Annotated in this window: 50 protein-coding genes and 1 pseudogene (2 of these 51 running past the window's edge); 35 read left to right on the top strand and 16 right to left on the bottom strand. The window is 63.5% G+C overall.

The window, feature by feature from the left end:
• A protein-coding gene (locus METLW3_RS0122545) for an IS3 family transposase (RefSeq protein ID WP_157516655.1) occupies positions 1–522 on the bottom strand; the annotation gives its coding sequence in 2 pieces (ribosomal slippage) (positions 1–270 and positions 270–522; 1,188 coding nt in all) (it extends 665 nt beyond the left edge of the window).
• 66 nt (positions 523–588) lie between these two features.
• On the opposite strand from METLW3_RS0122545, the gene METLW3_RS0122555 reads away from it, so the two are divergent.
• From METLW3_RS0122555 to METLW3_RS0122670, 22 genes are all read left to right on the top strand, one after another.
• Positions 589–1,230 carry a hypothetical protein gene (locus tag METLW3_RS0122555; RefSeq protein WP_024882009.1) on the top strand — a complete coding sequence of 214 codons (642 nt, stop codon included), beginning with the start codon at positions 589–591 and terminating at the stop codon, positions 1,228–1,230.
• A gap of 307 nt (positions 1,231–1,537) precedes the next feature.
• Positions 1,538–2,164 carry a DotI/IcmL/TraM family protein gene (locus METLW3_RS0122560; protein WP_024882010.1) on the top strand — a complete coding sequence of 209 codons (627 nt, stop codon included), beginning with the start codon at positions 1,538–1,540 and terminating at the stop codon, positions 2,162–2,164.
• Positions 2,165–2,180: 16 nt separating this feature from the next.
• Complete coding sequence (locus METLW3_RS0122565) at positions 2,181–3,137, top strand: DotH/IcmK family type IV secretion protein (RefSeq protein ID WP_024882011.1); 957 nt, start codon at positions 2,181–2,183, stop codon at positions 3,135–3,137.
• Entirely contained in the window at positions 3,138–4,463 is a 1,326-nt protein-coding gene (locus tag METLW3_RS27135; RefSeq protein WP_024882012.1) for a DotG/IcmE/VirB10 family protein, read from the top strand. It begins immediately after the preceding gene.
• Positions 4,464–4,473: 10 nt separating this feature from the next.
• On the top strand, positions 4,474–5,880 hold the full coding sequence (locus METLW3_RS0122575; protein ID WP_024882013.1) for a hypothetical protein: 1,407 nt from the start codon (positions 4,474–4,476) through the stop codon (positions 5,878–5,880).
• Positions 5,881–5,919: 39 nt separating this feature from the next.
• On the top strand, positions 5,920–6,456 hold the full coding sequence (locus tag METLW3_RS0122580; RefSeq protein ID WP_024882014.1) for a hypothetical protein: 537 nt from the start codon (positions 5,920–5,922) through the stop codon (positions 6,454–6,456).
• Positions 6,457–6,510: 54 nt separating this feature from the next.
• Positions 6,511–6,861 (top strand): hypothetical protein, encoded by a 351-nt coding sequence (locus METLW3_RS0122585; protein WP_024882015.1) that lies wholly within the window; start codon positions 6,511–6,513, stop codon positions 6,859–6,861.
• A 246-nt stretch (positions 6,862–7,107) separates the two neighbouring features.
• On the top strand, positions 7,108–7,512 hold the full coding sequence (locus METLW3_RS0122595) for a hypothetical protein (RefSeq protein ID WP_084484949.1): 405 nt from the start codon (positions 7,108–7,110) through the stop codon (positions 7,510–7,512).
• Between the two features lie 442 nt (positions 7,513–7,954).
• On the top strand, positions 7,955–8,251 hold the full coding sequence (locus METLW3_RS28540) for a hypothetical protein (protein ID WP_157516656.1): 297 nt from the start codon (positions 7,955–7,957) through the stop codon (positions 8,249–8,251).
• Between the two features lie 3 nt (positions 8,252–8,254).
• Positions 8,255–11,308, top strand: a complete 3,054-nt coding sequence (locus METLW3_RS0122605; RefSeq protein WP_024882018.1) for a secretion protein — start codon at positions 8,255–8,257, stop codon at positions 11,306–11,308.
• A gap of 336 nt (positions 11,309–11,644) precedes the next feature.
• On the top strand, positions 11,645–12,112 hold the full coding sequence (locus tag METLW3_RS0122615) for a DotD/TraH family lipoprotein (RefSeq protein WP_024882020.1): 468 nt from the start codon (positions 11,645–11,647) through the stop codon (positions 12,110–12,112).
• Positions 12,105–13,064 carry a type IV secretion system DotC family protein gene (locus METLW3_RS0122620; protein WP_036310139.1) on the top strand — a complete coding sequence of 320 codons (960 nt, stop codon included), beginning with the start codon at positions 12,105–12,107 and terminating at the stop codon, positions 13,062–13,064. Before METLW3_RS0122615 ends, METLW3_RS0122620 begins: the two co-directional genes overlap by 8 nt.
• A 151-nt stretch (positions 13,065–13,215) precedes the next feature.
• A complete protein-coding gene (locus METLW3_RS0122625) occupies positions 13,216–14,274 on the top strand; it encodes an ATPase, T2SS/T4P/T4SS family (RefSeq protein WP_024882022.1) in 1,059 nt (352 codons plus the stop codon).
• Positions 14,274–14,522 (top strand): IcmT/TraK family protein, encoded by a 249-nt coding sequence (gene icmT / locus METLW3_RS0122630; RefSeq protein ID WP_024882023.1) that lies wholly within the window; start codon positions 14,274–14,276, stop codon positions 14,520–14,522. Before METLW3_RS0122625 ends, icmT begins: the two co-directional genes overlap by 1 nt.
• Positions 14,519–14,917, top strand: coding sequence for a hypothetical protein (locus tag METLW3_RS0122635; protein ID WP_024882024.1), 399 nt, complete (start codon positions 14,519–14,521; stop codon positions 14,915–14,917). Before icmT ends, METLW3_RS0122635 begins: the two co-directional genes overlap by 4 nt.
• Positions 14,914–15,447 carry a lytic transglycosylase domain-containing protein gene (locus METLW3_RS26310; protein ID WP_024882025.1) on the top strand — a complete coding sequence of 178 codons (534 nt, stop codon included), beginning with the start codon at positions 14,914–14,916 and terminating at the stop codon, positions 15,445–15,447. Before METLW3_RS0122635 ends, METLW3_RS26310 begins: the two co-directional genes overlap by 4 nt.
• Positions 15,447–16,580, top strand: coding sequence for a hypothetical protein (locus tag METLW3_RS26315; protein ID WP_157516657.1), 1,134 nt, complete (start codon positions 15,447–15,449; stop codon positions 16,578–16,580). Before METLW3_RS26310 ends, METLW3_RS26315 begins: the two co-directional genes overlap by 1 nt.
• A gap of 77 nt (positions 16,581–16,657) precedes the next feature.
• Positions 16,658–17,098: a hypothetical protein gene (locus METLW3_RS0122650; RefSeq protein ID WP_198022865.1), complete on the top strand. Its 441-nt coding sequence runs from the start codon at positions 16,658–16,660 to the stop codon at positions 17,096–17,098.
• A 28-nt stretch (positions 17,099–17,126) separates the two neighbouring features.
• A complete protein-coding gene (locus METLW3_RS26320; protein ID WP_024882028.1) occupies positions 17,127–19,445 on the top strand; it encodes a TraM recognition domain-containing protein in 2,319 nt (772 codons plus the stop codon).
• Entirely contained in the window at positions 19,445–19,978 is a 534-nt protein-coding gene (locus tag METLW3_RS0122660) for a DUF2726 domain-containing protein (RefSeq protein ID WP_024882029.1), read from the top strand. Before METLW3_RS26320 ends, METLW3_RS0122660 begins: the two co-directional genes overlap by 1 nt.
• A 49-nt stretch (positions 19,979–20,027) precedes the next feature.
• Complete coding sequence (locus METLW3_RS0122665; protein ID WP_024882030.1) at positions 20,028–20,759, top strand: phospholipase D-like domain-containing protein; 732 nt, start codon at positions 20,028–20,030, stop codon at positions 20,757–20,759.
• Between the two features lie 75 nt (positions 20,760–20,834).
• Positions 20,835–21,527 carry a TIGR02117 family protein gene (locus METLW3_RS0122670; protein ID WP_198022867.1) on the top strand — a complete coding sequence of 231 codons (693 nt, stop codon included), beginning with the start codon at positions 20,835–20,837 and terminating at the stop codon, positions 21,525–21,527.
• On the opposite strand, the gene METLW3_RS29315 is transcribed toward METLW3_RS0122670, so the two are convergent.
• Positions 21,496–21,804 carry an HU family DNA-binding protein gene (locus METLW3_RS29315; protein ID WP_245291572.1) on the bottom strand — a complete coding sequence of 103 codons (309 nt, stop codon included), beginning with the start codon at positions 21,802–21,804 and terminating at the stop codon, positions 21,496–21,498. The two genes, METLW3_RS0122670 and METLW3_RS29315, sit on opposite strands and share 32 nt — an antisense overlap.
• 117 nt (positions 21,805–21,921) lie before the next feature.
• Here METLW3_RS29315 and METLW3_RS27140 point away from each other — a divergent pair, with 117 nt between their 5' ends.
• Positions 21,922–22,428, top strand: a complete 507-nt coding sequence (locus METLW3_RS27140) for a GNAT family N-acetyltransferase (protein WP_198022869.1) — start codon at positions 21,922–21,924, stop codon at positions 22,426–22,428.
• 167 nt (positions 22,429–22,595) lie between these two features.
• Here METLW3_RS27140 and mobF read toward each other — a convergent pair whose 3' ends face one another.
• From mobF to METLW3_RS0122690, 3 genes are all read right to left on the bottom strand, one after another.
• Positions 22,596–25,736, bottom strand: coding sequence for a MobF family relaxase (mobF, locus tag METLW3_RS0122680; protein ID WP_024882033.1), 3,141 nt, complete (start codon positions 25,734–25,736; stop codon positions 22,596–22,598).
• A 3-nt stretch (positions 25,737–25,739) separates the two neighbouring features.
• Positions 25,740–26,057, bottom strand: coding sequence for a hypothetical protein (locus tag METLW3_RS0122685; protein WP_024882034.1), 318 nt, complete (start codon positions 26,055–26,057; stop codon positions 25,740–25,742).
• Positions 26,058–26,211: 154 nt separating this feature from the next.
• A complete protein-coding gene (locus METLW3_RS0122690) occupies positions 26,212–26,523 on the bottom strand; it encodes an integration host factor subunit alpha (RefSeq protein WP_024882035.1) in 312 nt (103 codons plus the stop codon).
• 339 nt (positions 26,524–26,862) lie between these two features.
• Here METLW3_RS0122690 and METLW3_RS27855 point away from each other — a divergent pair.
• Together METLW3_RS27855 and METLW3_RS0122695 are read left to right on the top strand one after the other, a co-directional pair.
• Positions 26,863–27,015 (top strand): annotated as a pseudogene (locus METLW3_RS27855) (NADPH-dependent 7-cyano-7-deazaguanine reductase QueF); the annotation flags it as partial.
• A gap of 16 nt (positions 27,016–27,031) precedes the next feature.
• A complete protein-coding gene (locus tag METLW3_RS0122695; protein ID WP_024882036.1) occupies positions 27,032–27,754 on the top strand; it encodes a hypothetical protein in 723 nt (240 codons plus the stop codon).
• Between the two features lie 38 nt (positions 27,755–27,792).
• Here the strand turns inward: METLW3_RS0122695 and METLW3_RS0122700 are convergent, their stop codons facing one another.
• Both METLW3_RS0122700 and METLW3_RS0122705 read right to left on the bottom strand, forming a co-directional pair.
• Entirely contained in the window at positions 27,793–28,206 is a 414-nt protein-coding gene (locus tag METLW3_RS0122700) for a hypothetical protein (protein WP_024882037.1), read from the bottom strand.
• Between the two features lie 323 nt (positions 28,207–28,529).
• Positions 28,530–29,636 (bottom strand): hypothetical protein, encoded by a 1,107-nt coding sequence (locus tag METLW3_RS0122705; protein ID WP_157516660.1) that lies wholly within the window; start codon positions 29,634–29,636, stop codon positions 28,530–28,532.
• An 898-nt stretch (positions 29,637–30,534) separates the two neighbouring features.
• On the opposite strand from METLW3_RS0122705, the gene METLW3_RS0122710 reads away from it, so the two are divergent.
• Positions 30,535–30,816: a hypothetical protein gene (locus METLW3_RS0122710; protein WP_024882039.1), complete on the top strand. Its 282-nt coding sequence runs from the start codon at positions 30,535–30,537 to the stop codon at positions 30,814–30,816.
• 361 nt (positions 30,817–31,177) lie between these two features.
• Positions 31,178–32,089 carry a DUF4375 domain-containing protein gene (locus METLW3_RS0122715; protein ID WP_198022870.1) on the top strand — a complete coding sequence of 304 codons (912 nt, stop codon included), beginning with the start codon at positions 31,178–31,180 and terminating at the stop codon, positions 32,087–32,089.
• A 395-nt stretch (positions 32,090–32,484) separates the two neighbouring features.
• Here the strand turns inward: METLW3_RS0122715 and METLW3_RS0122720 are convergent, their stop codons facing one another.
• The 5 genes from METLW3_RS0122720 to METLW3_RS27145 all read right to left on the bottom strand — a co-directional run bounded on the left by METLW3_RS0122720 (position 32,485) and on the right by METLW3_RS27145 (position 42,813).
• A complete protein-coding gene (locus tag METLW3_RS0122720) occupies positions 32,485–33,060 on the bottom strand; it encodes a CDP-alcohol phosphatidyltransferase family protein (protein ID WP_024882041.1) in 576 nt (191 codons plus the stop codon).
• 39 nt (positions 33,061–33,099) lie between these two features.
• A complete protein-coding gene (locus METLW3_RS29365) occupies positions 33,100–33,966 on the bottom strand; it encodes a ShlB/FhaC/HecB family hemolysin secretion/activation protein (RefSeq protein ID WP_348625827.1) in 867 nt (288 codons plus the stop codon).
• A complete protein-coding gene (locus METLW3_RS29370) occupies positions 33,849–34,823 on the bottom strand; it encodes a POTRA domain-containing protein (RefSeq protein ID WP_348625826.1) in 975 nt (324 codons plus the stop codon). The genes METLW3_RS29365 and METLW3_RS29370 overlap by 118 nt, the downstream gene beginning before the upstream one ends.
• Before the next feature lie 32 nt (positions 34,824–34,855).
• Positions 34,856–41,560 carry a filamentous hemagglutinin N-terminal domain-containing protein gene (locus METLW3_RS0122730; RefSeq protein ID WP_024882042.1) on the bottom strand — a complete coding sequence of 2,235 codons (6,705 nt, stop codon included), beginning with the start codon at positions 41,558–41,560 and terminating at the stop codon, positions 34,856–34,858.
• Positions 41,561–42,432: 872 nt separating this feature from the next.
• Positions 42,433–42,813, bottom strand: coding sequence for a hypothetical protein (locus METLW3_RS27145; protein WP_024882043.1), 381 nt, complete (start codon positions 42,811–42,813; stop codon positions 42,433–42,435).
• 23 nt (positions 42,814–42,836) lie between these two features.
• Here METLW3_RS27145 and METLW3_RS27860 point away from each other — a divergent pair, with 23 nt between their 5' ends.
• Both METLW3_RS27860 and METLW3_RS0122750 read left to right on the top strand, forming a co-directional pair.
• Positions 42,837–43,394: a HAMP domain-containing sensor histidine kinase gene (locus METLW3_RS27860; RefSeq protein ID WP_245267480.1), complete on the top strand. Its 558-nt coding sequence runs from the start codon at positions 42,837–42,839 to the stop codon at positions 43,392–43,394.
• A 186-nt stretch (positions 43,395–43,580) separates the two neighbouring features.
• Positions 43,581–44,669, top strand: a complete 1,089-nt coding sequence (locus tag METLW3_RS0122750; RefSeq protein WP_024882046.1) for a serine hydrolase domain-containing protein — start codon at positions 43,581–43,583, stop codon at positions 44,667–44,669.
• 392 nt (positions 44,670–45,061) lie between these two features.
• On the opposite strand, the gene METLW3_RS0122755 is transcribed toward METLW3_RS0122750, so the two are convergent.
• From METLW3_RS0122755 to METLW3_RS0122765, 3 genes are all read right to left on the bottom strand, one after another.
• Entirely contained in the window at positions 45,062–45,451 is a 390-nt protein-coding gene (locus tag METLW3_RS0122755; protein WP_024882047.1) for a peptidoglycan-binding protein, read from the bottom strand.
• Between the two features lie 18 nt (positions 45,452–45,469).
• Positions 45,470–46,150 carry a hypothetical protein gene (locus METLW3_RS0122760; protein ID WP_024882048.1) on the bottom strand — a complete coding sequence of 227 codons (681 nt, stop codon included), beginning with the start codon at positions 46,148–46,150 and terminating at the stop codon, positions 45,470–45,472.
• A gap of 373 nt (positions 46,151–46,523) precedes the next feature.
• A complete protein-coding gene (locus METLW3_RS0122765; RefSeq protein ID WP_024882049.1) occupies positions 46,524–48,587 on the bottom strand; it encodes an ATP-dependent helicase in 2,064 nt (687 codons plus the stop codon).
• Positions 48,588–48,831: 244 nt separating this feature from the next.
• Between METLW3_RS0122765 and METLW3_RS0122770 the strand changes: the two genes are divergently transcribed.
• The 3 genes from METLW3_RS0122770 to METLW3_RS0122780 are packed head-to-tail and all read left to right on the top strand — an operon-like array spanning position 48,832 to position 54,225.
• On the top strand, positions 48,832–49,584 hold the full coding sequence (locus METLW3_RS0122770) for an ImuA family protein (RefSeq protein ID WP_024882050.1): 753 nt from the start codon (positions 48,832–48,834) through the stop codon (positions 49,582–49,584).
• Positions 49,499–51,022, top strand: coding sequence for a DNA polymerase Y family protein (locus tag METLW3_RS0122775; RefSeq protein WP_024882051.1), 1,524 nt, complete (start codon positions 49,499–49,501; stop codon positions 51,020–51,022). Before METLW3_RS0122770 ends, METLW3_RS0122775 begins: the two co-directional genes overlap by 86 nt.
• Complete coding sequence (locus tag METLW3_RS0122780) at positions 51,019–54,225, top strand: error-prone DNA polymerase (RefSeq protein ID WP_024882052.1); 3,207 nt, start codon at positions 51,019–51,021, stop codon at positions 54,223–54,225. Before METLW3_RS0122775 ends, METLW3_RS0122780 begins: the two co-directional genes overlap by 4 nt.
• A 160-nt stretch (positions 54,226–54,385) precedes the next feature.
• Here the strand turns inward: METLW3_RS0122780 and METLW3_RS27160 are convergent, their stop codons facing one another.
• The gene (locus METLW3_RS27160; protein WP_024882053.1) at positions 54,386–55,354 is read right to left on the bottom strand and encodes a Rha family transcriptional regulator; all 969 of its coding nucleotides are present in this window, start codon (positions 55,352–55,354) and stop codon (positions 54,386–54,388) included.
• 563 nt (positions 55,355–55,917) lie between these two features.
• Here METLW3_RS27160 and METLW3_RS28945 point away from each other — a divergent pair.
• From METLW3_RS28945 to METLW3_RS0122805, 3 genes are all read left to right on the top strand, one after another.
• A complete protein-coding gene (locus tag METLW3_RS28945) occupies positions 55,918–56,604 on the top strand; it encodes a hypothetical protein (protein WP_198022872.1) in 687 nt (228 codons plus the stop codon).
• A gap of 104 nt (positions 56,605–56,708) precedes the next feature.
• On the top strand, positions 56,709–57,542 hold the full coding sequence (locus METLW3_RS27165; RefSeq protein ID WP_157516666.1) for a hypothetical protein: 834 nt from the start codon (positions 56,709–56,711) through the stop codon (positions 57,540–57,542).
• Positions 57,543–57,544: 2 nt separating this feature from the next.
• Positions 57,545–57,671, top strand: the 5' end (the start) of a protein-coding gene (locus METLW3_RS0122805) for a hypothetical protein (protein WP_157516667.1). The gene runs 563 nt beyond the window's last position; the window shows 127 of its 690 coding nt (coding positions 1–127); it begins with the start codon at positions 57,545–57,547; the stop codon falls past the right edge of the window.

The raw sequence follows: 57,671 nt of genomic DNA on the forward strand, positions 1-57,671 counted from the left end.
GGTAGAGCCGATAGATGCGGTTCTTGCCCGAGCGCTCGCCCCGCTGACGAAGCAAGACGAACAGCCGCCGGTAGCCGAAACGCCGACGCGCATTGGCGAGATCGCGCAGCTCGGCTCGAAGCTCGGCGTCGGCCGGGCGCTTCGACGTGTAGCGCGCCGTCTTGCGATCGATCGCGACGATCCGGCAGGCCCGACGTTCCGACAGGCCCATGACGGCCTGAAGGTGCGCGACGGCGTCGCGCTTGACGGCGGGCCCTACCATTTTTTTGCCAGGAGCTCGCGAAGCGCCGCCGCATCGAGCATCTGATCGGCCAAGAGCTTCTTCAGACGCGCGTTTTCCTCCTCCAGCGCCTTCAGCCGCTTGGCCTCGGAAACGTCCATCCCGCCGAATTTGGCTTTCCAATTGTAGAGCGTCGTCTCCGAAACCGCGTATTTGCGCGCGAGGTCCGCCGCCTTCGCGCCGGCTTCCTGCTCCCGCAAAATCCCGATGATCTGCTCTTCTGTGAACCGTTTCTTCTTCATCGTGTCCGTCCTGCAATCGGCCGGACTCTAATCGATGCTGGTGGGATTTTTCAGGGGCAGGTCACCATGTCTCATTCCGATCGCCCTTCCGCGCCGCAGACCGAAGGGCGGCTCACCGACGCCAAAGGAAAAAAGCGACCCATTCCGGGACAAGCGAAGCCGTGGACATTGTCCGCCGAGATGCATCCCGAGTGGCATGCGGCGATCGAGGACTTCAAAAGGAATCGACTGCCGCGCGATGTGGATATCGTTCGCTGTCGCGGGATCGAGCAGAAGATTGGCGTGGCTGTCGCGCTGCTGGGCGGAATGAGCAAGGCCGCGATCAAAGCCGCGACGGGATTGAGCCTTTCGTGCATAGGCAGTCAGGTGTCTCGGATGCATCTCAGCTCAAAGGGCGCGACCAGCTCCACCTTCGATCGGCAGCGATACGAGGACACCTTGAAGGTGCGGCCCCCGAAAGCGGGGGGCGTGTCGCGTTGCTTGATATTCCGTGCGTCCGGAGACCATCGCTCCAACTCCGTGGACCAGAGCAACGAGAGAAGACGAAATGCAGCGCTAGGAGCGAAAGAAAAGAGCGCGAAGAACGCCGAAGTACCCGACTATCACAAATTGAAGCACGAGCCGTGGTGGACCGGGATCGAGGTTCGCAAAGGCGTGAGCGTGTCCGCCGTTCCTTGCCTTTCGACGCCGTTCGACTTCACGATATAGACTTCGTCTGCGACAGCCTCTCGATAGAGCTGACTACACTTGCACGCACTCTCCTGTGCGAACGGCAAGCGCTACGCGTGAGCCGTTGCGCGCAGGGGCGCGCGTCCCGCGATTCGCCGGGCGAACGTGTCGCTCGATCGCGACGATTGCGACGCAGCATTTCGTGACGCATTGTCGTAGCGCGCGCTTGGCGAGAGACGTCGACGTCGTTCGTCGAAATTTTGTGGTCACACAATTTGTCGATTCTCATTCGCGCACATCCTTTCGATGATCGACAACGTCGAATCTTTTCGAGAGGGACGGCTTCATGCAAAACGAACACGCCGCGATCAACCGCCGATTGTCCGATCCGGATTTTCAGGCGTCTCTTCTATCGAGGTCCATCGGACTCGCGCTCGGACTGTCGCTGCTGACGACGGCCTTTATCGCGCATGACGTGTATTTGTGGACGCATCCTCCGACCCCGAAATACTTCGTGATCGACGGACGGAAGACCCGAGAGTTGACGGCGCTCGACACGCCGATCGTCGATGACGCGCAGCTGCTCGATTGGTCGACGCGCGCCGCGCTCGCGCCCTACAACATCAATTACAATGATTATCCGCAGCAGCTCTCCGCTGCGAGTCGAAAATTCTCCAAGCGCGGCTGGAACGGTTTCGCCACCAGCGTGATGGACACCAAGAATTTCGACACGATGAAGCGGTCGATGCTGCTCTGCTATGCGCAAGCGCAGCGCGCCGCCGTCATCAGCGAAGTCGCCACGATCGCTGGAGCGCTCGCTTACCGCATCCAAGTTCCGATCGTGCAGACCTGCCAGAACAGCCAGCAGAACATCACGCAAAATCTCGTGATCAAAGCGCTCGTCGCGAGAACGAACGCCGAGGATCGCCCGGACGGCTTGGAAATCGACGAGCTCGTGGCGGTTCGCCAATAGCAATGAGGACAAAAAGATGCAGCACAGAAAAACATTATGCGGCGCGGCGGCCGTCCTGCTGTCGACTGCGTTCCCCACTCTGGCGCAACAATCGGCGGGCCTCCCTGGAACCGGGAACGGCGGCGGCGTCGAGGCGTCGGGATCGGCCGATCGAGCCGCGAACCTCATCCCGCTGACGCCCGGAATGATCCGGGAACTGGGCAAGCGGTTCGGCGACAACAAGCGCGCGCAGGAGCAGGCGACGACCGAGTTCGCGGCCCCGGCGAGCCGACGCGTGAATGTGTCTTTCGCGCCGGGGCAGGCGGTCAACATCATCCAGACGGTCAAGGGCTATCCGACGGCGATCTCCTTCTTCGACCGCACCGGCGAGCCATGGCCGATCCAATGGGACACGAACTCCAATCCCGCGGCCGTGACGGATGGCGGGAACTGCAACACGGGCCAGAACGCCAGCGGCCCCGCGGTCGCCGCCACCGGCTTTTATGTCTGCACGCCGGCGAAGGGATCGAATGTCCTGGAGATCACGCCGATGTCGCTGCAGCCGCGCGGCGGTCTGGTGGTGACGCTGCAGGGCGCTCCGAAGCCGATCAGCTTCCTGTTGATCGGCGGCGGCGGACGCTACGACGCCGATATTTCGATCCAGGTGGCGGAACGCGGCCCGAATGCGAAGGCGGGGACCGTGCGCGCGAGCGCGCCCGACACGGCCGCCCCTTTCCTCACCGCCATGCTCGACGGCGTTCCACCCGCCGAGGCGACGCCTCTGTCGGTTCGAGGCGTGTCTCCGGACGAGCTGCGCGCCTGGCGGCTCGGAGATCGCGTCTATCTGCGCACGCGTCTCACATTGATCTCCCCGGAATGGACGGCGTCCGAGGCCGCCGAAGGGGGCCTCACCGTCTACCAGCTGCCCGCGACGCCGGTCGTGCTGCTCTCCCATCAGGGACGCACCGTTTCGGCCTCTTTGACGGAGGATTGAATGTCCGACCTTTTTTCCAAGATCCCGCTGCTGTCGCAGCTACGAGAGTTCAATCGAGGCGGGAGGGGCGGCCCGGCTCGGGTCGTCACGATCGCCGTGGTCAGCGTGTCGATGACCGCGCTTCTCGTCGCCGTCTCGTCGATCTCGCATCCGACTCTCCCCGAGTCGTCGGTCGCCAAAATGCCGGAGGTCGATCCGCTGCCGGGCGGCATGCACAGCAATCCGGCGCAGGACGCGCTGCTGAAGCGTCATGCGCAGACGCAGGCGGACAGAGCGCTCGCGTCGGGGGCGTCCTATACGCCGCCCTTGCCTGCGGCCGCGCCGCTGCGGCTCGTCGATCGGCGCGATCCCGAGGAGATCGCCGCGGCGGAGCCGCCGCCGGCGCCCGCGGTGGTTCCGATCCCCGAACCGGCACCGCTCTACGTCCCTCCCGAAAGACCGCAAGAGGAAGCGCGCGTCGAACAGGTCGCCGCCAACGATCCTGCGAGCACGAACGCGGGCGCGGGAGCGAACGACGAGCAATTCAAGCAGGCGGTGGGCGATCTGTTCAAGCAGTGGGAAGGACGGCCGCCGCGCACGGATGTGGTGCTCGCGCCGGCGATCGATGTTCGGGACGATCTCGCGCCGGGACAGAGCGGGCGCACCGAACAGCGCGCCGCAAATCCTCGTCCGACGTCGCCTACACAACCACAGCAGCGTTCCCCCGCCGAGACGGTGTTGGTCCCGGCGGGGCGCGGCGTCTACGCCCATACGGTGCTCTCGGTCAATTCCGACACCGGAGGGCCGATCGTCCTGCAGGCGGACACGGGACCGCTGGCAGGGGATCGCATGATCGGAACCTTCTCCAAGAACCAGGCGGTCGGCGCGCTGTTCGGCGACACCGAGCGGCTCATCGTGCGGATCAATTCGGTCGAGCACCACGGTCAAACGATCAATGTGCAAGGTCTGGTGATCGCGCCGGACAGCATGGAGACCGCCGTCGCGACCAGCGTCGATCAGCATTACATCGAGCGCTTCGCGCTGCCGACGGCGGCGGCATTCGTCGCCGGACTCGGACAGGCGATCGCGCTTTCGAATTCGACGATCGGCTACACGCCGTACGGCGGCATGATCCAGAGCTACGGCAAGCTGGATTTCCGACAGCAGGCGGGCATCGCCGGCGGCGCGGCGGCCGCGCAGATCGGACAGACGCTGCAACAGCAAACGCCGAAGGGCGCAACCGTCTTCCTCGCCGCCAATGCGGGCGTCGGCGTCATCTTCCTGTCCAATGTCGCCGCGGCGCCGGAGACGGCGAGCGTCGATCCCGCGAGCCTCAACACGAAGTAGGAGAAGACCAATGAGCGATGTCGCCGCCAATCTCGATTTCGTCGACAGTGATGAATCCCAAGGGCTCGCGCTGGGCCTACCGGAGCCGGATGCCGAGATGGCGTCGAGCAAGCCCTCGTCCGAGGAGGAAAAGGGCTCTGACAAGAAAACGCTGGCCGCGTCGATCGCGACCAGCTTCGCGCGCATCCGCACGGAATTCCTCGGTCCCCGACGAAAGCCCGCTGAGACGGCGGAGAAGGAGGAGCCGCCATTTTCGGGCGCCGACATGGACGCCCCCCACCTCGCCGAGCCCGATCAGACGCTGCGCGTTGAAGCAATGAAGTCGCGGACAAAAGGTTGGGATGCGTTCGAACGCTACAAGCTCGTGACGTCGGTTTCCCTCGCGGCTGTCGCCGCCGCGACCATTGCCGCCGTCGCTCTTTGGCCGAATGGCGGAGGCGTCGAGGGCGGGGTGGCGGAGAAAGGCGCCGACGCCGGGCTGATAGCTCCGGCGTCGAAGCTCGCTTCCGTGCCGCCAAATGAGCGCGGCGAGCCCGTGTTGGAAATTCCGGCGGAGTCTCCTCCTCAGAAGATCAAAGAGGAGGTCAGGGCGTTCTGGACTCCCGAGGACGCTCGCAAGGCGTCTACGGGGCCGCTCGCGGTCGCCGCGCCCGCTTCCGCCTCGCCCTCCGTCGTCTCGGAAGTCGGCGTGCGGGCTTCGCCGGCGGCCCGCGAGGCGCCGAAAGCCGCGCCTGTCGTCGCCGTAAAGGCGACGGCTGCGCCGACGCTGCCCGTTTCAGTCGCCGCCCCGGTCGCTTTCGCGGCGCCCGACACCACGAGCGAGCCCGCCGCGAAGGCGAGAGAGGACGGAGCCCGGCGCGTCGCGTCATTGCCGCCGGACGCGCCTGTCAAGGCGGAAGAGAAGCAGCTGGAGATGGAAACGAGACTGTTCGGCATGATCACCGAGCTCTCGACATTGCTGCGCCGCACCAGGGAGGAAATCGCCACTCTGCAGGACAGCGACAAGAGAATGGCGCGCGCGATCGAGGCGAAGCTGAACGATTTCGAGCGCCGGCTGAACCTCGGCGAGGCCCAACGCTCGCTCGACGCGGCGAAAGCCACTCCGACATCGCCGCCGGAACAAGCGAGCCCGCCCGTCGCGCCCCCGCCCACGCGGCCGGCCGCGATGAAGGGCGTCGTCCCGGCGTCCTTGTCGACGAAGAACGAGCCCGACAGTCCCACTCCGCCCGCCCGATATCGTGTGCAGGCAGCGTCGCCGGGCCTCGCCATGCTGTCCGAGCTCGATCGCAGTGGTGACGAGATCGCCCCGCTGCAAATCGGGATCGGAGCGCATGTGCCGGGCTATGGCCGCGTCACCAAGATCAGCCAGCGCGGAACCGAATGGGTCGTGCAGACGGAGAAGGGGCCGATCCGCTGAGCGGGTCGGCTTCGAGGCATTCGATAGAGGGGGCTGAACGTGCAAGGATTGGTCAATTTCGCAGGAGAGATCGGCAACGCGATCGCTATTCTGTTGCCGACCTTTTGCTATCTGACGGCGCTCGCGCTGTTCATGTCGGCCGGATGGGGATTCTGGACACAATCACAGAGCCACAATCCCTATCGCGGCCGTCCCTGGGTTCCGTTCGTGGCGCTCGTCCTCTCTGGCGCCTTCGCGTCGTTTCCGTCGATCCTGACGATGGCGAACAATACGGCCGGAACCAATCTGCAAGTGTCGATCGGGGCGTTGACGAGCTACACGGCGCCGACGGTCAACGGGAATCTGTTGGGACAAACTCCTGGCGACTCCGTCGTTAATATCGTGACGCTGTTCCAGGGGTTCTTCCAGGCCGTCGGCGCGATGTCCTGCTTCTTTGCGATGCTGACCTGGAATGCGGTGATCGCGGGCCGCAGCAATCGTAGCCCCGGCGGTTGTGGCGTGCAGTTCATGTTCGGGATCATGCTCATCAATGTCGTGACCATCGCGACATGGCTGGTTTCCGTGTTTCGAACCTGATCCGTCGAGAACATCGGTCGATTCCAATCCGGCGCTCCATTGCGGAGAAAAAGCATGCAGACTGTCGAGAGGCTGAAGCAGCTTCCAATCGTTATCACCTTGGTCGGTTGGGCGTTGTTCTATTCGTGGTTGTTTTCGATGGCGGGTCTCGGATTGTCGGCATCGACTGTCTTCGACCTCGCCGAGAAGCAAGCGCTCGCGGAACAATTCGCCACAGCGATGGGGCTCTATTTCGGGCTGGCGGCGCTGGTGAGCTGCGCCGTTTATCTTTGGGCCATAGCCCGTTGGGCGCGGCTATTTCTCATCAACGCCGGACGATACGGGCTGGCCGACATCGCAATGGTTCCGGCGGTCGGCGTCGGCCTCGCCGGAATGAGCGTGCTTCTCCTCGCAGGCCCGCAATGAGGCGCTTCCTCCATCGCCTCGCGGCGCCCGGAACAACCATGTGCGAGAAGGTCGCGAAGGGTTTGTTTTGGGGGATCGCGATGAACCCCGGCGTGTGGCTGTTCGTGATCGCCCATCTCTGCGCTCGGCAGCGATAGGTGAAAAAAATATTTTCGGCGCGCAAACGCGACGCTCGATATTCGCGCATCTTCGCCCGAAACTTTTTTTCGAGGGCGTGAGGCGCTCTCTCAATCGAAGGAGATGAACTTGCACACCATCGCCAAAATCAAATCCCATGTGTCGTCGTTGCTCGCCGGCGCGGCGCTCTCCGTCTCTCTCGGAGCGACGAGCGCCTTTGCTCAGGCCGCCGGCCAGACGCTCGGCTCGCAGGTGCAGAGCATTTCGAAGGAGTTCTCGACCGCCGGTGGCTTCGCCGGCTCGACCGCTATGTATGTCGCCGCTCTGGTGACCTTCGTCGCCGGCGTCTGGTTCCTGTGGCAGTCGCGTCAACCGGAAAACCGCGAGAGCGGGAAAGTCGCGGCCGGTCTTACGGGTCTCGTGCTGACCGGCCTGTTCGTCGCTGGCGGCTCGTGGATTCAGAAGGCCTCCTACACGACCACTGGCGCGGGCGCGAAAGTGACCGACCAGGCCGGCGTCATCACCTTCCAGTGATGCTCAATGCTCTCCTGTTCCTCGCCGGCGTAACGCGGCGAGGCGCAGGGGACAATTGGTCCTCGCCGGTGGTTCGGTCGCAAAGCCGGAGACCGGCGAGGGTGCATCAGTTTTTGAAGATCGGCGCGGCGCGATGCTCCCACTTTCACTAGCGGCAATAAGCAATGGGTCGCGGCCTGCTTTCGCAATGGCGCAGCCGCGCGCACGAGGATTCGCCGATCGCTGCCCGCATTGTGGATGCGAGATCACGAACCGGAGCGAAGGGCGATCGGAAACTTCCGATGGGTCATGTGGCTGCGCGCTGTGCTGCCTCGCTCAAAATCTCGAACGCCCCGAAATCGATCGCGAGGCCATCCTGATCTGGATGCCGGAGTTCACGCAGGGCGCCGTCAATGCGCTCGTGCATCGCGTGCATTCGTCTTTCGCGAGACACGGGAAACCCGTGTCATGGCCTCTCGATCCCCTTCCACCGAACAGTCCTGGCGATCTGCTCGCCGCGAGCTCGGCCTATGCCGCCCTCGTCGAGCGCAGTGTGATCGCGAAGCAGCGCCTCGGCACGTCTTCACCGCGCGATCTCGCCGAAGCTCTGTCGTTCGTATCGCCGAATTCCTACGCCCGTCGCCACGAGCTGCTCGGCGGCGCGCGCTTGCTATCGCTCGGCCGCTTTTTTGTCGACGGCTACGACATTTATCCGCGCTTGCTCGTCAAGGAGAGGCTCGCTTCGATTTTGAGGAGATAGATAATGCTCCATTGGATATCTCGCGGGCTCGCCGCAATGTCGTTGATGGCGAAGCAGCCGCTCGCCAGCTTTTGCGATATCGAAGCCGCGCATGGCGACGCGCTCGTCACCAAGCAAGGCGACTATGTGAGCTTCCTTCGTCTCGGCGGGATGCGCCGCATGTCGACGCGGGCCGATATCGATCGCTTGGCCAACGCCATGCGCATCGACATCTCGGGAACGCTGGAGAACAGGGGACACGCCATCGTCGGATGGTACGCCTCCGATCCAGATCTCGCGGCCGTCGAGATCGACCGCGTGAACATGTCCGCCTGCCGGGAGATCGCCAAGGAAATCGGGCTGGACCTGGGCGATATTTTCGAGGAACGCAAAAAGCTCTGGACCGGCATGATGCGCTGGGAGGCGGCGTATTTCATCTTGTGGACGCGCGCCACGACGCTCACCAAGGAAGAGCGCAAGCAGATGAAGGAGGAGCAGGCGGCGCTGGCCAAGAAGTGCCCGAACATCGGCGACGCCCAGAAATACTATTTGCGTAGCGACGTCATGGCGGCGCGACACACCGGCTTCGTCTCGCGCGTCGTGTCGTCGTTGAAAGGGCTCGATGTCGCCGCGACGGAAATCTCGGCCCATGACGCTCTCATCGTCGCTCGCGAGGCTATGTATCGCGAGACGGTGGGCTCGGCCTGGAGGCCGACCCTGGTCGGCGACGCCTTTCGCCCGCGCTGGCCGGATGAGAAGGACGAGCGTCCGATCCTGGAGACGCTGATGTGGCCGGCGATCCGTGATCTCTTCTTCGACTCCGACGCCGTCGTCCATGACGGGCAACGCGTGGAGATCGGCCTCTATGATTATGGCTGCGTCGATATGACGATGGGACCGGAGGATCCCCGTCCATTCGTCGAGCTGTCGTCGCGGCTCGGGCAGGATCGCGTCCCTTGGCGCGTCTCCTTCGTGATCGAGGGCGGCGGCAATTCGGACATGCTCCTGAAAAGCGCTGGCGCGCAGTTTCTGTGGATGTTCCCCGGTAACCGGGACATCACCCGCGCCTTCGAGCTTTTGAAGCGCGAGCGCGAAAACAACAACCATATCGCCGTGCGCCTGCGCGCGTCCTTTGCGACCTGGGCTCCGTTCGGCGAAGTGGGCAAGCTGCGGCTACGACTGTCGACGCTGAAGCAGCGTCTCGAGGCTTGGGGAAATTGCCGCGGCACGACCGTCATCGGCGATCCGCTCGAAGGCGTCATGAGCAGCGTGCCGGGACTGGCGCTGGCGTCCACAGCGCCGCCGTCGGTGGCGCTGATCGGAGACGTGCTGGCAATGCTGCCTTGGGGACGAACGGCGTCACCCTGGGACCGAGGCAGCGTCCTGTTTCGCCAACCGAACGGCGCCATGTGGCCCTATGACCCCTCCGGCGGCTCGAAACGCCCGCAAGTGCTCGACACATTCGTCGCGCCGCCCCGTTCGGGAAAATCGGTGCTGGCCAATACGATCAACCTCGGCCTCTGTCTCAGCTCCGTGGCGCTCGGGGCGGTCGGCGCGAAGCTGCCGCTGATCGGCAAGGTCGATATCGGGGATTCGGCAGAAGGCTTCGTGCTTCTCATTCAAGAAGCCCTGGGACCACAGCGCCGGCACGAGGCGATCTACACGCGCATGCAATTCGCACCGGGCTTCGAGTTCAACGTCTTCGACCTGCAGGTCGGCTGCGCATATCCGCTGCCGCTCGAAAAGGCCTTCTTGCAGAATTTTCTCGCGCTGATCACGCTGCCGCCGGATCAGAGCACGCCCTTCGAAGGCATGACCCAGATGATCGGCATCGTGATCGACGAAGCCTATCGGCTCTGCACCGATGTTCCGGGGGCGTCGCCCAAGCGCTATCGGCGAGGCGTCGAGCCTCTCATCGACGCGGCGATCGAGCGACACGGCGTCGAATTGCATCATGACGAGCCGCATTGGCGAGACGTGGTGCAGGCCCTATGCGCGGCCGGAGAGTATCGTCTCGCGGAAGTGGCGCAACGGCACGCCGTCCCTGTGCTGGAGGACCTGGTCGGAGCCGCGCGAACCGACCAGGTCAAGGACATGTTCGGCAAGCTCACCATCGCGATGACGGCGGAGCAGGCCTCGGACCTCTTCGAACGCTATATCTACGATGTCATTCGCAAGTTTCCGACTTTGAACAGCCCGACGCGGCTGGATTTCGGGGCGGCGCGGATCATCGTCATGGATCTCGCGGAAGTCGCGCCGACCGGCTCGGCGGCGGCCAATCGTCAGACCGAGATGATGTATATGCTGGCCCGCCACATCATCGCGCGCAATTTCTTCCTGAAGCCGGATTACCTGCCATTCGTGCCAGCAGAGGCGCGCGGCTTCCACCAGCCGCGCTTCCAGGAAATCTACGAATCGGTGAAGCGGCTCGACTATGACGAATGGCATCGCACGCAAGGCAGTCCGCAAGTCCGCGCGCAAGCCGAGCTCGATGTTCGCGAAGGCCCCAAGCACAATGTTCAGCTCGGCTTTGCCAGTCAGCGCTTGAGCGACATGGGCGACGCGATTGTCAGCCAATCGACGGGACGCTTCGTGCTGCGGGCCGGCGACGACGCGGAAGCCGAAGAGATTGTGCAGCGCTTCAATCTCTCCGAAGCGAGCGCCGACATCGTCCGCCACCGCCTTCATGGACCCGGTCCCGCCGGCGCGCCGTTCCTGGTGGTGCTGCATGCGGACAACGCCAAATATGAGCAGATGCTCGTCAACACGCTCGGGCCGATCGAGCTGTGGGCTCTGTCGACGACCCCTGGCGATAGAGCGCTGCGCAATCGTCTCTATGACCGCATCGGCTTTCGGGAGGCGCTGCGGCGTCTCGCGAGAATATTTCCGGGCGGATCGGCGGAAAAAGAGATCGAGGAACGCAAGGCCAAGCGCATGCGGCGGGGCGAGCTCGACACGCGCGCGGAAACCGGCGTCGTCGACGAATTGGCGAACGAGCTGTCCGATGCGCGCGGGATCGGCGCCAAGCTCCGATATGAAAATAGCGGCTCGGAGTTCTCGGTCATGGCGACTCATTAGAGTCGCGCAATTCTTTTCACGCGTCCGAGTATTTGAAATTCGCGCAGAGCAGGGGAATCGTTTCGGCCTGATTTCGTGATCGAGGAGCGTCGCCATGCCCAGCTTTCGCATCCAGCTTCGCCCTAACGGCGTCGTCATGTTCGGCTCGGGGACGCGCGACGTCGCTCGAATGGAGCATCGCCGAGCCCTCGATCTCGATAACGCCGAATCGGTCGCGAACGCCGAAGAGGCCGAACTTCGTCGCCTCATCAAAGGTCGAGACAAGCGGCCGAGACTTCATCGTCATTCGCGCCGACGCCGAATAGCGTGATAGCGCAAAAATATGGAGCAGATCATATGAGCGCCAACCATTCATGTCGCGTTCTCGTCCTACTACTGGCGTCGAGCATTCTGGGCGGCTGCGCGCATGATGTTGCGACGACGGTCGATGTCGCGGGCATGCCGAATGCGGAGATCGCCCTTCGACGAAGCGTCGACCACGTCGACAAGGAGATGGGCGAGATCGGTCGAATGCGCCCGGCTCCGCGTCAAGGCTCTACCGTCGTGCCTGCCGAGCTGCAAAAGATCGTCGCCTTCGAATGGGAAGGACCGATCGAAGGCGCGGTGAAAAAGCTCGCCGGCGAGGTCGGATACGACGTCGTCGTCGACACTGCGTTCAATGTTCAGTCGGTGTCGATCGGCATCAAATCCGGCCCCCGGCGCGTCTACGAAATTTTCCAGGCCATCGGCAGCGCCGCGGGCGACCGCGCGACCGTGCAGGTCGATGCGCAGCATCATCGCATCGAGGTGATCTATCATGTCTAAACTCACGCTCCGTAAACTCGTCCCGAGGCTCCTGGCTTCGACCCTTCTCGCTTCCTCGGCTTTCGCCGAAGGGATCAAGGTCTATCCTGTCCCTCCGGCTCCTTCGCCCGCGGAGATCGACGCGGCGGCTCATGTTCTCGGCAATCCGCTGAACAAGCCGATCACCGGAGCGTCGCAGGAGCCTGCGGTCGTCGGAGGCGAACGTCCGCCGTCCCTCGAGGCGCTGCAGGCGGTGCGCGCCGGGCGGGGCGATCCTGGGCTCGGGCTGGAGCCGGGACGAGAGGACACGCTGTATCAGGCGGCGCTGAGCTTCGGGGCGCAAGGCGGCCTGGCGGCGCGATCTTTCGCGATCAACGATATGCTGCGGCGCTATGAGCCGACGCTCGACAAGAGCTATGATTTCGGCTCCGTGGTGCTGCCGCTCGGCGGCGGCCGGACCCTGCTGCGCCCGCCGGTGGTGACCCAGGGACAGCTCGCCTTCGCGCTCGGCGAGAATGCGCAGGTCGCTCGGGAGACGGACTGCGTCTATCAGATCACGCGCGAAGCGCAGCTCGCCTCTGCCCCGCCGAATTGGCGCGCCTATCTCGTGCGCAATTGGAAAGCCCCGACGCGGCCCCATGACGCCGTGCTTCCACGCACCGAGCAGGAAGCCGCCTATTGGAACAAATGGGTCGCCGAAGGGTGGGCGCAGGGCGAGAAGCAGGCGGTGGAGATTTTTCTCTCCGACCTCGGTCGCTTGCAGCGCGATATCGTCGGCATGGCGCGGTACCGGGTGCTGCTGCGCGCTGGACTGGTCGAGCATCCGAAGGTCGCCTTCCAGAATAGCGTCGTCAACGGCGGCCGCGACGAGCTGCGCGCCGGCGATCGGATCGTCCGTATCACCGATCAGCCCGGCCTGCAGGCCGATGCGCGGCGCTGGGTGTCCAAGCGCCACGGCCCCTGCCCGAGGTGAGCGCGGGATGAGAGCGGCTCGACGAACACCGCGCACTCGGGGAGGGAGAGACGTGACGCTTCATGATTTAGCGACGGACGCGTCGGCTGATGAAACATGGAATAGCGCCGGTCTGTCCTGGGTGGCGGACCCAAGAAAGAGCGCGCCCGGCTTGGATTCACTGCTCACCTGGGCCTATCGCTCGGGAGCGTCGAAAGTCTCGTTTCAGACGGGGCACTGCCCTCGGCTGAGGATCTACAGCCGCAATCGCAGGGTCGGCGACACGACGGTCGATGAGGCGGAGATCGCACAGATCGTCAATCATCTCTATGGCGCCGACGGCATGGCGCATATGCAGGGCGGCGGCGAGCTCGATACGACCTATGAGATCGCCTTGAGCCGCACCGAGCGGCTTCGCTACCGTCTCAACGTCACTTCGACGCGCGGCAGCCGGAGGTCCGTCAATATCGTGCTGCGTCCGATCCCCGGATTGCCGCCATCCCTGGAGGAGCAGCTCGTCGAGCCCGGCATCATGGAGGCGTTCCGCCCGCGAAACGGCATGGTCATCGTGTCGGGCGGCACGGGCTCGGGAAAGTCCACGCTGATCGCCGGTATGACGGTCGCCAAACTTTTCGACCCGACCGGGCATTACGACATAATCGAAGGCGCCGCCCCGGTCGAGTTTTTGCTCGATCGCGTCAAGAGCCCGAACTCGACGATCAATCAGAGCGAGATCCCCCGCGATCTTCCGACTTTCGAACAGTTCATTCGTGGCTGCATGCGACGCGAGCCGACCGACATCATCGTCGGCGAGTGCCGCGATTCGGTGACGATGAGCGCGGCCATTCAGGCGGCGATCTCCGGCCATGCTCTGACCACGACGATCCATGCCAATGACGTCGCACTGACGATGCAGCGCATCGCGAGCCTCTGCCCCTTGGCCGAGCGCGAGAATTTGATCAGCGCCGTCGCGCAATCGCTGCGGCTCGTCGTCAATCAGAGGCTGACGCGGTCCCTGGATGGAAAGCGAACGGCGTTGCGCGAGTTCCTGGTCTTCGATCGAAAGCTCCGCAATCGCTTTTTGGAGACGGACCCGACGCAATGGCCGGGCCTGACGCGCCGCGCCATCGAGGAGCAGGGACAGTCTTTTGCGCAGGCGATCGACAAGGCCTTGCAGGATGGCCGCATCAGCCAGGAGACGGCGGCCCGCGAATTGAGGGAGGAAGGCTGATGTGGCGGAACACCGCTCTGCCGACGCGGATCTTGTTTCTGGATGGGCGGGCTTGCCTGCCCCTGCTGGTCTTCGTCGTCTATTGGAGCTGGCTCACTTTCTACATAGCGATCGGTGGCATGACCTTTTTCATTGTCGTCAGCTGGGCGGGCCTCACGGTTTCGTCGGTGTTGCGGCTGCTGCGGCGCATGTTGATCGGGCCGATCCGAACCGCTGTCCCGACCTGGAAGCGCAGGAGGGCGGCATGATCCTGGATATAGCGGATGTCGAGGCTGTGCTCGAGAAGCTGCTGCGGAAAGGCGGGCGGCCGGTGCTGTTCGAGGGCGTGACCATACCATTCGACAGCGCAGCCGCGGCGGATGGATTGCTGCCGCTGTTCCTGCTGACGGGGGAAGCCTTGTGGCGGGAGGTGAAAGGGGAGGGGTTCGGACTGACGACGCAGCCCGATGAAGGGGCTCTCCTCGGCTATCGCCTCGCCGTGATCGACGCAGGATCATTCACAATGGCGATGTTGGCGACGATGGAGGTGATCTCGCAGGCCTGCGGGCCGAACGGGATCGAGGTGGAGAAGCTCGGCGACGTCTGGGCGGCCTCGAACGAACGCTTCGAGACCGATCGGCGAGGGAAGGAACAGCGGCAATGAGACGGTTTTTCGCAATTCTCGCTAGCTCCCTCGTCGCGATCAGCGGACCGGCGCGCGCCGCCGATGATCTGGCGAAAGGCGCCTACGTCAAGGAGTGCATCGACGCGGCCTCGAAGACGCATTCGATCCCCGCCGAGATTCTCTTGATCCTTCTGAATGTCGAGAATGGGCGGCTCGGAAAAGTGAGCCAGAACACCAACGACACGGTCGACATCGGACCGATGCAGGTGAACCAGATTTGGGTGCCGAAGCTGGCTGCACATTGGCGCGCGTCGCGAGAGGCGACCTATCGCGCTCTTCGCGACGAATTCTGCGCCAATGTCGAAGGCGGGGCGTGGATCCTGCGACAGGCGCTCGACGAGGCGGATGGCGATCTCTGGGAGGGGATCGGGCTCTATCATTCGCACAATGAACGACACAAGGCCACCTACCTGCGCCTGGTCTTGGCGCAGGGGCGGCGTCTGCAGCGGCAGGCCGCCGGCGAGATTGCCTCGGCCGACAAAGGCGCCGTCACCCTTGGAGCGAGGTGATGTCCGTATCGCACTCGTCACAGGGCAATGTGAGTGACGGCGCTGCCTTTTTAATGAGCGTCGCCGTCTTCGTCGTCGGCGTCGGCTTCGGCGGCTGGTATCTCTGGGAGGAGCAGCACGCCGCGATCAGCGCGATCGTCATGCAGGGCCTGCACGGCCAGATGACATTTATCCATCTGTTCACGGATCGCTACGACGTCGCCGACGCCCAGCTTCTCGCGACAAATCCCGCGACGGTGAAATTTCCGCAGCTGCTGCGCCTCGCCCGCGAGGTCGGGCGCTTCTTTCTGCTGCCCTCGATCGGCGTCGTTCTGGCTCTCGCCGCCGTTTGCGCGAGCCGCGCCGGGGCGAAGCGCTTTTCCCGGCCGCACGATCTCGAAGCTTTGATGCGCGAGCAGCTGCGATCCTTTCGGACGCCGGCCGCCTTCGTGCGCAGACGGCTGGGGCTCGTCGATATCGCGCCGGGCAAGCCGCGTCCCGCCGATCGGGCGTTGACCCGCGCGGAATGGATCGAGCGCTGGGCGACGGACGACAAGGGCGCTTTCAATGAGGCCGCGGCGCGGGCCGAGCTCATGCGTCAGCTCGGCTCGGTCCGCGGCAAGCCGGGAGACGCGGCGCCGCATGTGCGTTGCATCCTGGCGGCGCTTTCGCTGCATCGGGCGCAGCGCCGCGACGAAGCGCAGCGCTATCTGGGCGATCTCTCGTCGGCGCTGGGGCCGATCGGCAAGGAAGGCCGAACAGGTCCCGATCACGCGCTCCTTTTTCCGACCGCCCTGATCGAGCGCGCGGATCAATGGTTGGGCGAACGAGATTTGCGCCAGCCACTGGTCAAGACGATGGCGGCGCATGGCTTCACCACCCCCGCGACTATGAGCGTTCTCCTCGCCGCGCGGGCGGAAGGCGGCGTTCTGCCGCCGGCGCAGTTCAACTTCCTGAAGCTCGTCGATCGGCGGCTCTGGTACGCGCTGCACTCATTGGGCTACCCGGCGGACATGTTCGATCCTCTTCTCCACGCGACGCCGCTCGTCGAAGCGATCGGGGCGCGCGACCATTGGGCGGCCGAATTGATCGCGGGTGCGCCCTTGCGCGTCGCCTCGATCGACAATGCGCTCGCGGCGGTTCGGAAGGTCTGACACTGGGCGGAGGGAACGCCTTCTCATTCGCGCAGCGCGCAACGATCATGAGTTTCAGAAAGATCGAGGAGGCCCTGATGGACGAGCCCATTGCCACGCAAGAGACGAAGACCGTATCGGAGCGGCCGCATATTCACGTCGACATTCATGTGCATCTGGACGGGCCGGTCGTCACGCGTGCGGTTGGACACCGAGACCGCGTCGACGACGAGATCGAACGCGGCAGCCCGTCCGCCGCGCCGACGAGACGATCATTGCTCACGACGCTCCTCGTCGGTTTCGGCGTGTCGGCCGTCGGCTATGTGGGCTTTCGGGCGGGAAGCGTTTCGTCTCAGCAAAAAGATTTCGGCGTGAACCAGGCGGCGGTTTCTCAAGGGTCCGCCGCGACGGCGTCGCCCACTTCATTGCCCGAAACGCTCGCTCGCGACCTGCAGCGGCCCCCGCAGATCACGCCCGCGCCGGGAACCCCGGCCGGCGCGAGCCAATCGGGTCCGGCCGCCTTCGGCCTGCAGCAATGACGCGAGCGCCGGCGGCGCGGAGAGCACTATGATCCCACGCGAGATTTCGGGGCCGCAGGAGCGTTTCGAGCGCTCCGGCGCGCAAGCGCTGCGCGATCTGCGGCCGATGTCGACGCGCGTCTGGGGCTCGCTGATGAGTGAGTTTTCAGGCGCCATGCTCAGCGTCGGGGCCGGTCTCATGCTGCTCGAACCCGCGTCGGTCGATCTCATCGTCCCCGCGGCGATCGGCTACGCGGCCCTCGTCCTGACGCGACGCGTCGATCTGCCGATGCGGCTTCCAAAGAGCGCCGCCGTCGCGGACTGGAACTATCCCGATCCCAAGAATCGCGCGCCCCGCATGGCGGCCGGCATCATCTATCTCGGCCGCGACGTTTCCGGCCGGGAATTATGGATCACCGCTGAGGACGGCCGGCAACATGCGACCATTCCAGGAACGACCGGCGCCGGCAAGACGACCGCGATTTTGGGCTTCGTCTCCAATGCGCTGACCCATGCGAGCGGCTTTGTTCTCGTCGACGGCAAGGCCGACCACACATTGTTCGGCGAGGTGATGGCGCTCGCGCGGCGGTTCGGCCGCGAGGACGATGTGCTGCATCTCAATCTCTTGGTCGCGAGCGGCAGCAAAGAGAGCAACAGCTTCAATCCCTTCGCCACGGGCAACGCCGACGCGATCCGCGAGATGGTGGTCAGCCAACTCGGCGAGCAGGCCGTGAATGACTCGAACGGCGTCTTCCGCAGCCGCGCCGTCGCCTTGATCGGAGCGGTGATCCCCGTTCTGACATGGATCAGAGATCACGCCGGCGTTCCGATCGACATCGAGAAGATCCGGGACGCGCTCGAGCTGCGCGTGATCTGGAAGCTCGCCGTCAAGGGTCTCTATGAATTGCGCGACCCCGCGACCGGCAAGACGAAGGACATTGCTCTCGACCTCCCACAGGACGTCGTCTATCCGCTGCTCGCCTATCTCGGCGAGCTGCCCGGCTATGACACGGACCTCGACTACAACAAGCAAAAGTCCGACGATCCGTCCAAGCAGCATGGCTATGCGCGGTTTTATTTCACCGAGATGTTCACCCAGCTCGGCGTTTCGCTCGGGCACATATTCAAGATCGAGCAGGGCGACATCGACATGCGCGACGTGGTCTTGAACCGGCGCATTCTGGTCGTCTCTCTGCCGGCGCTGGAGAATTCCTCCGACACATTGGCGGGGCTCGGCAAGATCGTGGTGACGTCGCTGCGCGGCATGATGGCGCAAATGCTCGGCATGCCGAAGGAGAAGCTCGGAATGGAGGCTCCCTATCATATCGTGTTGGACGAGCTCGCCTATTATGCGACGAGCGATCTCGACCGGATGATGGCGCAGGGCCGCAGCCTCAACATCGCCTTCTGGCTCGGCTTTCAGGAGGTCTCGGGGATCTTCGCGCGGCTCGGCGAGAAGACCTACACGCTGCTCGGCAACGCCAATCTGACCGCGGCGATGCGCCAGCAGGACGCCAATCGCACGCGCGAATGGATCGAGGAGACCTCGGGCAAGACCGATGTGGCGCAGGCGACGAGCTTTCGCGGCGGCGACATCGGCGTTTATCACGACACCCGCCAGGCCGATGTGCGCCAGGTGTCGCGGGTGAACTGGCGCGACCTGCAGAGCCTCATCGAAGGCGAGGCGATCATGCTGTTCGGCGGCCGCCGCATCTACGCGAAGGTTTTTCACGCGAATGTCGACAAGGCGGGTCCCAAGCCCCTCGTCAAGCGGACGGCTCTCGCTCCACCCGCCCGCCCCGAGCTCGAGGCGAGGCTCGACGAGGTTCGCGAGATCGCGGCCAGGATCGAGAATGGGATGGTCGCCGCCGGCGGCCGCGAGCCCATGCCTCCGACGCTGAAGGCGATATATGAAGCGTTTCGTCTCGCGAAGGCGAATGGAGGCGATCGAGACGCCTGCGTCGAAGCGGCGATCCGCGCCGCGGGCGAGGTTCCCTTTACCCCGTATGAGGGAAGGAAGGGCGCGGCGACGCGCCTTCTTCTCATGCTCGAATCGGCGGTGCGTGGAACGGAAGGAGAGGCGTCGGGCGGCGATCGGCCCGCTGAACCTTTCGACAAAGCGCTCTTCGAAAAAATCGTCGAGATCGAGGCGGCGATCGGCGAGGATGGAGAGGCCGCCAGAGAGAGGGCCTCGATTCTTCTCGGCAAGATCGAGGCGGCGGTAAAGGAGACCGAGGGGACCTTGCCCAGCCGGGAAAATCGGGAGAAGCTGCGAGAGGATTTGGCGGCGGTCACGACGATGATCGCTGCGGACGCCGAGGCGGCGCGGCGGCCGGCGCCGAGACGGCGCGTGGAGGCTTCCCCGTGATGGCGTCGACGCGGCTGATCGATATCGAGCATGTCGTAGCGGCAGCGCTGGTCGTCATTCTCATTCTCGCGGTCGTCGCGTTCATCGGCTCGCGTCGACCCGACTATCGACGCGGGCGATTTCTGACGCCCAATGAAAAGCGCTTCCTCGCCGTTTTGGACGAGGCGGTCGGCGAGGGCTATCGCGTTTTCGTGCAGGTGCGGCTTGCCGAGCTGGTGGACGTCGATCTGAGGGCGAACAATTCGAAAAGGCGAGCCGCGATGAACAAGGTGTTCGGCAAGAGCATCGATTTCGTCATTTGCGATTCCGCCAGCCTGGAGCCCATCGCGGCCATCGAGCTGGACGACAGGACGCATGCGCTTCCGCACCGCCGGGAGCGCGACATATTCGTCGACGCCGTGTTCGGCGAGATCGGAATTCCACTGATGCGCGCGAGAGCGCGACGCGCCTACACCGTTGCAGCGCTTCAGACTTTGCTGCGTGAGGCCGGCGTCGTTAAAACAGCTCGCTCCGGTCTTCGAACGATCGGGTGAGAATGAAAATCGTTGCATGAGACCTTCGGATTGACGGGAGCATTATCGAATGTCCTTTCGGCTGTCGCTTCTCGCCGGCGCATTTGCTTTCTCGCTGCCGTTATTCGTCTCGGCGGCCGAGTCCCCTGAAATCCATTATGCGCCCACTGAGAATCTGGAACGCCTCGATGTAGCGCTTCTGCGCGCCGCGCGCGTCAAGATCGACCTCGCCGCCTATGTGCTGACGGACTGGCCCGTCATCGACGCGTTGATCGACGCGCATCGACGCGGCGTCGTGGTCAGAATCGTTCTGGACCCCAGTCAGGCGAGCGATCTCGATCGGCTACGAGAGCTGTCGCAGAGCCTGCGCACGAGCCCGCCCGGTCCTTTCATGCATCTGAAATCCTATTCCGTCGACGACATGCTGTTGCGGACGGGCTCCGCGAATTTCACCGCGTCGGGGATGAAGCAGCAGGATAATGATGTCGTGGTCATCCGCGATCGAGCGGCCGCCCAAACGTTCGAGGCGCGTTTCGAGCAAATCTGGTCGGCCGCAAAGCCGGTCCTTCCTCCCAGCCCCGCTTTCGCCTCACGGGTCGCAGTTCCCCCTTCGACGAAACCAACGGCGCCGGCGAACTGCGAAATCAAAGGAAACATCAATCGCAGTGGCGAACGTATATTCCATAAGCCCGGCGAGCCATTCTACGCCCGCGTCAAAATCGACCAGAATTCCGGAGAGCGCTGGTTCTGCTCGGAGGAAGAGGCGGTCGCCGCGGGTTGGAGACACGGGCGCGTCAATTGATCCCGTGAGACGGAATGCTTTTCGAAGCCGGCAGAATTCGCGTAGACGAGAGCCATACCCTCGAGGATACCTCGATTGCAACCCTGGTTTAGACGGTCCATGCGCCGCGCTGCGCGGACCTTCGCCTTCATCCTCCTCGCGCCGATCGTTCCGGCTGCGCTCTATCTCGCCGTCGCAGCGATCGCGAGCCGCACGCCGGTGAACGACGACTGGCGCGAGCCGGATGGCGGCATAACCATCTACGTGCAGACCAATGGCGTGCATACCGGCGTTGTCGTGCCGGCGAAAGCCGCCGGCGTCGATTGGAGCAATCGCATCCACCCGGGCGATGCGCCCGGTTGGTCGACGACGCCACGCTGGCTCGCTTTCGGCTGGGGCGATCGGGACTTTTATCTCAACACGCCGACATGGGCGGAGTTTTCGCTCCTCCGAGGATTTAAGGCCGTGACGGGGCAGGGGTCGACGCTGGTGCATGTGGACCTCCTCGAGGACGTCCGCCCAGGTGAGATGGTTCGTCCGCTGCGACTCACTCCCGAGCAATACCGCCGCCTCTCCGCCTTCATCGATGCGACGTTCGCAGACCGGCGCGAGGTCATCCACGGCTATGGCCAGAACGACGTCTTTTACGCCGCGCGCGGCCATTACAGCGCGTTTCGGACCTGCAACGCTTGGACGAACGAAGCGCTGCGCGCAACCGGCGTTCGCACGGCGTTGTGGAGTCCAATCGATGACGGCGTCATGCGCTGGGCTTCCCAACCGGTAAGGTGATGGCGGCTCGAATACGCCTCTCTGTCCTATCACCCTCCCGACCGAGGCGCGGGAACGCGTGCGCTCGAAAATCGCAACAGACGTGGCTGCGCCTCACATCGGCGATTGGAACACCATGATCCAACGCGCCAAGAGCGGGCATGCCGATTTTCGGATTGCGCCCAGGGCGAGCGTCTTTGGAACGGCTTCGGAAAGTGCCGAAGCGGCGAAGACGCAGGTCTTCTCCCCGCGTCAGGCGGACAGCACTTCCTCGAGCGCAGCCGACCTCCCTTTCCAAAAGGATGAACGAAGGAATATTCTACGATCATCAGCGCTTTTCCGCGGCTCCGACCTGTAATATCATCGGGATATGCCGAACGATCTATTTCAACCGTTGGAGACGGACCGCCTCCGCTTGCGCTGTGTCGCCACCGAAGATGCCGCCGCGACCGCCGTTATGATGACGCCGGAAGTTAGCCGATGGCTGGCTTATTGGCCCAGCCCTTTTACTTACCAAATGGCGATTGCGCGCATCGAGGCCGCCCGCGAGTGGGCGCGGAGGGGCGACGCGCTGCCGTTCGTCGTGACAGACAAACCCAGCGGCGACGTGCTCGGATGGGTGATGATCTACCGGGACGAAGAGAATCGTCGGCGCGGTTCTCTGGGCTATTGGTTAGGTGAGAGGCATCACGGCAAAGGCTATATGCGGGAACTTGCGCCGGCAGCATTGGCGGCCGGTTTCGGCTTGCTCGATCTCGACGTGATCGAGTCCGCGGCGCAACCGGAAAACGCTGCGTCGATCGCCGTGATGAGGGCTTGCGGAATGAAGCCGACTGGCGAGCGTATGGTATATGCGCCCGTCCGTGAGAGATATGAACTTTGCCACTTCTATGAGGTTCAGCGTTCTCGCTCCCTGGCGTGAAGGTCCTGCGCCTTTTTTCGTAGGTTCCGCTCTCGCTCCGATTGACTGTCTTGACGCTTTTCCTTCGCCCTCCCGAACGGGAAGAGTGCGCCAAAAGCGCGGCGTCGGCGCCGCGCACTGGCCACTCTATATGTAGTGGCGTCTGCGTCGACCGAATGGTTCCGGCTTCATCGAAACGGTGATGGCGAGGGCCGATCGATGGAAGGGGCCGGCGAGGGCGGCTCGTGGCGCTGCTTGTCGAGGCGGGATTCGATGTTCTCTTTCGCCTCGCGCAATAGGGCTGCATTTCGCTCGACCTCGGCGGAGAGATCGCGGATGTGGGGCGCAACTTCTTCCGTGGCGATCTTCGAGCGCACGCGCTCTCGCGCCTTTCGGCCAGGATCCATGGCGTCGGCGGGCCGCCGGTGAAACGAGCGGCCCTGCTCGATGAAGGAATCGATCGACCGCTCTCGCATCTGCCTGCAGGCCTCGACGAGATCGAGGGCGAGCGACTTATAGGGTTTGGCGGCCATATCGGCTGCGACCCGCTTCCAGAGGTCTTCCGCCTCGATCGGCTTGGCGTCGCCGAGCGCGCGGCTTCTCCTCTCGGCTTCATGGACGGCCGCTTCGGAAATCATCGTCCAGGTCGTTCCCCTGGCGCGGCTTTCCGCGACATAGGCCTTGAAGGCCGTGATGCCCGCGCTGCCGCGCGGCAGGGCGTCGATATGCTCGTCCGAAGTGACGCCTTGTGCGGCGTCGATCGTCAGCGCATGGCCGAAGCCGAGCATCAGCCGCTTGGTGACGGGATCGGTCAGACGGCGCCACTCGACCTCGCCGATCTGGCCCTTGGCGTTCTGGAGCAGGAGACCGCCAGCGGTCTTCCCGACCACCTTCACGACATGGCCGTTATAGCCGATCGGGCCTTCCTTGCCGTCGATCTTCGCCCAGGTGTAGCGATAGAGGCGCAGATGGTCGCCGGTGGCGATCGGCAGGTCGAAGGCGTGCGGCTCCTTCGCGCCGCGCGGCGCGATCGCCTTGTGAACTGTCTCGTCGGCGCCGATCTCTCCGCGCGCTTTGAGCCGGTTTCGGATTGCCATGCTGATCGCGGCCGCGTCCTCATTGGTTGGCGCAGAAATCGTGATCCCGCGCTTCGAGCCGGCGGCGTCGAGAATGTCGCGTCGGCTGACATAGAAATCGGCGATCTTTGCGGCGACCTGGTCGAAGTCGCCGCCGACCAGCATGGCCGTTCCATCATCGCGCTTCATCGCGAGGGCGGATTGGGCCTCGGAGTCGCGGAACATGCCGGCGATCTGGCGGTCGCGCCGATCGACCTGACGGACGGCGGTGAGGAGTTCCGGCTGCGCTGATTTCGGCAGGGCGCGGCGCAGGATTTCGATCGCGTCGCCGGCTTCGATCGCCTGCGCCTGTTCGCGGTCTCCCAGCGCCTTGATGGTCATGCCGGTCTCGGCCTGCAGCTCGAGCAGCCGCAGCATCGGCCGCGGCGCGATCTGGCTGATCTCGTCGATGACGAGAATCGTGTTGCAGGTGGGCACGAACTCGCCGGCTTCGACCGATTTGAGAAACGGCTCCAACGCCCTGGTCTGCGCGATGCCGGCGTCCTGCAGCGCGTCGGCCTGCCGCCACGCGGTCGAGACGCCGACGAGCTCACGGCCCGCGGCGTCGAAGCGGGTGTCCGCCTTCCACGCGGCGACGAGCGGCCGGAGCAGCGTGGATTTACCCGCGCCGGCGACGCCGGTGAGGAGCGACAGCGCGCCGCCCTGGCCGAGCGCATAGATCGCCGCCTTTTGGGCCGCGCCATGCTCCGGCTCGCTGTCGAAATCGAGCCCCGAAGCCTCTATGGCGCGGCGGATGTCGCCGGCCGCCAGCGCGCCGGACGTGTCGAGCGCCGCGCGGGCGGCGTGGCTGCGGAGGTTTTCCTCGACACGGATCTGCGCGGAATTGGTGACGCGGAGCACCTGTCGCGGCTCGTCCTCGGAATTCTCGCGCTTCGCCCAGGCGGCGACCAGATCGACGTGTTCGCCGTGAAGATCGATCCCCTTGCGCTCGATCAGCTCGACGACCCGGTCGATATCCTTGACGCCGCCGGCGACGCCCACCCCGATCAACGCGCGCGCCGCGTGGATGCGAAGACGATCATGGTCGATGACGGCGGCCGTGTGGAATTCCTCGGCGAGATTTTTCGCTGCGAAGGCGTAGGCCCGCTCGAACCGCTCATCGTTCGACAGCGCGGCGATCTTCGCGCCCTCCATGACGGTCGAGTGTTCCCAGCCCATCGCCTCCGCCTGGTCGCGCCAGATTTTGTGGTCGGTCTTCTCGCCATGCTTGGCGAGGCGGGCGGCCGCCGCCGCCTCGCGGAGGATTTCGGCTTTCTTTTCCGCGGAGATGTCGTCCCAATCGAGCCCTTGGCCGGCCGCGAAGGCCTTGGCGTTGCGTAGGACCTGATGGGTGCTCTTGCTGAACGCCTCATTGGCGAATTGCGGGATCGCGAGGATGACGGCGGCTTGCTCCTTATCGTCATAGGCGACGCGAATGCCGAGCATGCGCAGCTCATCGGCGAGGACGGCCTGGGCGAAGGCGCCGAACTCATGGACGCGGGCATGGAGGCGCTGGGTGTCGAGCGATCCGATATGGCCTTCGCCGGTGACGACCAAATTGAACAGCGCATTATGGATGTGATCGTGGGGATCGCCGGCGATCGGCGCTTCGAGGAGGTAGGTCGCGCCCTCGCGGCCGTCCTGGACCGGCAGGGTCGGACGGGAGATGTAATGTCGGAAGCTGACCCAGCCGACAGCGCCTGGATCGGCGCCGCTCTCCCCCGCGCGCCCGCGCCGCGCCCAGCCAATTTCGCGCGCTACATAGCGCATCGCCGCGTCATTGGCGCGATAGATGGCGTTGCGGATGGCGGCTGCCTCCGCTGGATCCTGCGCGAATTCGGCGGCGAGCGTCACGGATTTGTGGGGCGAGAAGGTGAAGTCGTAACCGCTGATTTCTCGCTTGTGCTTGGACCAGGCCTCTCCCGTGTCGGCGCGTTTTCCCTCGAAGAGCCGGTCGAGCTCCTCGCCCTTGGGCGCGTGGTGAGAATTGATGCCGAGCGCCCGTGCGACGGAGAGCGGCATGTCCGCTCGCCACGCCGGCCCGGCGTCGCGGCCCGTGTAATAGCTGGTGAGGCGCGACCCCGGCTCCAGCTGCTGCTGGCCGAGGGCCTCGGTCGCCTGCTCTTGCGGCGGCGGGCCGAGCCTCGCTTCCGTGAAATACATGCGGACGAGCTTGCCGTCGGACGCTGCGGCGAACTTGCGGAAAGTGATCATCCATCAGGCCTTCGCGAGGGACGAGAAGCGCTTTTCCAGCGCCTCGACGGTCTTGTCCGGGAGGCTTTGCTGCATGTCGACGAGGAGCTCGAAGGTTCTCCGAGAGAGGATGAGCTGCTCGCGGTTCTGCGCGATCAGATGGGCGAGCAAATCGCTCAGCGTCGGCTCGCCGGCGTCATCCTTCGGCGTGAGCAGGGCGATGATCTCGTCGAGGCGGGCGATGGTGATGCGGATCTGCTCGTTCTGAAGGCCGACCGCTTCGACGATCTGGTGGGCTTCCTGCTCGACGCGAGCGAGCCCTTCTTTCAATTCCTTGGACATGATTGCGCCTCCGCTACGAGAACGAAGGGTCGTCAGTGTCTGCGCGAATGAAAACGATCGCTGCCGAAAGATTCGGGGCAGAGTCCGGCGGCGGCGCGCGGCTCGCGACATCCGCGGTGATGGGCGCTCACACCGCGCGGAGCCGCCGACAGCTCTACGGAGAGTCGCCGGCGGTCGGGGATGCTCCCGACGCCGCCACTACCGATTTGAGATGTGGCGCCGCTTTGAACACGACGACCCGACGCGACGAGATGAGAGCGGCGGCGCCGGTTTTCGGATTGCGGCCCGGGCGAGCGTTTTTGGAGCGGATGCGAAAAGTGCCGAAGCCGCGAAGACTTACGTCTTCTCCGCTGGTCAGGGCGGACAGCATTTCCTCGAGCGCGCAATCGAGCAGGGCTTTTGCGGCCGCACGGGAGAGGCCGGGGATGCGGGCGTAAATGGCGTGCGCGATGTCATCACGCGTCACCGTGCTCCTGGAAACAGCTGCGTCCAAAATCCCATCCGGCTTTCCGCCGTTCCCTCAAAAAACACGCCGTCCGCAGCGGGGAAATCGAACCACAATGCGGCGGAGAATGTCTACCGCGCGGGTAATAAGGAGACCAGCGCCACCCCCGCTGGGTAGTTGATCAGTATGGTTTTTCGTTGGCGAACCGTGCGAGCGGATCGGAGGGAGCTGATTGCACCAATTTCCCTGTTCGCCTATGGCAACGATGCGCCACCTCGGGACTCTCGAGGGACGCCAAACACGAACGACTCCATTCCGGCGAATTCTCCTCGCAAAACTCTCTTGCACAATTTCCTCGACCTCGTCGCCGCAATGAAGCCGAAGTAGCTGCGTATTGGCGGCTTGCGTCCGTGCGCCGGCATTCCGATCGACGTTTTCTGGCAGACTGGCGCGCCGCCGGAAGAGCCGTGGCTACCGAACCAGAGCGCGCCGCACTATCGCCGGCGAGTCTAAACTCAGGGAGATCGTCATGCACAAGATCAAATTCCGGATGAGCGGCGACGATCTCAAACCCCGCCGCACCCGCATGGAAATTCCCGGCTGGGCCGGCCAGCCCGAGAAGCGCACAGATGGCGCGCATGAGCACGCCTGGCACTGCGTGCCTTTTTCCGAATACGCCAAATATGGCGTCGAAATCTTCTACCCCTACAAAAACGAGCTGCGCGTTTCGACGAAGAACGGGCGGCTTATTCTCGACGGCGACTTCGGCTCTCCGCCCGATCCCGACCGCAGCTGGCCGCCCTTCCGCGACTTTGGCGGCAGCTATTACACCTATCAGTTGCTGCTCGATCTCAAGCCCGAGCCCGGTTATGCGATCAAAGTCGAGACGCATCCGAGCTTCTATACCGACAGCACGGGCACGGCGCCGATCGCCGTGCCGGCGATCATCCGCGAATGGTGGCCGATGGTCTATTTTCTCGTGTTCAAATCGCCGGCGGAAGGGCAGACGCATATCTTCCGGGCCGACACGCCGATGGCCCAATTCACAATGATCCCGGCGGAAAGCGACGTCGAGCTGGAGCCCATGAGCTTCGACGAAGCGGCTGAACGCGAATTGCAGTCGCGACGCATCCACGCGAGTCGAGAAACGCTCGGCGCCGACTCGCAATGGCTGTCTACCACCGACACGGTTTTCGACGGCACCTATCGCAACATCCAGGGCGCTGCGCGTTCGGCCACGCAGAAGAAATAAAAGACACCGCCGCGCGTGAACGGCGCGACCGGTCATTTTTACCACCAACCGCCATTCCAATGATGATGGTGGTGGTGATGATGGTGGTGGTGATAGCGCGGCGGTCCGTAGTAGTAGCCCCCGCCGCCCCAACCCCAGCCATGGTGATGGTGATGGTGATGGTGATGAGGGTGGTGACGCCAGCGGCGATAATAGGGGTAGCTGTAACCGTAACCGCCGTTATAGGGGTCGCCGTAATATTGCGCCGTCTGAATACCCGGCTCGGGCTGCGAAGCCTCTCGCGCCATGGCCTCTTTCAGGAGCGCCGCGGCGTTCGGAATCGGTTGCAGAAGCTCCGCATAGGAGCTGGGCGACATCACTTCGTCGAGTGTCCTCGCCTCGGCCGCCGGCGTCGCCGCAGCGAGCGGCAGGGCCGAAATTGCGCCGAAAAGTCCGACGGTCTTCTTGTCCATGAGCATTCCCTTCCGCCGGTGCGCGACTCACGCGATCCGGCAACGAAATCGATGCCGAACCATTGTGGCGCGGCAACGACCAAGGTAAGCATCGCGCTCTGCGCATGAACTGCCGGTGAATGGCTGCGTCAGCGGATCATAAGGCGGCAGCAGCTAGGTTCGGAAGTCCGCCCCTTTCATGGACGTCGGAATGCTCGTGTGAGTTTGGAACTTGACGAGCGGCTTTCGACCGAAATGGTATCGATGCGCCAAAAGTGGACGTTCGACGTTGGCCGATCTCGAAGACCTCGATCGCAGCGCTCAACACCGAGCGAAGTCCACACTCAATCCCAGCCGATCGTGGCGCAGACCGAGTTCGGCTGATAACGCTTGTCCGTGAGATACTGGTTGATTTTAGAAAGCAGCCAAGCTTCGTCGTTCCCATGGGAAAGCTCCCTTACGACGAAGTCACGATCACCGAGATTAGCGATCGCCGCCAAGATTGCCTTACGGCGTTCGCGCTTTGGATTCGAACTCAGCGCTTCCCTCAGCGGGCCGACCAGTTTCGGCGCCCAGCGCTTGTCCGCGTAGCATGCGCCTTTGATCCTCGCCAACCGATCGATCGCCCGCGGATCGAGATCGGCGCCGAAGGGAAGAAGATAAGGCGTGGGGTCGACGCCGAGACGCCCGACGGCGGGCAGCAATATTTCTTGCACGGCCGGTCCCCGATCGAGCAGCGCGACGATCTGGTCGGCGTAGGGCTCGAGAAACGCGGGGGCCAATCGAGGGAATGTGTAAGCAGCCTGGCGGGCGGCTGTGTAATCCGGCCCTATCCCATCGGTCGCGATCATTTGAAGCATGTCCGGCATCAGCGCCGCCGTGACGACGGGGTTGCGCTCGAATATTCTATCGAAAGACATGGGCGACCGGATGCGCCGGTCGCGCGCGATGCGGCGCAAGAAGTCGATCGAGGGTGGAGTCCACTCCTTCATATTGGTCGCGTGCTCGAGCCAATCGTGTATCGGCTTTGCCTGTTGGGGATCGAAGGTCTCGGTCCGCGGCAGGTTCAGAACGGCGAGAGCCTCTCTGGTCATCAAGTCGTTGACGCCCTGCCCGCTCGTAGGCTTGGTTTCGACCGCCGCCACGCCCGCCGGCCGCTCGAGCGAAAGACCGAGGCGCGCCAAGGTCCCGTTGAACGAAATCTGATCGATGACAATGCGACGCCTCATGATATCGAGGCCTTCGCTGTGCATACCGTCCATGATCGGACCCCAGATCGCCGGGACCGAGGCCACATCGACTCCGACTTCCGTTTGATGGAGGATTTCAGTTGCTTCGCCGCCTTCCCGCCAATGCGCAGTCACGGTTTTGGTGGTCCTTGGAACCACCAGTCGCAGCGGGCTCGGCTCGTCATCTGGAAGGAGCGACAAGGTGTCGAATTGGATCGTCAACTCGGGCGCTTCTCCGGAGTCTCGCGCCGGCAGGACGCAAGTCGCGGTTTCCGACATCGGGCCGCCAGGCGCGGCGCAGCTTTTTCCGCGCTCGAGCCTGTAGAACGAGCCGGCCGCGGCTCCATCGACCATGACGACCCGCACCCATTCGACCCGACCATAGGTGAGCAGAGCGCGGCATTCGTAACCGCAGACATCCTGATCCATGAATGTCTGATCGTGATCGGCGGAGCGGCGACGAATCTCCAGGGACGTCACCCCGATCAGCCCCGGGGGCGCAAAATCAAATCGCTTGAAGGGTATCGAGACCTCTTCTGCTCGCCTCTGAGCGTCGTATCCAGGGACAATGGCGACGGTCGCCATGATCCCGGCGGAGAGCGCGACGCCTTCCCAGCCCGAGCCGAAGCGCCGACAGACGACGGCGGGCAAGGCGCAAACGCCGTAGACGAACACGGTCGCCGACAAAATGATCGGCAAGCCGAGTCCCAATGTGAGAAACGCCACGATGATCGCCATGTCACGGACCGTCATCAAGGCCGCGAGAGCGCCGATAATGGCAATAGTGACAAAGTACATTAGTAATATCATGCGCGCCTCGAAATCGGCTCTTCGACCTCCCGGCAGTGAATAGCCGCGCCATGACAAGGATCTGTTAAATCGGATACGCAGGCCTCGACTTCGAGCGTCACCAGGAGGGACGGCGCCCTAAGCGTGGACCGGCCGTTTCCAGTGCGATGCGGAGCGCCACTCGGCCCATTGCCCGATTCCGCAAATGACCGCTTCGGGTCGTTTTTTTTGCGCTCCCGAAAGGGAAGGTCGCCTTCGGGAAGGGGAGGATGCCCCTTTCCGTAGCTATTGCCTTTAGCTTCTGTTCACGCTTGAGGGTAGGTTTGGGCCCATGTCCAAAAGAATCGACAAGTCGTGGGTGGTGTTCGCGAGCGTCGAGGACAACGAACGCGGAAAATGCGTCGATGTTTTTTGTCGGCCTGATGGCACTTTTGGATTTGAGGAATTTCGGCGAGATGTCGAGGACGCCGGCGAATGGACACCGCTCGGCTATTATTCAGGGTCAACCTATGCCTCATCAACGGCCGCATATGAGGCCGCCGAAGCCGCTGTTCCTTGGCTCGCTGACATATTGCGTCGTAATCCGGCCCTGAGGCGCCATCCTCGCCGCTAGAGGATGCCGGTACCCGGTACCATTGCAAATCCCGAGGCAGCTCATCGACCGCCCGTAGCCCGAGGCGCTCGCTCATGCCCCGTAGGTAGAGTGACACCGGAACCAATGGCTGCATTGGGTCAGAGTTCCTCGTCTCCGTCCCGAAGGGGGAGGTCCCGCCAGGAGCGGTCCTTCGCCGGAAGGCCTCCGCCAAGAGTTCGCACGATTGCAACAGCCTGGGGCTTTCGCTGCGATTTTCTTGAAGCGATCAGCGGTGAAGACGTGCGACGATCTCGAATATGAGCTAGAGCAGCCCGCGGGAGACACATTTATGCGACAATGGCTTCGTGATCTCACGATTCATTTTGGCATCCTTTTATCGATGAGCGCGCTTGGCGCCGAGGCGCATCCGCGCCTTCGGAACGGCACCGCCAATTTCACGCAGCCGATCGTCGCGACGGAGCGCAAAATGATCTCGATCACCGACAAAAACGCGATCGTCGTCGACGAGAGCGCGGTCAACTCCACCGATCCGGACTATGACATAGTCCAGGCCAATATCGACTTCCTCAATGATCTGCTGGCGCAACATATTCGCTTCGACGAAATGTCGCAGGAGGCGCTGCGCAGCTATGAGGTCGATTATTATCTGGCACAGATGGAGAATGGCGGCTTCCCGCAATTCGTCCTCAATTCGCGCTGGCATGTCGATTCGGTGCGACTGATCCGCGAAGGTCTGGCGGCGATCGGAGCGAAAAAGCATCTCGCGCTTTTCGAGGAGGGGGTCCGCCTCGTCGAATCGCTGGGCGAGGAGCGGTTGAAGAAATTCCTGGAGACGACCATCCATGATTACGGCAAGAGCGCCGAACGCGCCGCGCTCGAAGCGATAGACGGCCGATTTTTCGCTTTGGACAAGACAGAGGATCTGCGTGGTCTCAATCGCGCATGGCTCCGCGCGCATCCCGCCCTCGCGCCGGTAAGCGCGGAACGCATAGCGGCGGAAGTCCGGCGGCGCGGCGAGCAGCTTCCCGATCGCGCCGCGCGCATCGCCGCCGCCGAGGCCGCCGCGCCCCGCTACATGAAGCTCATTCGCGCCCTCGTCGCCAAGGCGGGCCAGCGGCTCGACCGCGTGACGGCCGGCGATCCGATGCGCGAATTCGCCGGCGCGCCGACGACCGCCTGGTATTTCCTAACCGATCAGGGCCTGTTCCATATGGTCGACTCCGGCGGCAAAGCCATCATGTTCCGCGGCCGATCGACGACCGATCGCGTTTGCGAGATCGACGCGCCGTGAGCGGCAGGAGCAAATTTGCTTTCGTCCCGAACCGGGCGCATGGCGATGCTCGTCGCCGCCTCGACGGCGGCGCGATTTCACCCACACCGAAGCCGACGATGGTCCGGTCGTTCGGCCAGCGCCCGCGGTCATTGCTTCGTCGACCGCATTCCTCACAATTCGGCGACAGGATCACGAGGAGAGAAGGGAGCGATGCGCCATGACCGGCCATTCGTCACGGACGACCGGAGGCCTGTTTTCCTGGATTTCGCGGACGTTCGCGCAGCGGCTGGACGCGTCCTATTCCTCGGCTCGGCTCTAGCACATTATTGGCGCCTTTCGACGCTTCGGGGCGCGGCTGCCGATTTTCCCTGGTGAGTCCCGGTTTCGAAGAGATCGGCACGGCGCGCCGGACGTTATTCCACCGCAGCAATTTCTCGGGCGTCCGAAAGAGCCTTGGCGGCAAGGCCGATCACCGCAAAGGCCGCGAGGATCAGAATAGCCGTGTGCAGCCGCGACAGGCCGTCATACACAATCTCGTCGACTCCGGTGACCTGCGTCACGAATGGCCATGCGGCCATGAGGATGCGGAACTCGCTCGGGCCGAGACCGATATAGGACATCGGCCGCGCATGATGCGCGACGGTGCGGAGGTAATTATAGGCCGAGAACAGCAGGTAGCAGACAAGAATGACGAAGGCCGATTGAGGCGATAGAAAAGGCGATGCGCCGAACATCACAATCAAGAGCACTTGCAACAAGAGGTCATTGGTCTGGCCGATGACTTCGAGCTTCCGACTGGTCTCATTGCGGCGCCGGGCGAGCAGCCCGTCGAGCGCCATTCCGAGCCAATTGAGGACCATTCCGGCGACGAAGACAGGCAACCACGCTGAAGACCAGTCGCGGCCGATGAGCGCCGCCGCGGCGATGTCGGCCCCAATGACGCCGATTTTCGTCAGGCGCCGCGGCGTCGCTGATTGCTTCTTCGGCACCGCTCTCCCTATTCGTCCTGCTGACCTGCGCGATCGTCCTCAGAAGGTGAATCCGACCTGCAACAGCCCCTTGGTGTGGCGGTCGTAAGCCGTCGCGCCGCTGTTCGTCCCATAGGTGTGTGCGGCTTGCGCCTTCAGCACCAGCAGGCTGCCGCCGCCAATGTCATAGGTCGCATAATAGCCGACGCCGACATCATTGACGCCCGTATAGCTCCGCTGCGTCGTCGTATAGGAGCCGTTCTCCAGCCAGACGCCGCCTATGTCGGTGAACACGCCGAGCGCATGGCGGTAATTCTCGATCTGCGGCAGCGCATATTTCAATTCCGGCGTGACGATATAGCCGCTGTCGCCGGCGAGCCCTTCGTCGAAGGAGCGCACGCCCCAGAAGCCGCCGAGACTGAACTGCTCGCTGCTGTCGAGATTGCCATCGAGCGCCTTTTGCGCGCGCAGATAGGTCGACAGGGAGAATTTCTCATCGAGCGCGATCGTCGCATTCACCGAGAGATTGATGCGATAGAAATTGCCGACCGTATCGGCGCCGGAACGGTTCTGAATCTTCTGCGTCACATCGAGATAATTCACATAGCCCGAGGTGAAGGAGAGCGTCGAGCTCGTCGCCAGCGGCAGGCCGAACAAATCCTGCGCCGCGTCGCGCGTCACGCCGATCGTGCCGAGCGCTATGTTGCGACTGGCGGTCGATGTGTCGGCGATTTTATCGTTCAGCCATTTATGGGTGAAATTCGCAAAGAACGAGATGCTCTCCTCGCGCTGGCGTATCAGCGCATAGCTCAAAGTTCCGGTGATCGCATAGGCGCTGCCGGTGGCGTCGAGATCCTTATAGGCGCCGCCGAGAGCATAAGTCGTGCGATAGGCGCCGATCTCCGCGCGCAGACCATCCCGCCCGATCGGAACCGAATAGGCGACGCGGCCATTGGCGAGAGCGGCGCGCGTTCCGAGACGATCGCCGAGCCCGACAGACGATCGCCGAAGCCGAGCGGCGAGTTGATGGCGAAGCCGCCGTTCAGACGGTCGCGGCCCGTATAGGGCGAGCCGAAATTATCCCCGAGCAGATAGCCTTCGACACACTTGCCTTCCGGCACGGCGAATTGAAAATCCGATGTCTCTTGCTGCTTGCCGGGCGAGACCACGATACGCGGAACGCCGGCGCCGGGAAGATCGGAGAGCCGGAGCAGAGCGCGCTCGAGCGCGCGGCCGTGGATGAGCGCCTCATCCTCGAGCGCCGTATCGACGACGCCTTGCAGGAAGCCCGTGTCGACGGCGGAAGGGTTTTTGACGAGCACGCTGCCATATTTGCCGACGACGAGCTTGATCTTCAACGAGCCGCTGCGCGCATCTTGCGCCGGCACATAGGCCTTGGCGACGAGATAGCCCTTGGCGCGATAGAGCAACGTCACCTTGTCGGCGGCGCCGTAAATGTCGTCGAGCGTGAGCTTGCGGCCTTCATATGGCGCGAGGATTTCGCGCAGCTCGGACTCTTGGACGAGGAGCGGCCCTTCGACGATGAAATGCTTGACGAGGAGCGTCTCTTTGCTGGCGAGGGTGAAGCGCGGCTCGGCGAGCTGCGGCAGCACGGGCGCGCTCGTGCGTGGCGCAATAGGGCGCGACTCCACCGCCTGACGAACAGCGTCGCCGATATTGTAGGGCAGCATAGGTGTGGGCGCGGTTTGCGCGAAGGCTCGCGGCGCAGCGAGGAAAAGCGCCGGCGCAGCGGCGCAGGAGAGGAGCAGAGGGCGGAAATACATTCGGGGCTCGACCTTTCTGGTCCTTGCGCGTTTCATTGGGCCTTCGGGGCGGGCGCGGGGTTTTTACGGTCTGTTCCGAGATCGAAATGCTGGCCGTCGACCTCTATGCTGCGGATGCGGGCGCGATAGCCGGCGCCCGGCGAGGAGGCGCGGACCTTATGAGGTCCACTCGTCGTCGAAGCGTGCTGCGCATGCGCGCGGAGCGCCGGCAAAGGCGTCTGCGCGGGCTCGCCGCCTTGAATATTGGCGTCGACGTCCGAGGAGGATGCGGCCTCCACGGCCGCTCTGCCCGCCGCGGCGAGCGACCCGTCGGGCGCTGAGGTCGGCGCCGCCGCCCGATTGGAGATCACATTGCCGGCGCCGCTCGCCGCTTGCTGCGTCTGGGCCTGACGAGCGGCCGCCGCCGCCCTCGCGGCAGCGGCGGCGTCAGCGGCAGCCGCGCGCGCCGCCAACACCTGGTTTATCGTGCCATTGATATAGGCGGGCGCGTCCTTGATCTGCGCGCTGGTCAGGCCGACTGCTTTGATGTTGCCGGCGGAAGGCCGTGATCCCAAGCCCGATGGAAAATTGGTCGCCGGCACGCCGGGATTCGCCTCAGCATTGTAGTAGCTGTTACTTATGACGCCCGACGTCGTGCTGTCGGCGGTGCCGCTGTCGTTCACATTCGTACCGGCGATTCCTCCCACATAGGCGCCGCTGGGACCTGTGACGACGCCAGCGGCGTAGGAATCGGCGATCACTCCCGTGTTTCCTCCGACCAGGCCGCCGACGGTGGTGGAGGGGGAGTTCGTGGCGCCGAGCGCGGTCGCATTGCCGGTCGCGTAGGAGTGGGAAATGGAGCCCCCCACATTGTTGCCGACCAGGCCGCCCACTCCCGTGCTCCCGACGACATTGCCGGTGGCGTATGAGCCGGTGACCGCGCCGCCGAAATTTGAGCCGGTCAGACCGCCGACCGAATTATTGCCTGTCACATTGCCGGTCGCATAGGAATTGGCGATATTCGTCGTTCCGGAGCCGACGAGGCCGCCGACGCCAAATCCGGTGGTCGATCCGGTGACATTGCCGGTGGCGTAGGAGTTGGAGATCACGCCGGTTCCGCTATTCGAGGAGCCGCCGTTCTGTATGTAGCCGACGAGGCCGCCGGCGCCGTCCCCGAGACCGCCGGTAAAGGTCACATTTCCCGTGGCATGGGAGTTGGTGACCGCGAAGGTCGTGTTGGAGCCGTAAGTGACGCGTCCGATCAGGCCGCCAATTCCGGGCGTCGTGCTGACCTCGATGCTCTGCTGACCAGTGACATTGCCGGTCGCGTAGCTGTTGTCGATGGTGAGATTCGCAATCGCGGCCGAAGCCTGGCCGATGAGACCGCCGAGACCGTAACCGCCGGTGACGTCGCCGGTCGCAAAGGAGTTCTTGATTACGGTCGATGTGGCGCCGCCGGGAATGGTTCCGATCAGGCCGCCCATGAAAGCGGATGTCGAGCCGCCGACGAGAGCTCCCGTCGCGTAGGAATCATATACATTCGTGTTGGAGGCATAGCTGAGCAGGCCGCCGCAGCTTCCGCTCGTGGTGATCGTCCCGCTCGCGTGAGAGCGGTAGATGTTTTCATATTGCGAATAGCCGATCAGTCCGCCCTGACCGCCGGTTCCGCTCACATCGGCGGTCGAGAAGCTGTCCGAGATGGTCGTGAACACGCCATTGGTGCTGCCGCTGATGCCGAGCAGGCCTCCGGCATTGTCGCCGTGGATCGAGCCCGTGCTGTAGGCCTTGCTGATCGTCGCCAGATTTGTGCCGACCAGCGCGCCGATGAACTGCCCGTTGGCGGGCTGGCCATTGGTCAGGCCCGTCGAGCTGATATTCACATCGACGACGCCGATATCGCGGATGAGGCTGCCGGCCGTGGTCTGGCCGATGAGGCCGAGATTATTGACCGCGCGGCCATTCGCAGCGCCCGTCGCATTGATCGTCAAATTGGCGAACGTATGGCCGAGGCCGGCCAGAGTGCCGGAGAATTTCTCGATCAGCGCATCCGTGTAGGTCTTCCCCGCCGCATCGATATTCTGCCCCAGTGCATAATTGCCGGAGACGCTCGCCGCCGTGGTCCCGGGGAGGACGGTGGCGTCATGGCCGTCGAGCGCGTCGAGCTGCGCGACATTCTGGATGAGCGTGTAGCTCGTTCCGTTGATCTTCAGGCCGGCGCTCGCGCCGCTCAGCGTCACGCTGGCGTATTGCGTTCCGGCGGGCGCCAGCAGCGCGATCGGATAGCCATTGGAGTCGAAAGTGACGCCGCTATAGGTCGCCGGCGATAGGATAGTATAGTCGCCGCCGTAGCTCATCGCGAGGCCGGCGCTCGCGCCGCTCGCGGTGAGGGAGGCGTTGATATTGATATTATTGCTCGCCCCTAGCCCGAGCGTCGTGCTCGCGGACCAGCTCACCGGATCATTGATCGTGATGTCGCCGTTGATTGCATTGACGTTGAAATTGCGCGCGGCGAGCGTTCCCGCGACGAATTGCGCCGCGACCCCGGCAGAGCCGATAGTGACGCTCGGCTGTGTCCAGGACCATGTTCCATTCGTTCCGGTGTTCAACGATAGATCGTTGGCGACGGAAATCGTCTTGCCCGCTGTCTCGAGTAGCCCGCCATCGCCGCTCGTCGCTGCGAGATCGATCTTGCCGCCGACTTTCGCCGTCCCGCCGAGATTGCCGACGATATAGCTGCTCAATCCCGAATTGGCGGAGCTCAGCGTCAAATTCAGCGTGTTTCCGGCGACGAGCAAGGCCTTGCCGCCGCGCGCCGTCACATTGCCCGATTGCTCGACGGCGTTGTTGCTGGCGAGGGCGAGGAAGCCGCCGTCGACGATGACGATATCGCCGGCCGCGACGACCGAGCCCGTACCGCCGGATGCGACGAAGAGATAATTGCCCGCGTTGAAATTGGCGTCGCTGACATTGAGCGTGCTCGCGACCAACGCGCCGACATTGACGCTCGAGCCGGCCGTCAAAAGTACGCCGGCCGAATTCAAGATGAACACGCGGCCGTTGGAATTCAGCGCGCCGGCGATAATGCTCTGCTCATTGCCGGTGACCCGATTGAGCACGACCGAGCTCGCCGAAGGCTGGACGAAATTCACCGTCTCGCCTGCGGCGATCGAGAAGCGGAACCAGTCGATGATCGCGCGGTCGGTGGTCTGCGTGACGGTCGTCGTCGCGCCGGATGTGGCGATCGACGCCGAGCCGCTGACGACATGATCGAGCGCGAGACTCTGCGAGCCCAGCACCACCGAGCCCACGGCGCCGACGACGGTGTAATTGCGATTGCTGACGGTGAGACCGCTGAAATCGGTGATCGTCTGCACTCCCGCCGCAGCGCCGGAGATCTTCGCCGAGCCGCCGAGGCTCACGGCATCGCCGGCGACGAGATTCATGGCCGTCAGATTGCCGCCAGTGATATTCGTAGAGCCGTCGGGGGATCGCGTCCCATAGATCGTCAAGGGCAGCGGCGCGATATTGGCCGTCGTCTGCGCCGCGGTGCTCTGCAGCAGGTAATTGCCGGCGTCTGTTCCCGTCAGCGTCAGGCCGGAGACTGTGACCGCTTTTCCGGTTCCCACATTCTTGTCGGAGAATTGCGGCGTCGCGTAGGCGAGCGCGAGATTGTCGCCGGCGACCGTGCCGGGCAATGACCAAGCGATGGCGTCGTCCGTCGTGCCGTCATACACCTTGTTTTGTCCAGCGACGGTCGCGGTGATGGGCTTTTGTCCGACCGTCGCCGTCGTCGTCTTGGCGACGGAATAATTGCTCGCCTTGCCGCCATTGGCTCCGTCGGCCACCGTATAAGCGATGTTGACCGTCTTGCCGGTTCCGGCGTTCTTGTCCGCGAAAGCGGCGGATGTGTAATTAATATTCAGCGTCTGATTGCCGACGAGACCGACGAGGCCCCCATTGGCGACGCCACTCACCAAGGTCGCGGATGTCGTGCCGTCATAGACCTTGTCCGCCACGGCGCCCGAGATGGTCAGCGCTTTCGGACTGACGGTGACGACGCCTTTGACGTTCTTATAGACCGAGGACAATAGGCTCGACGCATTCCATGCCCCGGCGTCGACAAAACCGTTGCTCGTCGCCGCGATGAAGGGGTTATTGGTCGTCGAGGCGGCGCTATCGACCGCCGAGAGCGTTCCGCCGCCACCCTGCAAGCCGAGCGTCCTCAGCGACAGGCTCGCGCCTGAGAATGTGGCGGAGCCATAAGAAGGCGCCGTGCTCGTCGCCACATAGACGGGTATTTGCGCCAGGATCGGAAAGCCGGACGTCGAGGCGGCCCAGATCGACGAATCAAATCCCGCATAGCTCGCGAAAGTCGCCGCCTCTGTCGCGGTGAGGCTCTTGGCGCTGGAGCTGTCGGTGGGGACGGTCGCACCCGAGGCGCTGCTCGCCGACCAATAGGCGTTGGTGATCGTGCCGCCGGTATTGTCGAACACAAAGCCATAAAGCGGCGTCGAGCTGCTGCCCGCCGAATATTCCGTCGCATAGACATTGCTGATCGCGCCGGAGTTCTTATAGGCGAATCCCGCAGCCCAGACAGCGGAGGCATTGGTCGTGTTGAGCGCGTTCGTGTAGGAATTGGTTATCGTTCCGGAGTTCTCGCCGACGAAGCCGCCGACGTGAGGCCCTTGCGCATAGAGGGTGGATAAAGGCGGGGCTGACACATAGGACTGGTCGATGACGCCGGTGTTCTTGCCGACGAAGCCGCCCGCGATGGAGGTCGTATCGTTCAGTCGCAAGGTGAGGATAGTGTAGGATCGATCGATCTCGCCGGAGTTTACGCCGACGAAGCCGCCGGCGTAGGTCGGGGTGGTGGTGTCCTGCGAGAAAATGAGGCCAGTGTTCGCCGAATTGAGGCGAGTGAAGCTGTCGACGATCTTGCCGCTCGCCTCATTCACGCCGACGAGGCCGCCGCTGATTCCGATCGTAAAGACATTGCCGGCAGAATAGCTCTGCGCGATCAAGCCGAAATTATCGCCTACGAGCCCCCCCGCGATGGCGACATTGGTATTAGCGACATTCATTGCGGCGAAACTGTCGACGATCGTTCCGCGATTGACATTGGCGAGCGCGCCGACCGCCGATTTCGCGGCTGCGACGCCAGCGACCGATCCGCCGGACAGGCCGACATTGCTGATGGTCGCGCCGGCGCCGACGGTGCCGAACAGGCCGGTCGCAGAGAGCGAAGGTGAATTAAACAAATGGCCGAAGCCGTTGAAGGTTCCGGTGAAGACGCTCGCTTCGCCGAGCGTCTTCGCGGAGCTGACGTCGGCGCCGAGCACATAGCGCCCGCTCAGGTCTTTCGTCACAGCGGCGAAGCCAGCGGCGTTGCTGATGACGGTGTATGCGTCGCCATTCAGCGTCACGGTTCCTGCGCCGCTGAAATTGATCTTGCCGACATAAGTGTAGGCTCGATCGGCTGTTCCTATCAGCGTGTAGAGGCCCTTGGGCGAGCCGTCCGCATTGAAGCCGGTTCCGTAATTCCCGGCGAAGGAGGCCGTGCCGGTGGCCGTCATCACATTATCGACGAAGATGTTGTTGGTGGCCGTAAGCGTCAGCTTGTTGCCCGACCAGCTGACAGCATCATTGACATAGATGTTGCCGTCGGCGCCGTTGCCGTTCGTCGACGCTATGGTGACATTGTTCGAGGCGAGTTGCGTCGTCAGCGCCGCGCCGGTGATATCGCCGCCGAGGCCGATGGTGAAACCATCTGGGTCGATGATCCAGCTTCCCGTTGCGCCATTGGCCGCGGCGGTCGTGATGGTCGCGCTGTCGGCAATCGTCACCTTGCTGCCGGACGTCTCGATCGTGCCGCCATTGCCGCCCTTGGGCGCCGAGGCGTCGAGCTTTCCGGTCACATTGACGGAGCCGCCGTGGGCCAGCAGCTTGATCTTGCCGACCTTCACCGAGCCGCCGCTCGACGTCGCGCCGCCGGTGAGATCGGCGAGCGTTCGCGCCTTGATGATCCCGCTATTGTTCACCTGCGCGGAGAGCAGATCGTCTGCCGCTTTCGCGGTCAGCACGACCTGACCGCCATTGGCCTTGATCAGCCCTTTGTTCTCGACCAGCGCGTTATAAGTCCCCTTGTCGATGGTGACGTCGATGAGCGAATCGCCCTCGAAATTGAGCGTCATCTGCTCGCCGGAGGCGAGGGCGACCGTTCCGAGCTTCGCCTTGATCGTTCCTTCATTGGAGACGGCCTTGCCGAGCAGAGCGACATAGCCGCCTTCGCTCGCCTTGATCGTCCCCCGATTGACGACCGAGGCGGCGGAAGAGCCCGAGAAGACGTAATTTCCAGCCATGAAATTGGCATTGGAAATGTCGAGTGTCGAGGCGACGAGGCCGCCGACATTCACCTGAGCGTCCTTGCCGAACAATATACCGTTAGAATTGACGAGAAACACCTTGCCATTGGCGTTGAGCGCGCCGGAGATGACGCTCTGCTCATTGCCGACGACGCGGTTCAGCGTCACCGACATCGGCGTGGGCTGCAAGAAATTCACCGTCTCGCCGGCGCCGATCGAAAAGCCCTGCCAATTTATGATGGCGCGATTGGTCGATTGGACGACATTGGTGACATTCGTCGTGGAGGAGATCGTCGCTGCGCCATCGACCACGACGCCGCCTGTCGGATTGGCCAGCGCGAAGCTGGGCAGAGCGAGGACAGCTGTGATCGCCGTCGTCGCGGAAAGCGCCCCCATGGAGCGTGCAGGTCGTCCAAAGCAGATGGGATCGAGTACCGCTGGATGTACTTTTGCTATTTGTCTTGCATCGCAGCTAGAACGCATAAATCCCCCGTATCGAATGCAAGCCGAGGCGCCTCGAGCAGTCCCTGAGCGTCGACGCGGACTTGTCGCAGGCGCTTTTAGCGGCTTTTAATCAGCTTATCCTTTGCTAAGTGCTACATTTACATTACGAATGCAAATTCACGCAATGCTGAAACGGTGGGCTCCGGGCTTATTTTTGCGCCAGAGGCGCCGTGCAATGGCGCCAAGATAGTAAGCATCGCCACAACCGGCGTTCCTGTTCGAAATATGCAAAGCTGCTTATGGAACGAGTCGGCGATGTGAGAACGCGCGCCCTCTGCGACGCAAGGCGGGCTAGTATCTGTTCATGTAAACTAGATAAATATCCCTCTGGCGGGAGAGAGTTCGGAAAAATGCAGCCGGTCCGGTTTGGACGATGATCGATTGCGGCGTCATTGTTTCTGGTCCGGGCTCAACGCATATTCGGCGCAGCGCCCGCGGTTCGTTCCGGTCCCGACGAGAAGTAAGAGGCGCGCCATGCGCCCGCAGGCCGCGGCCATGATGGCAAATGACCGGATATGACGCGAGAATGTCAGCTATCGGTGGAAGCGGGCGTTCGCCCTTCGGCAGGGCTGGGTCTCCTTCGGGTCACAGTTCCTCGTTCGCCGTCCCGGGACGGGAAGGTCACGCCATAACCGGCCATTCGACCTGCATGATCCGAGAGACCGCTTTGTCTGAACATCGCGGACGTTCGCAGCGGAGGATCTCCTACGGCTCGGCTGAACGTCTCGTGACGCTTTTCGCGCTCCACCGGTGGTGGGGGTTGGCTATGCCGAGTCGGCGACGCGCGTCTGCGCGCGGCGGCGTCGATAATCGGCGATGGCGCGCGCGATCGGATGCCGTCGGTCGAAGGCGAGTTCGGCGATGGGCGTAGCGAAGATCGCAGGGGCGTCGTCGTCGCCGACCTCGACCTGGCACATGAGGCCGAAGGCGTCGCCGGCGTCGAACACATTGGTCACGCGGCATCGACGGTCCGAGTCCCGGCGGCGCGCGGCTGCGATCGACGCGGTCAGCGACCGTCCTCGCGGATGCGCCATGAGAGGCAAGCATCGTCGAAGCACTTCCATCAGGCGGCGTGCGTCGGCGGCGTGCGCCACGCGTAGCCGATCGACGTCGCGAGCATTCATGTCTCGAATGATTTCGGTCATGTCAAAATCTGCTTGTGTGCAAAATGTCGGCGCGGGCGTATCCACGCCACAGTGGAGCAGCTTCTCATCGCGGCGCGTCTCTCCGAGAATCAGACGGCGGTCGATCAGGAGGTCGATCTATTGGAGACGGTAGTCAGATTGTCGCCGATCATTCGCCGCTCGCTCGGCGCAGCGAGCGCAAGATCGCTTTCGAGAGCGACGATCCCGGCATCCTGGTTCGCGGCAATCAGCGGGCGGTCGAATCGGTCGTCGCCAATCTCATTGTCAACGCTCTGAGAGCGGAGCCGGTCGGGGGAATGGTGCTCGTCCGAGTGCGCTCCGACGCGGTCGTGGAAGAGATCGACCACGGCGAGGGCGTCGCACCCGTTGACCGCGAGGCGATTTTCGAACCATTCTGGCGCAAGAGCGAAGTGACGCTCGGCTCGGGTCTCGTCCTCGCCATCGCCAAAGAGCTGATGGCGAAGCTCCACGGCCGCATATGGATCGACGACACGCCGGGCGGCGGTGCGACGTTCAAGCTGTTGTTTCCGGCGACGATTCTACATGAGCGCTTTGATCGCTCCTCTCGAAGTCAGCTATGAGTATCCTGCGAACAATCGCCCGAGTTCGATCCCTCCGGGGTCTGGAGTTTCAAACGTCTACGACGCCGATCGGCGTTGAGACCCTTCTCTGATCAACTGACAAAAGACGGGGATGTCGCGCGGCGATCAACTTTTCCGACATATTTCTATCATTGCCTTGTGCGGCGGCTTCCGGAGGCCACAAGAATGTTTCACGCTTTCAACGCGCGCACTCATGCGCAGACTTTATCGGAAAGGCTCGACCTCATGCTGTCGCGCCGTTTCAATCCCGACGAACCAGGCGCTGCGATTATTGTCACCAAAAATGGAGAACCTCTATTCCGCGCCGCCTATGGCTCCGCGGATGTCGAGCGCGAAATCGCTCTCGATCCAGGCATGACCTTTCGATTGGGGTCGTTGACGAAGCAATTCACGGCCGTCGCCATCATGATCCTCGCCGAACAGGGAAAGCTCTCTGTCCAGGAGGATATTCGTGAATATCTATCCGACTATCCGACCCATCGAAGAAGCATCACAATCGAGCATTTGTTGACCCATACGTCGGGTGTCAAGAGCTATACGGACATGCCGAATTTCAAGGACTTGATGGCTAGAGACATGTCGGTCGACGAAATGATCGATTACTTCAAGAATGAACCATTGCAATTTGAGCCGGGTGCTAAGTTCGCCTACAGCAATTCTGGATATTTCCTGCTCGGGGCGATCATCGAACAGATTTCCGGAGGCCCATACGCGTCGTTCATGGCCGAGAAAATTTTCGAGCCGCTTTGTCTGAGGGGGACCGCTTATGAAGGATTCGAGCGCGTCTCCACCCCGAAAGCCGTCGGCTATAGCCGTAAAAGGCGGGTCGCGCCGATCAGCATGACACAACCCTACGCCGCAGGCGCGTTGGTTTCCACCGTCGACGATCTCGCGCGTTGGGACGCCGCAATTTCATCAGGCAAGCTTCTCAGCGCAGAGTCCTGGAGGCGGGTCTTCGCACCGTTCAAATTAAACAACGGCCGGATGACAAGCTACGCCTACGGATGGGGCCTCGGACCATCCCGTCCTTTGCAGATGTTCGAGCATGGCGGCGGCATTCCTGGCTTTGCCACCCATGCGATCCGCGTTCCCGACGGGAAGGTCTATGTCGCCGTGCTGATGAATGATGACGGCGGCGATCCCGGCCTTATCAATTTCGTGCGACTTCTCTGGAGCGGTCGCATTCCATCGGCGCTCGCGTCACGCGCGATGGCAATCACCGTCCTCGGGAATCAGGCCGCGGGTCGAGCATAAGACGAATTGCCGAATAGTCGCATAGGTGCCATAGCCAGAGCTCGAACTGTTCCATTCGACCCCGCGCGCGTCTAGCTAACACGGGAATGTCGGCTATCGGCGGCAGCGGTCGCTCGCCCTTCGGGAGAGACCCGGCCGCTTGGGGTCAGAGTTCCTCGTTCGCGGTCCCGAGCGGCCAAGGGGCGCCAGGAGCGGACGTTCGGGCTCGACCAACGCCTCATGGCTTCGCGCGGTAACGCTCCAGCGTTACGGAAAACTCGTCCCAGGACAAGGTTTTCGTGAAATGGATTTTTGGACGTATTTTTCGACAAGTCGTGATGGCAAAATGGAGGTATTTCGACAATTCATCTGTGGATGTGGGCGCGCGGTTCAGGAATCCGCACTGACAAAGGTCATGCGTCTTTCCTGAGCGCGTCTGCGTACTGCTGAATCAATAAAGCGATTGTCGGATCGGAGAATGACGCTGGCGTAAGTGCTCCTTTGTCAAAGTTGATACCAAAGCGACCGATATAGAGATTGCCCATCAAACCGACTAGGTGTTGTTGAAACAGCTTCAGAATCGTCGGGCCCATGGGATCGACTCTACCATCCACGATAGATCCATTCTTTTTTTGAAAATTAGAAATGGCTGAGATCGTTTTCGGCCCTACAATCCCGTCAACCTTTAGTAACATTTGCTTTTCCCTTGCAAGCGAATCGTTGAGCAATCGTTGGGTGACGCGGACATCGCTTGCGTTGTTCGCCCCGCCCTGCCCTACAGAGCCTAATATGACGTTAGCCATTGGGGGACCTCATGGTATTCAAGCGAACGCTGGAATGGGCGCAGGTGCCGGGTTTGGCAACCGACCGCCCTTTAAAATGAGCGCGAGAATAATCGCTAAGATTGCGATCAACAATGCGAGCGCTATTTTCTCAAGATCGCCCTCAACGCAGATGTCATAGACGATCAATGCAGGGGAAACCCGCTTGAAATGGAAAAAAACCTCTAGATTGAAGCCTAGCGGCACCCCTTTAAAAATCTGAATCTTTTCATCCGGAGTCCATTTGACGCCCTTCCTGTATGGCAAGTCTAGTGAACTATAGAGAGTCGAAATAAATGTCAGCTTTATCGCCCCGGCCGACAAGCCAGAGGGTGAGTTCGGTTTGATCTCGTAAAATTCAGCGCGCGAAGGCTTCTTGCTACGCGGTGGTTCGTGAGTCATCAGGTCCGGGATTTTGAACAGCGATGCGGCGCTCAAGATAAGGACTTGTTTAATCGAGATGTCATCATGCAGCTTCAAATAAAGAATCAAAAGGTTTGTGTTTCCAATCCCGATTGAGATGTCCTGAAAATCTTCTTGTGTCGGGCTGCCTGGGAAAAAGCCCTTCGTTCGTCGGCGGACGTGGTCCAAAAACCGCTGCCCGATCACGGTTTCTGCAATCAATCCAAACGCACTATCCATGGGGGCTGGGAGAATTACACTGACAGGGATACAGGCCATGAGCGCCTCGCATTCGAATTTCGCCTAGATGAATGCCAAAATTGTTACACAGAATGGCTCGACAGGCGGTCTCTGGCAATCCCCTGGATCACCGCCGCCTCATATCCGACTGGAGTTCCATGAGCTAATTAGGAGTGGTGGCTCCAAACCCCTGGGCGATGGCTACTTTTCAGCCTAAGCTGGCACGTCGCACAGGTTCTGGTCATCGAAGGGCTGCGCAAAGCTCTTTTAGTTGAATGGCAGTTATGGGTCAAAGACAGACGTATTCTGGCTCCCTTCGTGCTGTGTCATTCCCTGAACCGAACTTCATTCAGGAGCGGGTGGCGCGCCGCATAGACCACGCATTTCACCTTCGGCTTCGTCGGTTCATCATTCATCCCCACATCCCCCGCATCTTCGCCCGCACATCGACCCGCAGCCCACCCCCGATGAGACGCTCGCCCACCGCTGACGCGGCCGGCCAGCTCGCGCAGTCGAAATGCCGCAGCAGCTCCGCGGGAATGAAACGCGTGCGCGCGGCGTAGACGTGCCGGTCGCCCTGCGCCGGCTGGCCATGAGTGAAAAATCGCTGCGGCGTCACCAGGCGCAGGCTGTCCTTCGCCCGCGTCATCGCGACATAGAGCAGCCGGCGCTCCTCCTCTATCTCCGCCGCCGTTCCCGTCGCGAGATCGGAGGGGATGCAGCCGTCGACGGCGTTCAGCACGAAGACCGACTTCCACTCCTGCCCTTTGGCGGAATGGATCGTCGAGAGGATGAGATAATCCTCGTCGCGCAGCGGCGGACCGGCCTCGTCGCTGGTCGCATCCGGCGGGTCGAGCGTCAGCTCGGTGAGAAAGCGCTCCCGCGAGGGATAGCAGGCGGCGATCTGCTCGAGCTGGACGAGATCGGCGAGGCGGCACGGCGCGTCCTCGTGCAGGCGCTCGAGATGCGGCTCATACCAGCGGCGCGCCGCTTCCATTTCCGCCGGCCAGCCCTCTCTCGCATGGAGCAATTGCAGCGTCGCGACGAGGCCGCGCCACTCCTCGCCGGCGCGCGGCGGCGTCGGCGCCTCGGCGAGGCTGGCGAGCGGGTCCGGGCGCTCGATGAGGAAGTCGAGAATCTTCTGCGCGGAGGAGGGGCCGACGCCGGGCAGGATTTGGAGAATGCGAAAGCCGGCGACGCGATCGCGCGGGTTCTGCGCGAAGCGCAGCAAAGCGAGCACATCTTTCACATGGGCGCTGTCGAGGAATTTCAGTCCGCCGAATTTCACGAAGGGAATGTTGCGGCGGGCGAGCTCCAGCTCCAACATGGCGCTGTGATGCGAGGCGCGGAACAGCGCCGCCTGCTGCTTCAGCGTCATGCCGGCTTCGCGCGCCTCCAGCACGCGCTCGGCGATGAAACGCGCCTGATCGCTCTCATCGCGCACGGTGACGAGCTGCGGGCGCTCCGAGGAGCGGCGCTCTGTCCAGAGGTTCTTGGCGTAGCGCTCGGCGGCGAGCGAGATCACTGCATTGGCCGCGGCGAGGATCGGCTCGGTCGAGCGATAATTGCGGTCGAGCGTGACGATTTCCGCGGGCGGCGCGAAGCTCTTCGGAAATTCCAGAATGTTGCGCACAGTGGCGGCGCGGAAGGAGTAGATGGATTGCGCATCGTCGCCGACGACGGTGAGCCCCTGGCCCTTCGGCTTCAAGGCGAGCAGGATGGAGGCCTGGAGGCGATTGGTGTCCTGATATTCGTCGACGAGAATGTGATCGAAGCGGCCGCCGATCTCCTCTGCGAGGGCTTCGTCCTGCATCATCTGCGCCCAATAGAGCAGGAGATCGTCGTAATCGAGCACATTCTGCACCTGCTTCGCCTCGACATAGGCGCCGAACAATCGGCGCAGCTCGTCATGCCAGCGGGCGCACCAAGGGAAGGCGCCGAGCAGCGCCTGCTCGAGCGGGATTTCGGCGTTCACGGCGCGGGAGTAGATCGAAAGGCATGTGCCTTTGGCAGGGAAGCGGCTCTCGGTCTTCGAGAATCCGAGCTCGTGGCGGATGAGATTCATCAGATCGGCGGAGTCTTCGCGATCATGGATGGTGAAGGCGGGATCGAGGCCGATGGCGCCGGCATATTCGTGCAGCAGCCTGGCGCCGATCGCGTGAAACGTGCCGGCCCAGGCGAGCACGTCGCCGCCGCCTTTGGCGCCCAGCGCCTCGGCGCAAATGCGTTCGACCCGCCGCGTCATCTCGGCGGCGGCGCGGCGGGAGAAGGTCATCAGCAACATGCGCTGCGGATCGGCTCCCCGGACGATGAGATGCGCGACCCGATGGGCGAGCGTGTTCGTCTTTCCGGAGCCTGCGCCCGCGATGATGAGCAGCGGGCCGCCGGCGGAGGCCGACGAGCCGTCAGCAAGGCCGTGCTCGACGGCGCGGCGCTGTTCGGCGTTGAGCTTTTCGAGATAGGCGACGGCGGTCATGGGCGAATCGGCAGGGTGAGCGGGCCAGCGGACTGAACCATGATTCTTGTTTTGTTCGCAATGGCGGCGTATCACGAAAATCGAAGCTGCGGCGCCTCGAAATTGCTCGAGGCGCCACGAAGCGTTCGCGCGGCCTTCCTCGCAGAGAAATATCCGCAACCCCGTCCTCTTGACTCCCGACCTCGAAGGGGAGAACATTTAGGGAACATGACGTTGAACCCACACCCAGAGGTCGAGAAGGCGATTGCGGCACGAGCCCGCCATAGAGTCGTTGCGCGCGCAGATCGAGAAGATCGAAGGCCGAGCCCGGCGCGTCAAATCGGTCCTTCCGTTCGGAATCGCCGACATCGACGCGCGTCTTCCGGGCGGTGGTCTCCCCCTCGGCGCGCTCCATGAGGTCGCTGGCGGCGGCAATGGCGCCGTGGACGGCGCGGCCGCGGCGCTGTTCGCCGCCGGGATCGCGACCCGCACGAAAGGCAAGGTTCTCTGGGTCATCACGCGATCCGACCTCTTCGCCCCGGCGCTGGCGCAGGCGGGCTTAGCGCCCGATCGCGTGATCTATGTCGAGGCCGGCAACGACAAGACAGTGCTCGCATGTGTCGAGGAAGGCTTGCGGCACGGCGGTCTCGGCGCGGTCGTCGGAGAAGTCGCGCGTCTCGACATGACCGCGTCCCGGCGTCTCCAGCTCTGCGCCGAGGGAAGCGGCTCGATCGGGCTCGCGTTGCGGCGCTGGCGCCGGCAATCCGAAGCCGTCGACTTCGGTCAGCCGACTGCCGCGGCGACCCGATGGCGCGTCTCGGTCATGCCCTCGGCGGCTCTGCCGGTCCCCGGCGTCGGCCGCCACCGTTGGCTCCTGGAGCTGATCCGCGTCCGCGCCGGTGAAAGCGCGGATTTCGAGGTGGAGGCGTGTGATGGTTCGGGTCGTCTCGCTGTTCCTGCCGAGCTGGCCCACAGACCGGCTTCGACGGCAGGCGGGCGGCGCGGCGCCGCCGGCTGAGACGCCGCTCGTCCTGATCGGTCACGACGGGAGGAGGCAGGTGGTGCAGGCTGCGGACGCGGCAGCCGTGGCCTCGGGCGCGCGCGTCGGAATGCCGGCCGCCAAGGCGCGGATTCTCGTGCAGGGCCTCGTCGTTCGAGATCACGACCCCGCGGCAGACGCCCAGGGTCTCGACCGTCTCGCACTGTGGGCGCTCCGACGCTACGCGCCTATCGTCGCGGCCGATCCCCCGGACGGCTTGGTGATCGACTCCACCGGCGCCGATCATCTTCACGGCGGCGAAGAGACCATGCTCGCCGGCCTGATCGACAGGCTTTCATCGTCCGGCGTGCGTGCGCGTGCTGCGATCGCCGACAGCTGGGGCGCGGCGCACGCCTTGGCTCGCTACGCCGCGCGGCCCGTGCTGATCGCGCCGCTCGGTCATTGCGGTTCCGTGCTGACGGGCCTTCCGCTCACCGCGCTTCGCCTGCCTGCCGACATGGTCGCCGCGCTCCATGTTCTCGGCTTCGAGCGGATCGGCGATCTCCTCGCGCAACCGCGCGCGCCGCTCACTCTGCGTTTCGGGCCGCAGCTCGGCCGCCGCATCGATCAGGCCCTCGGAATTCTCAGCGAGCCGATCGAGCCGATCCGACCGGGCGAGCTGATCGAGGTGAAGCGCAATTTCGCGGAGCCTATCGGCGCGGCCGAGACCATCGCCCGCCATATCGGCGAGCTGGTCGTCCAGCTCTGCGCCGGGCTGGAGGCCGAGGGGCTGGGGGCCAAACGTCTCGACCTCATTTGTCACCGGGTCGACGATCGCCTGCAGGCGGTCCGTGTCGGCGTCGCCATGCCGGGGCGCGACGTGAAGCGTCTCACGCGACTGCTGACCGACAAGATCGAGACGATCGAGCCCGGCTTCGGCATCGAAACCCTCAGCCTCACCGCGACACTGGCCGAGCCGCTCGCGGAAAAGCAGACCCTGACCGCAATGGTCGAGGACGGAGCGCCGGACGTGTCCGATCTCGTCGATACCCTCGTCAACCGCGTCGGTGAGCAGCGCCTCTACCGAGCTGCGCCGGTCGCCACCGAGACGCCCGAGCGCTCAGTGTGCCGAATTCCGCCCATGGCGCCGGACACCGGCGAGACATGGCAGGGGCGCTGGCCTCGGCCATCGCGGCTGTTGCCGTCGCCCGAGCCGATCGAGACAATGGCCGCGCTGCCGGATCATCCGCCGGTCGCCTTCACCTGGCGCGGCGTCCGGCGGCGCGTCCGCCGGGCCGACGGACCCGAGCGCATCCGCGGCGAATGGTGGCGGCGCGATGCCGAGCTGACCGCCGTGCGTGACTATTTCCGCGTCGAGGATGACGCCGGCGAACGCTATTGGATCTTCCGCTCTGGAGATGGAGAGAATCCAAACAGCGGCTCGCAGCGCTGGTTCCTTCACGGAGTGTTCGGATGAGCGGCCCATTCCGCTACGCCGAGCTGCAGGTCACGTCGCATTTTTCGTTTCTGCGCGGCGCGTCATCCTGCGATGAGCTTTTCGCCCAGGCGGCGCTTCAGGGCGTCGAAGCGGTCGCCGTGGTCGACCGCAACTCGCTGGCCGGCGTCGTACGCGCATTCGAGGCCGCCAAGGCGACCGGCGTGCGCCTGATCGTCGGCTGTCGCCTCGATCTCATGGACGGCATGTCGGTGCTGGTCTATCCGACCGACCGCGCCGCCTATGGCCGGCTCTGCCGACTGCTGTCGCTCGGCAAGAAGCGCGGCGGCAAGGCGAAATGCATCCTCGAATGGGCCGATCTCGTCGCCTACGGCGATGGCCTGATCGGCGTCCTCGTTCCCGACGAGGCCGATGAGACCTGCGGCCTGCGATTGCGCCGGCTGCGCGACGCCTTCGGCGACCGCGCCTATCTCGCACTGACGCTTCGTCGACGCCCCAATGACCAGCTTCGGATCCACGAGCTGTCGACCATGGCCACGCGGATGCGCGTGCCGAGCGTCGTCACCAATGACGTGCTCTATCACGCGCCCGACCGGCGCATGCTGCAGGACGTTGTGACCTGCATCCGGCACGGCGTCACCATCGACGAGCTCGGCGATCGGCGCGAGCACGGCGACCGCTACATGAAGCCGCCCGAGGAAATGCGCCGGCTGTTCCCGCGCAATCCCGAGGCGGTCGCGCGCACGATCGAGATCGCCGCGCGTTGCCGCTTCGACCTCGCGGAGCTTTCCTACCAATATCCGGAGGAGCGCGACGATCCGACGCTCACCCCGCAGGAGACGCTGGAAAAGCTTGTCCGGGAAGGCGCGGAAACGCGCTATCCCGAAGGCGTGCCGGAGAGCGTCCGGGCGTCCCTGCGGCACGAGCTGGGCCTGATCGAGAAGCTTCGATACGCGCCGTATTTCCTCACAGTGAACAGCATCGTCCGCTTCGCCCGCTCCCGGGATATCCTCTGCCAGGGCCGTGGGTCGGCCGCCAATTCCGCCGTCTGCTACGTGCTCGGCGTCACCTCGATCGATCCCGGCCGCAACGACCTCCTGTTCGAGAGGTTCGTCAGCGAGGAGCGCCGCGAGCCGCCGGATATCGATGTCGATTTCGAGCACGAACGGCGCGAGATCGTCATGCAGTGGGTGTTCGACACCTATGGCCGCGACCGCGCGGCGCTTTGCTCGACCGTCATCCGCTATCGCGCCAAGGGCGCGATGCGCGACGTCGGCAAGGCGCTCGGCCTCACGCAGGATATCGTCGAGACGCTGTCGAGCCGTGTCTGGGAACGATCGGAGGGCGCCGAGGACTTACATGTCGGCGCCCTCGGCGACCGGCGCTTGCGCCTGGCGCTCGACCTCGCGCGTCAGCTCATGGGGACGCCCCGCCATCTGTCACAGCATCCCGGCGGATTCGTGCTCACCCAGGACAGGCTCGACGAGCTGGTCCCGATCGAGCCGGCCGCGATGGACGCGCGGCAAGTGATCGAATGGGACAAGGACGACATCGACGCCTTGAAGTTCATGAAGGTCGACGTGCTGGCGCTGGGGATGCTGAGCTGCATGAAGCGCGGACTCGACATGCTCGCCGATCACAAGGGAATCCATCTCGATCTCGCCGCCATCCCGGCCGAGGACCCGCGGACCTATGCGATGATCCGGCGCGCCGACACGCTCGGAACCTTTCAGATCGAATCCCGCGCGCAGATGTCGATGTTGCCGCGGCTGAAGCCTCGGACCTTCTACGATCTCGTCGTGCAGGTCGCGATCGTCAGGCCGGGACCGATCCAGGGCGACATGGTCCACCCCTACCTGCGCCGCCGGGAAGGGCTGGAGCCCGTCGTCTTCCCGAAGCCGGAGCTCGAAAAAGTTCTCGGCAAGACCTTGGGCGTCCCGCTCTTTCAGGAACAGGCCATGCGCGTGGCGATCGAATGCGCCGGCTTCACGCCCGGCGAAGCCGACATGCTGCGCAAATCCATGGCCACGTTCAAATTCACCGGCGGCGTCTCCGGATTCAAGCAGAAGCTGATCGAAGGGATGGTCGACCGCGGCTATGAGCGCGACTTCGCCGAGCAGACCTTTCGTCAGCTCGAAGGCTTCGGTTCTTACGGGTTTCCGGAATCGCACGCGGCCTCTTTTGCACTCATCGCCTATGCCAGCGCCTGGCTGAAATGCTGGCATCCGGATGTGTTCTGCGCGGCGTTGCTGAACGCTCAGCCCATGGGCTTCTATGCGCCGGCCCAAATTGTCAGGGACGCGGTCGCGCATGGAGTCGACGTGCGGCCGGTCTGCGTCAACGCCTCGCGCTGGGATTGCGCGCTGGAGCCCACCGCGGACGACAGCCGTTTCGCCGTGCGCCTCGGCCTGCGCATGGTCAGGGGTCTCGCCAACACCCATGGCGGCGCCATCGTCGCTGCGCGCGCCGACCGGCCCTTCGCCTCGGTCGACGATCTCTGGCGCCGCGCTGGCGTGCCCTCCGCCGCTCTGGTTCATCTCGCCGAAGCCGACGCCTTCCGTCCGGCCCTGGGGCTCGCCCGCCGCGAGGCGCTATGGGCGATCAAGGCGCTGCGGGACGAGCCGCTTCCTCTCTTCGCCGCCGCCTCCGCGCGGGAAGCGGAATTCGTGCCCGAGGTGAACGAGCCCGTCGTGACATTGCGGCCGATGACGGCGGGCGGCGAGGTCGTCGAGGACTACGGCCATGTCGGACTGACGTTGAGGGCGCACCCGCTCAGCTTCCTGCGCGAGGATCTCCGGCGCCGGCGCATCGTCACCTGCGCCGAGTTCATGGCGGCGCGCGACGGCCGCTGGCTGGAGGCCGCCGGCATCGTCCTCGTCCGCCAGCGTCCGGGCAGCGCCAAAGGGGTCATGTTCGTCACCTTGGAGGACGAGACTGGCATCGCCAATCTCGTGATCTGGGCGAAGGTGCTCGAGGCAAACCGGCGCGCCATCCTGTCGGCCGGCATGATGGCGGCGTACGGCCGCGTCCAGCGCGAGGGCGACGTCGTTCATCTGGTCGCGCAGCGCATTACGGACCTCTCGGCCGACCTTGCCAGCGTGGGCAGTCGGGATGAGACGTTTCCTCTCCCACATGGCCGTGGCGACCAGCTCCGTAGCCGCGGCTCCGGTCTTCCCGAATTGCCCAGGGAATCGATAAGGGTGAGAAGCCGGGATTTCCACTAATCGAAACTTGTACATCCGGCGGCTGCGTCGAAAACCGATCGACGCAACCGCCAGTGCGAACGTGCTGGCGCGGATACGAAGTTGGCCGGCGCCGAGACGATGGAAAGCAGGGCGAACTGCTCGCCCATTTGGTTCCGTCACGTGATCTTTTTTCTAAAGATCAATGTCTTTGGCCCGGCAAGCCGACGGTGAGCTGCTGGTCCGCGGCTTGAGCGGCGATAAGGATCACCCGTTCGAAATTATGGAACGCCGGTGTTTCCGCGAGCCCTGCTCCCAGAGAGACCTTCTCTCGAAAGGACCGGAAGTAGCTTTCGAGCGTCTTGATCTGATAGCACAGGGCGACGGCGTCGTTTTGGGCAGCGACATCGTAAGGAAAGAGGCCGCCGGGACCGGCGGGCCATGCCGTGTTGAGCTGGCGGCGGTCGAAAGCGAGCGCATAGAGAGCCGCCTCCGTGATTGCCTGGCGCTCTGTCGGCCCACCGCCGAAATCGACGGTGACGAACCCTTTCGCAAGCGGGGGAAGACGTTCCAGCGCGGGCTCCTTATTGCGGATCCCGAGCGCCTCGCAGGATTCTTCCGCAAGCAGCGGGAATCGCTTGTCGCCGGTGTAGGGGATATTTCCGATGAACAGGATCTTGAGCAGGTAGTCCGGGCTGATGAAGTCGCCGGAGTAGATATCCTTGAAGCGCCGGCGGCAGTGCTCGGCGAATTCCAGCGGCGCCGACTCGGGCTCCTCGGAGTCGTCGGGTCGCCGGAGGCCGAGCTCGGTCTCCAGCGCGTTGAACGCGTCGATATATTTGATTTTCCACTCCAACGCTTCATCCCCTGTGAAGCCGAAGGCGAGAAGTGCGAAGCCGTCGCGGGTCATCGCGAAGGAGCGAATGGCGCGGTCCGCGACCGTTGGATGAGGGTGAGATATCTCCATAAACCATTGTTTCTGCGCATCCCTCAATTTTGAGGACTGGAGCAACCCGTCGATATCGCGCAGGACGTTGTCATGGCGTTTGCCGAACACATCGGCGACCTGGCGGCTGTCGGCGAGGACTCTTCCCTCGGCGACCGAGACGAGGATTTCGACGGGCAGGTTCTGCGCGGGAGCGCCGGCGTCGTGGCTTTGATGATCTGACATTTTCCACCTCGCATTGAAATCACGGCTGTTTTCGAACAGCCGTGCTGCGCCAGGGGCTTTGCCCGGGCGCCACGAGAATCAGCTTGCGAGTGATGTGTGCGAATATGAAGCGCCGTGCCGACCGGAAATTCGCGCCGAAAAAAATTTATCGGACCGCGCCGCGCGCGCCGAATTCCACGCCGGCGGCCCCTCAAATTCAACTTTTGCGTATTTTACTGCGCGTCAGCGCGCCTTGCGTGTGATGTTCGCCGGTTCGGCTCTGAGCGCCCCGGAGGGGCGTCCGGCACCAACGGTGCAATGGTCCGTAATGGTTGTTTTTGAGTGTCGCGACGTTGACTCCTGACTGACGCGGGATTGTCGCGAGATTGCTGTTGCGCCCCGGCGCGCAAGCAAGACTGGGACCAGAATAAGAGGACGCGCCAAAAAAAGATAGTGACGGGCCGAATTTCAAATTGGGGTTCGCGCACCTTCCGACTTTCATCGCGAGACGAGAGCCGCGGCGAACGGCGCCCTGGGCCTGCCGGGGCGGCGGCCTGTGGCCGCAGGAGCGCGAGGAATGGGCGATGACAGAGCGCAAAAAATCGCTGATCGAACTGAAAGCCTATAGCCGACACGGCGACATCTACCGATGGCTGCGGGAAAATTACGACCGCGTCGAGCCAGAGATCGTCGGATTGAAGCGGACTTGGGATTCGATCGCCGCGGACATCGGTCGAGAAGGCGTTCAAGGGCTGCGAGGCAAGACGCCTTACGGAAATTCGGTGCGACGAATCTGGCCGCGCGTCTGCCGCGACGTCAACGCGGAACGCGAACGACAGGCTGCCGAGGCTCGCGAACGCGAATCGAGATCTGAGCAGAGGCGAAGCTACCCGTCACGACAACCGGCGGACTTGCGGCCGCTGATGGCGACGAATGGCGCGGGGAACTCGGTCGCGAGCAGCCCGAGGGGCCGGGGCGTGCTCGCTCTGCCGAAAGCGGGCGCGCCCGGCGTTCGCGAGGGGCTGGTGCGACATCCGATCGAGCCCCAGCGGGCGGTGCAGCAACGTGTCGCGGCCGAGGCGGACATTCGCGCACGCATGAGCGAGATCGGGGAGGACGGGCGTCTGACGCCGCGCGCGATCGAACTGACAATGGCGTGGAGCGGGATGCAGGCGCGCCGAGCGGACAAGTGGACGGGCTTAGCGCAGGGACTGCTCGTCCTCGACGACGAGGTGCTTCTGGTCGAGTTCGAAACGGCGAGGCAGCCATGACGAAGGGACAAAAAAATCCGAGTTCATATTCGCGCACGGTCGGCCGACGTTTGCGGCGTCGGCGCGGCCAAGACGGCGGCGGTCGAGAAGCGGAGGCTATAACCATGGCAAAGGTCGAAAACCAAATCGAAGACACGGGAACCGCGGTCACTGGCGCGCCGAAGGCGAGCGAAGGCGCCGCGCTTCCCGTGCTGATCATGATGCTGGGCCGGGGTCGAGTCGGGAAGACGGCGACGGCGACGACGCTCATTCAATACTATCGGTCGGCGGGCGGACAGTTGCAGGTCTGGAATGCGGACCAGCAAAACGAGACGCACAGCCTGTCGCGTTTTCATATGGACGCGCTCGAGCCACGCCCGGGGAGCACCTTCGAGGACCGAAAGCGCTGGCTGGAGGATCGGATTCAGGATCAGAGTCGGGGACGATTTCACGCCTTGATCGACTTTCCCGGCGGGGATTCGACCGTGCTGAAGCTGGCGCAGGAGACGCGTCTCGTTCGATTGCTGAAACGCATGGGCATTCGGCCGGTGGCGGTTCATGTCGTCGGACCGGAGAAGGCCGATCTCGATTATCTGCGGCATATGGCGGCGGCCGATGTGTTCATGCCCGAGGCGACGCTCATCGTTTTGAACGCGGGGCTCGTCCAGTCGGGTCAGTCGATCGCTCAGTCGTTTGCGGAGATCATGACGGATAGCGTCGTTCGGGACGCGGTTTCGAAGGGCGCGGTGGTGATCACCATGCCAGCGCTTCCGTGCATGTCGGAGATCATGGATCTGGGGATCTCATTCCGCGACGCTGCGGATGGGAGGTTCGAGGGCGACGAGGAGCTGCTGTCGCTGTTCGATCGGGCTCGGACGGAGATTTTCTTGGAGGAGGAGCTTCCCGAGGCGTTGAGCGGGATTCCGCTCGCGTGGACTCCCGCGGCGAAGGAGGCATGATCATGTTGGATCACAGCAATCGGTCGGGAGGCGCACAGGCGTCCGAGGCGGCGACGATCACGGAGCCGCTCGAAGGAGCGATCCGCGAGGTCGAGCAGGCGGCTCACGGCTGGGGCGTTCGGACGAACC

The sequence above is a fragment of the Methylosinus sp. LW3 genome (assembly GCF_000527115.1).
Lineage (GTDB): Bacteria > Pseudomonadota > Alphaproteobacteria > Rhizobiales > Beijerinckiaceae > Methylosinus.

Coding starts and splice junctions, on each gene's coding strand:
- METLW3_RS0122555 (WP_024882009.1), top strand. CDS start 589: ATGTCTCATTCCGATCGCCCTTCCGCGCCGCAGACCGAAGGGCGGCTC.
- METLW3_RS0122560 (WP_024882010.1), top strand. CDS start 1,538: ATGCAAAACGAACACGCCGCGATCAACCGCCGATTGTCCGATCCGGAT.
- METLW3_RS0122565 (WP_024882011.1), top strand. CDS start 2,181: ATGCAGCACAGAAAAACATTATGCGGCGCGGCGGCCGTCCTGCTGTCG.
- METLW3_RS27135 (WP_024882012.1), top strand. CDS start 3,138: ATGTCCGACCTTTTTTCCAAGATCCCGCTGCTGTCGCAGCTACGAGAG.
- METLW3_RS0122575 (WP_024882013.1), top strand. CDS start 4,474: ATGAGCGATGTCGCCGCCAATCTCGATTTCGTCGACAGTGATGAATCC.
- METLW3_RS0122585 (WP_024882015.1), top strand. CDS start 6,511: ATGCAGACTGTCGAGAGGCTGAAGCAGCTTCCAATCGTTATCACCTTG.
- METLW3_RS0122605 (WP_024882018.1), top strand. CDS start 8,255: ATGCTCCATTGGATATCTCGCGGGCTCGCCGCAATGTCGTTGATGGCG.
- METLW3_RS0122615 (WP_024882020.1), top strand. CDS start 11,645: ATGAGCGCCAACCATTCATGTCGCGTTCTCGTCCTACTACTGGCGTCG.
- METLW3_RS0122620 (WP_036310139.1), top strand. CDS start 12,105: ATGTCTAAACTCACGCTCCGTAAACTCGTCCCGAGGCTCCTGGCTTCG.
- icmT (WP_024882023.1), top strand. CDS start 14,274: ATGTGGCGGAACACCGCTCTGCCGACGCGGATCTTGTTTCTGGATGGG.
- METLW3_RS0122635 (WP_024882024.1), top strand. CDS start 14,519: ATGATCCTGGATATAGCGGATGTCGAGGCTGTGCTCGAGAAGCTGCTG.
- METLW3_RS26310 (WP_024882025.1), top strand. CDS start 14,914: ATGAGACGGTTTTTCGCAATTCTCGCTAGCTCCCTCGTCGCGATCAGC.
- METLW3_RS26315 (WP_157516657.1), top strand. CDS start 15,447: ATGTCCGTATCGCACTCGTCACAGGGCAATGTGAGTGACGGCGCTGCC.
- METLW3_RS0122650 (WP_198022865.1), top strand. CDS start 16,658: ATGGACGAGCCCATTGCCACGCAAGAGACGAAGACCGTATCGGAGCGG.
- METLW3_RS26320 (WP_024882028.1), top strand. CDS start 17,127: ATGATCCCACGCGAGATTTCGGGGCCGCAGGAGCGTTTCGAGCGCTCC.
- METLW3_RS0122660 (WP_024882029.1), top strand. CDS start 19,445: ATGGCGTCGACGCGGCTGATCGATATCGAGCATGTCGTAGCGGCAGCG.
- METLW3_RS0122665 (WP_024882030.1), top strand. CDS start 20,028: ATGTCCTTTCGGCTGTCGCTTCTCGCCGGCGCATTTGCTTTCTCGCTG.
- mobF (WP_024882033.1), bottom strand. CDS start 25,736: ATGATCACTTTCCGCAAGTTCGCCGCAGCGTCCGACGGCAAGCTCGTC.
- METLW3_RS0122685 (WP_024882034.1), bottom strand. CDS start 26,057: ATGTCCAAGGAATTGAAAGAAGGGCTCGCTCGCGTCGAGCAGGAAGCC.
- METLW3_RS0122695 (WP_024882036.1), top strand. CDS start 27,032: ATGCACAAGATCAAATTCCGGATGAGCGGCGACGATCTCAAACCCCGC.
- METLW3_RS0122700 (WP_024882037.1), bottom strand. CDS start 28,206: ATGGACAAGAAGACCGTCGGACTTTTCGGCGCAATTTCGGCCCTGCCG.
- METLW3_RS0122710 (WP_024882039.1), top strand. CDS start 30,535: ATGTCCAAAAGAATCGACAAGTCGTGGGTGGTGTTCGCGAGCGTCGAG.
- METLW3_RS0122715 (WP_198022870.1), top strand. CDS start 31,178: ATGAGCGCGCTTGGCGCCGAGGCGCATCCGCGCCTTCGGAACGGCACC.
- METLW3_RS29370 (WP_348625826.1), bottom strand. CDS start 34,823: ATGTATTTCCGCCCTCTGCTCCTCTCCTGCGCCGCTGCGCCGGCGCTT.
- METLW3_RS0122730 (WP_024882042.1), bottom strand. CDS start 41,560: ATGGGGGCGCTTTCCGCGACGACGGCGATCACAGCTGTCCTCGCTCTG.
- METLW3_RS27145 (WP_024882043.1), bottom strand. CDS start 42,813: ATGACCGAAATCATTCGAGACATGAATGCTCGCGACGTCGATCGGCTA.
- METLW3_RS27860 (WP_245267480.1), top strand. CDS start 42,837: ATGTCGGCGCGGGCGTATCCACGCCACAGTGGAGCAGCTTCTCATCGC.
- METLW3_RS0122750 (WP_024882046.1), top strand. CDS start 43,581: ATGTTTCACGCTTTCAACGCGCGCACTCATGCGCAGACTTTATCGGAA.
- METLW3_RS0122755 (WP_024882047.1), bottom strand. CDS start 45,451: ATGGCTAACGTCATATTAGGCTCTGTAGGGCAGGGCGGGGCGAACAAC.
- METLW3_RS0122760 (WP_024882048.1), bottom strand. CDS start 46,150: ATGGCCTGTATCCCTGTCAGTGTAATTCTCCCAGCCCCCATGGATAGT.
- METLW3_RS0122765 (WP_024882049.1), bottom strand. CDS start 48,587: ATGACCGCCGTCGCCTATCTCGAAAAGCTCAACGCCGAACAGCGCCGC.
- METLW3_RS0122775 (WP_024882051.1), top strand. CDS start 49,499: ATGGTTCGGGTCGTCTCGCTGTTCCTGCCGAGCTGGCCCACAGACCGG.
- METLW3_RS0122780 (WP_024882052.1), top strand. CDS start 51,019: ATGAGCGGCCCATTCCGCTACGCCGAGCTGCAGGTCACGTCGCATTTT.
- METLW3_RS27160 (WP_024882053.1), bottom strand. CDS start 55,354: ATGTCAGATCATCAAAGCCACGACGCCGGCGCTCCCGCGCAGAACCTG.
- METLW3_RS28945 (WP_198022872.1), top strand. CDS start 55,918: ATGACAGAGCGCAAAAAATCGCTGATCGAACTGAAAGCCTATAGCCGA.
- METLW3_RS27165 (WP_157516666.1), top strand. CDS start 56,709: ATGGCAAAGGTCGAAAACCAAATCGAAGACACGGGAACCGCGGTCACT.